Genomic DNA, 57671 nt, shown 5'->3' with positions numbered 1-57671 from the left:
GCGGGTAGGAACACATGACGGATGCGAGGTTGGCTTCTTGGATCGTCATTTCGAACGGCAGCAGGTATAGCTCGTGCATGGTTCGGTCGTCGACGATGGTGTCCATGGTCTGGCGGCTGGTCTCCTGCTCGTTGGCCGCAAAGTGCTTGGCCACGGACTGCACCCCGCGTGCCTGCACGGCGTTGACCTGGGCGACGGCCATGACTCCMGCGAGGTAGGGGTCTTCACCAAAGTACTCAAAATTGCGTCCGGCGTTCGGAACCCGGCCCAGGTTGATGCCTGGAGTGAGCAACACGTTGTGGCCGCTGGCACGGGTTTCCTCCCCAATGATGTCGCCCCATGCCGATGAGACGGCCGGGTCGAACGATGAGGCGACGGTCAGAGCACTGGTCAGACCCGTTGAAGTCGGTGCCACAGCGCAGTCACCACCGCCAAAGGGACCGTTGGTCATCCGGAGAGTGGGGATGGCCAGGTCGGGGATCCCTTCGACGTGGCGCCCCTGCGCGGAAAAACCGCAGCCGGGGAGGTTGGTGTTTGCCACCGGCTTCATGGCAATCTGCTGAATCTTCTGATCCAGCGTCATGGCACCGATGAGAAGTCCGGAACGCACCTCGGGCGTGAGCGACGTGTTCATCCAGGGCATAGATGGACTTGTTGTCGCGGTGTCTGCAAAGGCGCTGCCGGCAAAGGTGAAGGTCAACGACAAAATAAGTGAAGCCAACGTAAGTTTTTTCGAATGAAAGATAGAAGCCAAACAGAATTCCTCCTAATGGTATACTTGTCTTCAAACAGCTTGGTATTTACGACTTACACTCCCTACACTTCTATGTCCCAAAAACGGTTACAGCGTTCTGATTTTAACTCCGATTCCGAAGTGCATCCCCCCCTTCTAAATATTGTTGAAGAACTTTCTTTACAAGATCACTCTTTTTGAATGCGCTTTCAATCAAGTTGAATCCAACCCATCCGGACTTTATATGAACTTCACGGATGGGTTAGACGACCTTCCTACCTCCTCCAATAGTTAGGCAATTTTTAGCTATTTCTTAATTCCTTTGTCATATTCCACTTTCGCCTTTTCCATCGCGCTGGCCCAACCATCAAGAAAGGCTTCGGCTGTCATCGTTCCGGACATTACCTTTTGGAAATTAGGTTCTAATGTTTGAGCCAATATACTACTGTAGTCAGGTAAATAAGTCGGCACATCTAATACAACCGTGTTTTTGTCAGCCATTACATTGGCACCGTCTTGAATGTGTTGGGATTTTTTCACATAGTCACTTTGTAACGCATCTACGTTAATAGGCATTTGACCGATTTTTTCATTCCAATAGGCTTGAGATTCACTGGAAAGAATAAATTTAAAGAATTCCCATGCTTCTGCCGGATGCTTGCTGTTTTTGAATATGCCATAACCATTTGCAGTTGGAGCCACGATTGTTTTGCCGTTGTCTGATTTCGGTAAAATTGTTGACGCGAATTTCCCCTCACCAAGCGATTGCAGATGGTTGTTGTAGGATCCGAAGTTATGCTGAACCATTGCTGCTGTTCCCGTATCAAATGTAGCTACCATTTCTTTATAGGCGTTCGTAATGTCGCTTGTAGGTGTAAACTTTTTATACATTCCTACATATTTCTTCAAGAACTCCACATTCTTTGGATCATTTACTGTAGCTTTGCCCTTGTCATTGAAGTAATGCTCCACACCAGAATACGCATACATGGCTGTAGTCAACTGATTAATACTTCCTGATCCCCCACGGATGGTGTATCCGAATTGATTCTTACTGGCATCTGTCAACTTCTCAGCATCTGTGAAAAAATCATTCCACGTCGTAGGCGGCTTTAGACCCGCATTTTTGATCAAATCGGACCGGTACCAGAAGACATCTAAATACATGGTACTTGGAATTTGGTACAGCTTTTTATCAGGTACCAACGTACGGTTGTAATCAACTAGACTTTTGGTGATTTTATCCTTCTCAGTCCATTTATCGAAGAAAGGATCCAATGCTAAGAGTGTACCTTTGGCTGCAAAGTCGGAGATCCAGATCCCAGTAACTCCGCCAATATCCGGTGTATCGTTTGAAGCGATTGCGACATCATACTTCTGTTTAGCCGAGGAGAATGGAATCCCAACATATTCAACCGTAATGTTCGGATTCTTCGTTTGAAAACGGTTAATAATTTCCTGTAAATAAGGCGTGCGATCTGGTCCGGCATTTTCATCCCAGAAGACGAGTTTTACATTCTCGGCTGGCTTTGCCGTAACAGCGGGCTTCGTAGTATCCTCRGGTCGGCTGCTAGCCGGACTGCTTGTACTGCTGCTTGTGCTTGTACCGCAAGCGGACAATAGCACGGCAACACTGAGGGTACTTAAAGTAAGAACAGAAGTCATTTTTCTAAACATGCTTTCAACATCTCCCTTTTCATTGAATCATATATAGGCTAATTCCCAGTGGGAAATTAGTTCAAACTTAGCCTTTGACGGCTCCAGACCCCATACCCTGAACGAGATATTTCTGTACAAAACCGAATAAAATCACAGCAGGTACTAAAGATATAAGACTTCCGGCAGCAAGCGCGCCATAATGGATATCGAACTCACCTTGCATATAGCGTAAACCGACTGGAAGCGTGAACAGTGCCGGTTTACTTATGAACATCAATGCGAACAAGAACTCGTTCCATGCACTAATGAATGTGAATACTGTGGTTGCGACTATACCAGGAAGAAGAATTGGAAATATCACAAGAAAAATCGCTTTCAGTCGGCTACAGCCGTCCACCATTGCAGCTTCCTCCAGTGCCTCCGGGATATTGCTGACGAACCCGCTCATAAGCAATGAATTGAAAGGAAGTTGGAACGTACTGTAGGTAATAATGAGCGCAAGTAGATTACTAGTCAGCCCCAATTGTTTGAATATCATAAATAACGGAATCAGTAGCATTGCGCCAGGTACAAATTGCGTACATAGCAGCATAATCATGAAGGCATTCTTTCCTTTGAACTTAAATCGGCTGATCGCGTACCCTACCAATACAGAACAGACAAGTACGATAATGACAGTCATTCCCGAGACGAATACACTATTTTTGAAAAAAACCGAAAACCCGACATTTTTCCAGGCAACTACATAATTTTCAAAAGTGACTCTCTCGGGCCAATAGCTGATAGGTAATCTTGTAATTTCTCCCTCTCGCTTGAGAGATGTCACGATGGCCCAATATAGTGGGAATAGAGTGAAAGCCATAGCCAAAAGGAGGGGCAGTCTCAATACGAACAATCGATCCAATTTTCTTAACATCTGTCTATTCCTCCCTGCCATAACGACTCAGTTTCAAGTAGCCCATTGCAAACACTAGCAGTATGATAAAACTGATTACCGTCAGGGCAGAGCCATATCCAAAATTCTGTGAGATAATCGCTTGATTGGCCACATACATCGTTAGCGTCGTAGTTGCGTTAGCCGGTCCACCACCGGTCATCGTGTAAATTAAATCAACATTATTGAATTCCCAAACGGCTCTCAGCAAGGTGGAAAGAATAATCGAATTTTTCAAATATGGAAGCGTAATATGGATGAATGACTTCCATCGTCCCGCACCATCTACCCTAGCTGATTCGTATAAATCTTGGGGGACTGTTTGTAAAGCTGCTAACATCGTAATCGTAAAGAACGGAATGCCTCTCCAAAGCTCCGTGAGTATCACAGCCGGGAATACCGTATTCAAGTCCGCCAGCCAAGCAAAGTTTTTTTCGATAAATCCGAATCTTACGAGTAGACTATTGATAAGTCCCATATGCTCATTAAAGAGCAGCGACCACATCGTTGAAGTAATGACCCCAGAGACCGCCCAAGGCATAATCGAGATCGATCGGAACAAACCGCGATAAGCAAAAGTCTGCGTTAAGAGAAGGGCAATCAGCAGTCCAAATATTAATTGAAATACAACTTCTATCGATACCCACTTAAAAGAAATCAACAAACTGGAGTAAAACAATTCATCCTGACTAAAGATAGTCTTGAAATTATCCAAACCGATAAATCCGTTATAATAAGGCTTGGCTGGATTAAAATTTTGAAAACTGTAATAAAACACATTGGCCATCGGGTAAAATAAGAAGCTCATAATGAGTAGAACGGCTGGTGCAATCAACAAATAAGGCATCCAATGCGTTCGTGGGCGTTTCATTCGTTTTCGCTTTGGTCTGTTTGTCGGACTGGTCGACAGTTTGTCTGTGTAGATCGTGTTGGCACTCATTTGTTTCCTCTCTTCCTTCATGAATTACAGAATTGCAGCGAATAAGGATCCCTATAACGGGCCTTAACTTACTCATTCGCTTCACTCCGTTTGGCTATAAATTAAATATAGGGATAATTGGTTACGTTTGGAATTCAATATCTTTTCAGCTCTTATCAATATCTTTTCATCCTAAAAGTTCAATATTTTAAAAAATGAAAAGCACTATCCTATGATTCAGGAAGTGCTTTTTCTGGCTAATAAGTTAGTGGAATTAGTTTGACGCATTCTTAAATTCTGACGGGGATACACCTGTATATTTTTTGAAACAGAGACTGAAATAATGCGGATTTCTAAAGCCTACCTTCTCAGCAACCTCATACGACTTCATATCATAAATTCGAAGAAGCTCCATAGCCTTTTTCATACGTAATTGATTAAGGAATTCACTAAAATTAATGTTTTTTTCCTTTTTGAAAATAATACTTAAATAGGTCGGACTGATGTGTACGACACTCGAAACGTCCTGTAAAGAAAGGCCCTCTTGCGCATAATGCGTCTCCATATACGCCACAACCCGATGAATGACCTTCTTCATCTGATTATCGCGTTGATGATTGACGATGGACACGAATTGGATCACAAGTTGGCGAATACAAGCAAAAATTTCATTGACCGTTTGCATCTGTTGCTGCTTCGTGTAGATCGAGTAAAAATCATCTAACTGTTTGGCATGTTCTTCTAATTCTTTGTACATCACTACGGTAATTTCAACCCCAATTAGACGTACTCTCGATAAAGAAATCGATTGGCTCTTGATGATGGACTGCTCCATCGTACTTAATATGGAAAGTGCCTCTTCCTCCAAGCCCAACTTGACCTTCAAAGCCAGTTCTTTCTCCAGTCCTTCAAATACGGCAGATTCACTATGAGGTGCGAGACCGATATCGGCAACCGTTAACACACGGTTCGTCCCCAAAATATGACGGAACTCCAGAGAAGATCGGGCATCCTGATAAGAAAAAGCAATGTCTGCAGCCTGCTCATAATCAAAACCAATGCCTGCCGTCACTGTGGTTTTCAAAAATTTCTCTACATTGACACGGATGGTTTCTGCAATCTTATAAGCCTGGCGTTCCACGTCCTCATGCAAATCTTCAGCAAAAACAATGAGTACGATTTCATYGTCAATGGAATTAAAAACAATGCCTCGTCCCAAGCTAGCAAGCGTTTCTTCAGCAACGTTGATAACACAGTACTTGAGCACTTCTTTTCCAAAACGATTCTGGTAATCAGGGTAACTATAGTCATCCGCCTTCAGCAAAATGACAACAAAGCGGGCAGCATTAAGCTGAAGACCGAGGAAATCGATACCTGAATGAATTTCTGCCGGAGCCAGCTTTCCGTTAATTAGTTTCACCAAAAATTGCTGTCGCAACAGCGGCATTCCTTCAACGACCTTCTGCTTCATTTCAGACTCATATTCATGCTCTTTCATTGCACGTTTTGCCGTTTCAAGTAACTTTTCACTATCAACGGGCTTTAATAAATAGTCAAATACCTTCAGTTGTAACGCTCTTTTAGCAAACTCGAAATCATCGTAGCTCGTCAACATCAGGATTTTGGTTTCGGGATAGGCTTTAACTACCTGCTCAGTCAGTTCAAAGCCATCGACAAATGGCATGCGTATATCAGTTATTATCAAGTGAGGTCTTTTCTCAGCTACGAGTTTCAAGCCCTCCTCACCATTCGCTGCAGAGCCCACCACTTCAAAGCCGTTAAGCTGCCAATCAATGTTTTTACTTAAACCACGAGTAATAATCACTTCGTCATCAATAATTGCAACCTTATACATACAGGGCCCCCCTAGCGTTTTATGTTAGCCATGTTATTTTGCATAAGCACCACGATAACATAACTTCCATTATCTGAATGTGACAACAACGATGGTTCCCGCTTCGGAACTACTCTCATACCTAAGTCCATACTTCATGCCATAATTCAACCGAAGACGCTTATGCACATTATAAATACCGATACCAGTTCCATCCCCATCCTCACTCGTGCACATGTTCGACAAGGATCGGTTAATTTGTTCAAGTTTCTCAGCAGCCATACCCGCACCATTGTCCTCTATACGAATCACACAATCATCCTCTTGAATAAAACCCTTGATACGGATATGGCCCTTTTTACGACTATTCTTAATGCCATGGTAAATCGCATTTTCAATAAGTGGMTGCAAGGTCAACTTTACAATATTAAAATCAAGCACAGCTGGTTCCATATCTATTTCATAGGTAAAGCTGTCCCCGTAACGCAACTCTTGAATTGTAAAATAATGATTGATATGCTCGATCTCCTGAGACACAGGAATGATCTCGCTGCCTTTACTAATCGATATACGAAAAAAATCGGAAAGCGAGGTTACCATCTGGCTTGCTTCTTTCTTTTCGTCCAGTTCAATCAGATGCTTAATAGAATACAGTGTGTTATAAAGAAAATGCGGCCTGATTTGAAACTGTAGTGCTGCTAATTCCGCCTTCCGCTTTTTTTCCTGCTCTTTCTCTATCTGCAAAAGCAGCTGTTTGATCCTATGGATCATATCCCTTATCCCTCTATTCAACACGCCAATCTCATTTCGCGACAGTTCCTTGAATTCGATGTCAAGGTTGCCTTCTTCGATCGTATTAATTTTTCGCGTAAGTCGAATTATCGGCTTCGTAATGATATTGGCCAGAAAGTTAGACAAGAAAATTGCAATCACAAATAAAATACACATAATCACTAAGATCAGGTATTTGATGTAGTTCACTTTATGGAGTAATTCATCCTTAGGTACAACCGCAGCTATTTTCCATTTGTTGATTCTTAATGTATCGTAAACAACAAGCATCTCATTCCCAAATTTATTGGTAATTGTGATTTGTCCGGATGCTTGTGCGGTTTGCATGACTAACCGTTGCAATTCAGAATCCTTAATCTTATATTTTTTCGCAACATTCTTGTAGGAGATAATTCCGTCCTCGCTAATTAGGCTTAAATAGCCATTATTACTGATTGTTGGATTACTTAAAATCGTTTGAAAAAATGAATTTTTTATATTAAAAAGAATAATACCTTTACTATGCTCCACATCTTTACCCAGCAGATTATATAAGCTTACCACTTTCCCGCTATCATTCTGATTATGAGAAGTCCCAAAAGGGTCAGTATGAAGGGTTTCCCAATGGATAACAGAAATCGGGTCGGTTGCTTGTCCAATCCTGTAAGGTTCAAGCGAAAATTTCACCTGTTCGGTCAGGTCATCTTTTCTGTAGAACGCTGGACGGTCATGGTTGTAATAGATCAGCGTAGAATCGATCAAAGCTCGATCGGGAGAAGCTCTGTTCAATACTCTATTCAATTGCAGATAATCTTCCGTTTGTAAGTTATATGCTGGATCTTCCGTACGCATCGAAATATCGGATAAGTCAGAATCACTAACGAGAATAGTCAGACTCGTCACCACATCTGTTAATTTATCGTTTAGAAATCTTTGAGTTTGAGAGACGGTATCGGAAATACTCGTAAATGCATTTTTTTGCAACTGACTGGAAGCAAGTAGGTAGGAAAATAAGCCAGTAGTAAATACGAATAACATAATAATTGGGATAATTATTACTAATATGGTCGATTTCAACGAACGATTCCGAATGAATGACAGGGTAACCCCTCCATAGTTTGATCAGATATTCGATTGGTGTGTAGGTTGTCTATGAAATGAATATATAGGGAAATAGATAAATGAGGAATTCAATATTTTTTTAGCTTTAATCAATATCTTTTCAAGATTAATTTCACTTCGTCGCCTTTTCATGGAAATTTTTCTAATTTTTTAATCATACGATAAACTTCTTACTTAAACACTCAACAATTTTTGCAAATGCTGAATTATTTTTTCTGAAAAAGGGCGTCGTGTCACAAGCGACATACCGGTCCGGATGAAATCAGAGAATTTTTGATAAATGAGGTTGATTTTTATGAAACCGAAAAAGCCGCATTTTCACGCGGCCCAGATTTTTTAGGAGAACTATATTTTATAATGCTTTTGTTCTATTTCTCTTCTAACTCATTCACCGGTAAAACTTCGAGCCAATCAATGCGCACTCTGTTTTCCACGGATTTAAGTACAATGCGATGTAATCCAGGACTAAGCTGGAATCCGTTGTTCAATCGTTGCGTACCCCATGATTCCCCAATAACTTCTACTATCTCAATTAAATTGTCATCGACTGAAACGGCCATCCACGCTCTTTCATTAGGAGCAAAAGCGCGCAATTCAACCGTATACAGAGAGGCCTTGGAATCATGACCCACTGTGAATTCATAAGCAAACCAATCCTGAGGTGTTAATTGAACACATAATCGTTCATCCGCTTGCCAAGGTTCCCCTTTGCCATGTTGAAAGTTTGGTGCCGTTCTAGATCCTTCTATAAAGCGGATATCTGTTCCGTCATTTTTCCGAAATCCAATGTTTTCATCCACTCGATTCATGATTCCGTAACTTATGCCCTCACCATGATAGCCATAAAAAATAGCTGGAATACGAGTGGATGGTCTGCGGAAAAGGGAATCCGTTACTTCTTTTTGATACAAACATTGCTCAAAAGAAATATTGTGCAGGTATTCCCATAAAATGTGCTCGGCTGCTGCCTTATCTGGTTTAACTCCGCCTTCTAAATAGTCTATCAACTGCTGCCAGCCTGCTGGCTGTATCACAGAGCAAGGCGAATTAATTTTATCCATTTTCTTCCAAGTCCAAAAATTCCATGAAATATTATGATCCTCGAATAATCGAAATGCACCAGCATACCATTCCTTATTATTCTCGCCGCCTTCGCCCATATAGATCGGCACGTTCCATTCTTCACGCTTATCCAAATAAATCTGAATACTCTCCGTATCCGGGCTGTTCCAGTATTTATGAAATTGAAGCATAAGATTATCGTCAATCTTTTCATTAAAAATCGACCAATCTGTGGCCCAGTGCACACCTTCCAAAATAATCATATGACGATCATCGACTTCACGAATGGCTTTCGTAATTTTTTTATAAAGCGGCATGACTTGATCATTATAGGCTGAAAACCATTCAGGCAACGGCTCGTTCAAAAGATCATAACCTGCCACAATCCACTCATCCTTATAACGCTCAGCCAGCATTCGCCATAACGCGACTGTGATCTCTTGATTCCGCTCGTTCATAAACAGCTCAGGTTTATCGAACTCCGAATCATCGATATTCGTTCCTGTCTGTCCTCCACTGGCACCGTGCAGATCAAGAATCACATAAAGCCTATGCTCACGACACCAATCAATGACGTTGTCTATGATCTTCAAATGAGCTTGATGAAAACGAACAACCTCACCATCACTATCCTCTATCAAAAACCTGGCAAGAATCGGTACACGAACAGAATTGTAACCATCCGCAGAGATTTGCCGAATATCCGACTCAGACGTATATCGATTATAATAAATCTCCCAGAATTGCTCAGCCTTCTCTTCGCCAATCAACTCCTTAACCATTTGTTCGATTCGTCTTGGTCGATCCCCTTGATCAGGAAAAAGCCACATGTACCCTTCCGGAAGCATCCAACTGCCAAAGCCAACGCCACGAAGCAGAATCTCCCTTCCTTCACCGTTTATCAGCTTTTTGCCTTTGGCTTTTAAAAACCCAGTTACTTCATGACCTCCAGTTATCACAACAAGACTCCCCTTCTCCAATCCAATTGATGGCATTATCCTTTGATCGCACCTTCTGCAATCCCATTAAGAATATATTTTTGCAGAAATAGATAAAAGATAATGACAGGCAGCATAGCCAGCAATAAGGCAGCTAAAATATTTGACCAATCATTGCTGTATTCGCCAAATAACATATTCGTTGATAAGAGCAGTGTATATCGATCCGAATCGGTCAATATTAACAATGGCAAAAGAAAATCGTTCCATATCCATAATAAATTCAAGATCGCAATGGTAGCTGTGACAGGTAGTAGTAGCGGAAAAATCACAGTAAAGAACAATTTCAGCTCTCCACAGCCGTCGATAACGGCAGCTTCATCCAAATCTCGAGGTATGGATTTGACAAAACCATGATATAGAAAAATGGCCATGGACACACCTAACCCGATATAGATGAAGCCAAGTCCATAAATTGAACCTTGGATGTGTAGTTCTCTAGATATTTTCACGAGGGTGATCATGACCGAGTGAAAAGGGATTAACATCGAAAGAATGAAAAGTCCAAACAAAAAGGCACTCAATTTCCCTTTCGTTCTGGACAGCTTGTATCCAGCCAAGGAAGCACAACCAATAATCCCAAATAAACCAACAACAGCAATTTGGATCGTATTCGATAGACTTCTTAAAAAATGTATTTTTTCAAAGGCGCTCGAATAATTGGAAAATTGAAAATCAGCAGGAAAGGATAGAATATTCGTCAACATCTCACTTTGCGTTTTCACAGAATTTAATAACCCCATATAGATTGGAAATAACATCACAACCGTTCCGACCAGCAAGAAGAGAAAAATAAGAGATGAGCCGGCACGACGACTTATTAGGCTAAGTCCAACACGTGCATCTTGACTACTCATGCTTCCACCTCTTTTCTTTTCATGATCCACAATTGAACGAGCGTGACGATAAAGACAATCAAGAACAGAATCATTGCCTTAGCGCTAGCATAACCATATCGACTACTCAAACTAAATGCTTCTTCATAAATATTAAGCGCGATAACCTGTGTAGCCCGCCCCGGTCCACCGCCAGTCAAAGCAAATACCGCATCAAATACTTTAAAGGAACCGTTTAAAGTCACGAAAAGACCAATGGTCAAAGCCGGATATATCATGGGTAGCGTAACATTTCGAAAGGTTTGCATCGCATTAGCACCATCTATAGCAGCAGCTTCTTTCAGCTGTTGCGGCACCCCTTGAAGTGCTGCAATATAAATGACCATTAAATATCCTACGCCACTCCAGAGGGAAAGAATTAAGAGTGTATAAAAGGAGAATCTTGGATCCCCTATCCATGATTGGTCTAAAAAGTGAAAAATCGTATGTTCAGCTATATAGGGTAAAACCTTAGTGAAAATAAACATCCACATAAACCCGCCGATAATTAAGCTAATCATATTCGGCATAAAGAAGATCGTCCGAAACCAAACCTTACTTCGTTGTTGAGATTCAATTAACACTGCCAAAAGGATAGCCAAAAAATTTGATAATACGACCATGAAAATAACGTATTTGAGTGTAAACCAAATGGCATCCAGAAAGTATGGATCATCTGTGAGCGCTTCGATATAGTTGCTCAATCCCACCATATTATAGGTGGGATTGAGCCCATTCCAATCCGTCAAGCTGTACCATATCCCCCCAAAAGAGGGGCCGAGTACAAAAACAGAATAGAATAGTATTGCGGGAAAAACGAAGGCTAACAGGATGATGTTTTGCTTCCTATTCCTTGTAAAAATCATTTTGTATCACTCCTAGTTAACCGTTACTCAGCTTTACTTAGCAGCTTTAACTGCTGCTGCCCATGTTTTATCCATTGTTTTAATAAATTGCTCTTTGGTTATGCTTTTAGCATAATAACTTTGCAATAATTTAGCTTGCTCGTCTGTAACTCCATTTGGCAGCTTCAAATCCTGATACGCTTTCCCATTTTCTACATAGGCGGAGGATTCCTTAACCCACGGATTCACTTCGAATTTATGAACAGTTGAGATGGGATTGAATTTCAATTGTTTAAATAGCGCGGAAGAATCTTTCTCATCCAGCATATAGTTCAGTAAATCAAGTGCTACTTCTTTGTTTTTAGTTGTTGGCGATACAGCTAAGGAAGTAGAGGTTGAAAGATTAATCATGGTATCTTTGGAATCATTGCTTACAGGTAATGCTGCAACCCCCATTTCAAAGCTTGGATTAACTTTCAGAATGGCATCCGCATTCCAAGGGCCTTGTACCCACATAGCGGATTTTCCATTGGCAAATTCAGCGGCACCAGCTTCATTACCAACCTCGAAAGGTTTTTTCGTGCCGTTTGCGTTAATGAGATCGATAATATCAAAAATGGCTGCTACATCACTATATGAAGCCTGACCCGCACTCATCTTTTCAATCCAATCCGGATGCTTCGAGGAAACAATACCACCAAGCGATTGCGCAGTCATAAGTTGTGGGACCCATGATTCTTGAAAAGCCAGTTCAAATGGTGCAATATTCGCTGCAGTTATTTTTGCGATAACAGCTTTCATTTCATCCAATGTGTTTGGAGGTGTAATACCCAAATCCTTGAATATTTTTTTATTGTACAAGTATCCCCATGTTGTGCTTTCAAAAGGCAGCACGACGATTTTACCATCGATCGTAACGGTCTTCTTCACAGGTTCATACAAGCTTTTAATGGCTGCTTGACTAGATAAATCACTTAGGTAACCTGCTTTGTAATAAGCCGGTATATCATTTGCATGAATGGTAAACAAATCTGGTGCGTCATTCGATGCTAGACGAGTTTGTAAGATCTGCTTGGATTGATCCGAATTAGGCATTTCCGTTTTAATCGTGACATCTACATTTTTCTCAGCCAATTCTTTCGCTTTAAATTTCTCGTAGTATTTTTCAAATTGTTCTTTATACTGGGGATAGCTCATAAAAACATTTAGTTCTACTTTTTTCGGAGTTGCAGTCGCCTTTGTACTGACTGGTGCGCTTGCAGGTGCTGCAGGACTAGTGTCTGTATTCGTCTTACTTGTGCTAGTGCCGCATCCTGTAGTTAATATCAAGCCTAGAATAATACTCAAATGAAGCGTTTTCCTCATGGATCGTTCCCCCTCTGATTTAACTGCTCCTTCAGTATAGTGGAAGCGTTTTCTATAATCATTTCAGGATATTAACATCTTCTATTGCACAATATTGATATATCATTTGGACGTACAATCCAATTATTTTCGCAATTCTCCGGGGGCAATTCCATAATGTTTTTTAAACACCCTGTAGAAATAGGCAAGGTCTGGATACCCTGTCATTTCAGCAACGTGTTTAATAGATAACTTATGATCCACAATGAGTTCTTTGGCTTTTTCCATGCGTTTGAGATGAATATAATCGGTCATCGTTTCTCCAGTGAATGTTTTGAATGCCCGACTTAAGTGCTCTTTACTTATATAAAAATAAGCGGCGAGTGACTCCAAAGTAATCGATTCGTTATAATGCCTATTGATGTACGCGGTCACTTCTCTCAAATCCAACTTATTTCTATTTTTCCGTGCCTCCAGTAGTAAAGCAATAGCCTGATTATACATCCGTTCAATCTGTCCAATGGTCTCTATCTCAGAATTCCAGCCCATTTGATCGGACGGCTGTTGTTCCAATTCAGATATGATATGGTTCCATTCCAGCTCACTTGTGGAAACAAACTCTTCGAGCATTAGTGTAAAGTCATGACCGATTTTATTCAGAATACTGCCATCGAATTGTTCAACCTGCATCGACTCCATAAATTCTCCTAACGACTTCAACGTTTGAATGACACCTGATGCGTTTAAATCCAACATATAACCGTAGATCAATTGACGATATTCCAAATACTTATCGAGTGAACCCTTATCGGCAAATACAAGAGGTGTTTTCCAAGATACTTCTGATGTTTGCTTGGCTTGCTGCAGTTCACGAACACATTGCGCTAGGGCAGCATTCAGCTCCACTGGATCCACCGGTTTTAATAAGTATTCCTTCGCTTGGGATCGAATAGCTTGCTTTAAATAAACAAAATCATCATATCCACTCATCACAATGATCTTAAGCAAAGGATGTTTATCATTCAGCGCCTTTAAAAGCTCGACACCATCAATACCCGGCATTCTCATATCTGTTACCACGATATCAGGTGTTAGCTCTGCGACCATTCGCAATCCTTGTGTTCCGTCCTCGGCCTCACCTATTATCGTTAATTGGAGCTTGTCCCATTCTCCAAGCTGCTTGATTACTTTTCTTGACCAAGGCTCATCGTCTATAATTATCACTTTATACATCTTCAAACTCCTCCTCTTCCAATACCGGCAATACGAATAAAACGATCGTTCCCTTCCCTAACTTGCTGAAAATACGTATACCATATCTTTCGCCAAAATGCAGCTTCAACCGGGAGTCGACATTTTTCAACCCAATGCCTTTTCTTTTTCCACTTTGCTCATCTTCAGATAATTTCGAATTATTATTTTCAATGCCAGAACGTAAACCTATTCGGATATGTCCAAGCTTCTCTTCGTCTAGACCTACGCCATCATCTTGAACAGCAATTAGAAGTTGATTACGGATTCGTTTGATTCTTACCTCAACGAGCCAGTTGCCTTCTTTTTTATGCAGTCCATGTTCAAATGCATTTTCTACAATAGGCTGGAGGGTGAATTTGGGAAGCTGGCTCTCAGCAGGCAAATCATCTTTCTCAACCAACACTTGACATCGCCCAGTAAACCGCTGCTCCTGAATAAATATATAGTTCTGCATATGTTTGAGCTCATCTCTAAACGTAACCAAATCGCTCCCCGTACTGATTGAATATCTTAATAAATCTCCAATCACCCGTGTAACTCGATAAATCTCAGGTGCATCCTTCTCTAAAGCCATTCCTCCAATTAGATGTAGGGTATTGTTGAGAAAATGCGGATTGATCTGAGCTTGCAGTGTCCTCAGTTGCGCAGTCTTAATGTCTATTTTCCCTTGATATTCTACTTCAATTAATTCTTTAATGCGTTGCATCATGGAGTTGTATCCATGCTCGAGCAGGCCAAGTTCATCACTGTTTTTGACTGATTTTAATTCAAAGCTTTGAATTTCTGCTCTTCTCATGGTTCGAGCTAGACTTATAATCGGCTTACTAATACGAAGCGAAAAAAGAATAGAGAGAATGATCGAGGCAGCAACAAATAAGCTCCCAGTGACAATACCGGCATTAATCGTAGCTTGTGCGCTGCGATTTATCGTTTCGAGCGGTATGGCTTTTATCAGGGTTAATTTACCATTGCTAACTTTCTGCATAAAAAAATAATACTTATTGGTTTTCTGAATGCCAAGACCACTATCAGGTACAGCAAGACTTTTTAATAGCATGGAAATATCTCCCAACGCCTGTTCATTCTTAGACCCAGATAATAATTCCCCTTCATCGTTGCTCAATAAAATGGAGCTGTCTGCTTCAGATCCAAGAATACTACCGACCTCATCCCAAACCTTACGGTTGATCTTAACGGAGAGACCACCCAGCAGCTTACGGTCTTCAAACCGATTCATACTGTGAAACGCATAAACTCCATTTAGTTCCTGCTTAAAATAAATATTAGTCGGGGTATCTAGCATTCGGCTCCAAGGTCCAGTCTGGATATCCATAAAAGAAATTAAACGGCCAACATAACTTACGGATAATGCCTGTTTGTTTTCATGAATATAAAGCGTAAAATCATCAATTTTACGGGAATTCGAATGTAATAATGAGGTTAGGGTATCACCAACATATTTTTGCGTTAGATATTGTACATTTAAATTTGGATTAGCTACTTGTTGAAGATTCCCCATTAATTCCGAATTGATTTGAACCGTATAAAATAAAATGTTCATCTGCTCAATAAGCTCATTCAGATATTGATTAGCCCATTCCATACGTGAGTTATTGGCACTAATCATTTCCTGTTCCACCGAATGACGTGTATTGTTGCTAGCAAGCCATGTTACAGTTACAACAGGTAGTGTAGTTAAACAAATCATCAAAACCATCAACCTAAAACGGATTCCTATTTTTCTTTTCACGAGTGGCCCCTCTCCCCAATTTTACGATCGATAAGAAACTATTCGTGTGATATAACGCGAATCCTCTAAGCAGCAGGATAAGATTTCAGCAAGCTTTTGTTAATTGGATTTACTGACGTTGCGATGGTTGAGTTACAGAATAAGCAGTCCAAGACTGTTTGATCCAGTTTTGGACTGCTTATTGTTGGTGCCCACTTATAAAACTACCACTATTAAAACTTGAATGGAATGAATCCATTTTATGTTATGCCTTTCCAGCTTTACGAATAAGAACGGATTTCACCGCTTGTTCTATTTCTTTGTACCCCGTACATCGGCATATATTTGATTGTAACCAATCTATAATTATCTTATCATCTGCATCAGGATGGGTTTCTGTTAGAGCATGACAGTTCATAATAAATCCGGGAGTGCAGTAACCACATTGAAATGCCCATTCCTCAACGAAAGCTTCTTGTATAAGGGTGTTATGTAAGCCTTCAATCGTGGTGATTTCAGCACCTTCCGCTTCCATGGCTAACATTAGACATGATTTGATAGGCAGTCCATTATATAGTATTGTACAAGCCCCACAATCCCCATTCTCACAGCCAGGTTTTGCTCCGGTCATTCCAAGGTTCTCTCTTAATACATAAAGTAACGTATTCGCTGTTCTACAATGAACACGCATCTTTTCGCCGTTAATATGAAGTTCTACAATAAAATTGTTATTATTACTAGTTGGCAAGGTATTCCCCTCCCAATTGATGTATAACATCAGTAAGTGCACCTTTCAGAACCCATTCGCGGTATTCGGATGATGCTTTTATATCATTTAGAATTTGAGCAGGCAATCTTTTAACCGCTTCATCGATTCTGCTTTGAACTGGCAGATGCCTGTTATTTATGACTTCCTCTATCGACTTAGATCGAAAGGGAAACGAGCATACGCCGCTGAAAGCAACTCGAATTTCTTTACCCGTATTCAGTGCTGCTAAAGTAACAAGCGGGTAGTCAATTGCTGCCTGTTTTCTTTTTTTCATAACTACGTAGGGCATATCAATAAACTTTTTGTCGATAATCGCTGTAACTAACAGTTCACTTGGTTTAAGGTGGAGAGTTTGATGGAACAATTGATGAATAGAAACCTCCCTGATTTCGTTTAACAGTGCGATTTGTAGATTACAGTCCGTTAGCAAAAGAGGTAAAACCGCTTCTTTATAGATAAACCTGCCGCAGATATTTCCACCCAAAGTAATCTTATTGCGTGTAGTCCTATCTGCAATTCCCACGGCCGATTCCCCAAGGAGAGGAAAGGTCTTTGAATCATATAACTCATTTAAAGTAAGAGCAGAGCCAAGCATCAATTTTTCATCTGCATACGTTAATGCTAGGCATTCTGAAATTCTTTTGATGTCAATTACAGCTCCGGTATATTGGATATTTATTCTTCCAAGTGAAATGATCTCTGTTCCACCGGAGTAATAAAGGGGCTGTTTCCCCTGCTGAGTTAATTGATGATGTAGGTGGACAGCCTCTCGAATAGTTGATGGCCTATAATATTCAAAATCATATGGAATCATACTGGGTCTTCCCCCTAGTCTTCCATATATATTCTGGAAAAAGTGGCAATCGAGTAAGCGCTGTTCCTGCTGCTCTGGATAGCGCGTCTGCGAGTGCAGCAGGCATGCCAATCAAGCCCTGTTCTCCTAATCCACGCGCACCATAGGGGGCTTCAAGACAAGGCGTTTCTACAAATACAACCTCATATTCTGGATTCTCCCCATACCTCATGAGATTGTAATCCCTTAGAGTAGGGTTTAAAACTAATGCGTTTTGGTCAAAAATAAATGTTTCTCGATTTGCAAAACCAAGGCCCATATTCATTGCACCCATAATTTGACCTTCGGCTCCTTTTTGATTCAGCACTTTCCCAGCGTCAAGTACTGAAACTGCCTTCACAATTTTATAGGTACAATCCCTTGAGTTGAATTCTACTTCAACGGACTGTGCGCCTACGCTCCATTCCGGACCTGGACGGCCCTCTCCAGTTTCCGAATCTATATATGTCATAAGTTTCTGCGTATAGGTACCTCTCCCGATAATTTGTCCTCCAATCGTATTACCGTTAGGATACGTATAGCCATAACAAATGTCCTTTATCTCGATTTGGATCAACGGATTGGGCACATAAAACACTCTTCCTCCGCTCACTTCTAAATCTTGAGCCCTTACTCTCAAAACTTGTTCTGCAATTACCTTTAATTGATAAATTGCGTCCGCAGCTGCATCAATGACTGCCCAACCTGCCATTAATGTCCCACGGCTTGCAACCGTTTTCCAGTGTTCCGGAGTTGATGATGTATCAACCTCCATTTTGACATGGATTTGATTTACATCCATTTTCATTTGTTCCGCCAAAATCTGAGTTAGCACTGTTTTGGTACCTGTTCCGATCTCGACAACTCCACAAATCAAATTGATACTGCCGTCAGGGTTAAACATTATGACTGCTCCTGAGCCGGCATTAACATCAATGGATGAGTTTTTCCAAAAACAGCTGATTCCCTTAGATCTTATGGTATATGGGTCAATTTTCTTTATTCTCCAAGTATCCCAAGAAATAATTTCTCTTAGCTTATGGATACAACCTGGTAAATCTCCCAAATTACTGTTGGTTAGCTGTTGTTGGGTCGGGCTTGTATCCCCTGGAGAAATGGCATTCTTTAAACGAAGTTCGAGGGGATCCATTTGTAGCTTTTCCGAAAGACAATCCATCGCCCGTTCCATAGCAAATGTCAGTTCAGAGTGGCCATACCCTCGATAAGCAGAAGCATATGGATGGTTTGTGTATATACATAAACCGTCACAATGTACATGTTCAATTGAGTAAGGTCCTGAGCAGTCTATAACCGCTGCATTTACAACATCAATCGCTTTATCTGAATATGCACCTCCGTCGAAATAATAAGTTATCTCTGCAAACTTAAGCTTACCTTCTTTTGTTGCACCTAGCTTCACTTCCGCCTCAAGCCCAATATGAACTGGAGAAGTTATCAAGTCTGCTTCTCTCTGATTTTGTATCTTTACCTTTCTTCCTCCTACCGCTTTAGATGCTAAATAAGCAATGAGTTCCAATTGAATAGATGCCTTGCCACCGAATCCTCCGCCTACCAATGGAGTATTAACAATAATTCGACTTGGCTCTAATCCAAAGTAAAGCGCCATATATTTTTTCACGGCAAATGGAGCTTGAGATGACGTTTCAATCACAACTGTGCCGTCTTTCTTAATTTCTGCCAACGCACATCGGGTCTCCATGGCAGCATGATCCGAAGGAGCGAACGCAACCGTTTGTTTAACAACGAACTCACTTTCATGCCTACCTATTTCTATATTTCCTTTCCTAACTTTGCTTATGTTTGCTATATTGGTGCCGGACTGAGGATTGGCATTATTGGTATGTTCATACTTATCCAAGTGCTCATGGATCAGTGGTGAATTTTTTTCAATTGCTGCTAATGGAGAATTAATAACTGGTAATTGATCATAAGTGACTTGTATAAAACTCGATGCTCTTGTGGCAATTTCCTCGCTATCGGCTACGACGGCGGCTATTATTTCCCCATGATATCTCACTTTATCAATTGCAATAATTGGTTTATCTCTTAGATCTTCCCCTGTTAGCACATCACAGTACGCTCCAGTTAAAATCGCACGAACTCCATGGATATTCCAGGCTTTGGATAAATCGATCTTCAAGATTCTGGCATGCGCATAGGGACTAATGACCAAGTTGCAGAACAGCATTCCAACTTGTATGAGATCTCCAGTATATCGGGCATTTCCTGTTACCTTATCCAGTGACTCTTTTTTGGGTATGCTCTTCCCGATATACACTCTTTCTTGTTCCATTGCCCACACCATCTCCGTTATATACTTGTTTGTTAATTATATGAGGTATAGCAATGGTTATTACAAGATAAGAACGATTGAATAAAGCCCAATATTCCTGCAGGAGCTAGTTAACATCCACGTCAAAAAATCCGATATGTTTTTTCTAAAGCGTACTTAAATAACTAATTTGGATAATTCAGTATTATGTACACACATATTATTCAATAGTTAGTTGTCGTTTTTACTTATGTAAAAAACCACATATAAAGGAACTTAATAAAACGAAGAGCTATTTAAGCTTGTGTTATTAAAATGGCTCTATTTGGGGAATAAAGATGGTATGAATATTTGAAGCATGGCCATCATGATGTAAAGAATTTCGGAGGATAACGTATGACCAATAAAAAAAATCAAACAAGTGTCTACACTGGGAAAATAATTTTGAAAATAGCTGTCACTTGCTCTTTATCGTGGGAAATAGGAAAACTATTAGGATCTGCACATCCTTATCTCGCTCCGTTGTCTGTAATCCTCTGTATGAAAAGCACACTAACACAATCCCTTCACTTTGCTATGAATCGTATGGTTGGAACAGTCATAGGGGTGGCTTTTACTGCAATAGTTCTCATTTTTTTTCCCAAGCCAAACGCTTTGATATTGGGTTTACTTATTTTTGCAGGTCTATGGATAGCCAAAGGATTACGAAGAAATCAGATTGTATCAGAACAGTTAGCAATAACCATTTTGCTCGTGCTTGTATTTGAACCTAAGTCTGGTAACTATATCGTTGACCGTCTTCGAGATACAAGTGTTGGAATTTTGCTTGCAGTTATCATACAATTGTACGTATTTCCGGCTAATTATAAAAAAGAAATTAAAAAGATGATCATTCCATTTACTAATCAATTATCAGAATTATTTCGGCGTACTGCTGGCTGGGTTCATCGGGGGTGTCATAAAGATGAAGGAGAACGGTTAACACAAGAGATTAAACATTTCCTTGAGATGAGCCAAAATACAGACAAGTCCTTAATGGAAATGAATAAAAATATGAAATATTATCCCTTCTCAGCACAAAAATACAGAACAATAACAGGTTATCAGAAACAATTAAACAGTTGGAGAGATGCTATTATGTATCTAGAATGTACGGTAAAAACCGTTGGCAAATGGTCTACTACCGGACTCATGTCAAATATGGATAGAAAAAATTGTTCTAAACAATTGAAAGAAATAGGGGAATTTTTCCATCATCAAGCCGAAACATTGGAAGCCATTAGGGGAGAAATGGCTATAGAACCCTTTAATATGTATGTCAAACCAATTTTTCTACATATTTGCCTTCCTGAACAAATAAATTCACCTCCATTTAACATCGTATTCTATCAAGATACGCTAGATCTTGTCAGGAGCTTAAATGAGATCAACAAACTTTAAATGTTCATTACTGTAAAGCAACCGAAAATTAGTAACTTGGATTACCTCTCTGTAATCCTTAGCTATTGTCGATTTAGAGGCGAGAAATCAAGATCAAGAATAGCATTAATGACAGGGATTGCCCAGATTCTGAAAAAGATTGCCAACAACTGGCCAGGGGGCCAATAGGATGGCAATCTTTGGAGGTATAGTGCTTTAGAGCTTTTTTATTTGCATTCGTATTTTACAATTCTGTTTACTAGTAAGTAAGCCCGACCAATCGCCTTGTAAAAAAGGGGTAGAATGCGCATGGATTATGGTATTACTTTCGATAAAGATACAGGAGGCATCACCAATATTAACATTTGAATCTCTAGAAACGTGATTGATATTGATATACCCGTTAACAAATGATTTCACCATGGCATCGTAGCGGTTGTCTTCATGAAATTTATATTAATCATAATAACCACTCCCTTCTATTTAGCCGCCTAACAACTACGAACTTTTTATTATAGGCTATTCACTTGAATCATAAATGTGTTCTATTCCAAAAAGTTCTATATGGTCAAGGGTGGAATATTGCATGGACTGTTGTCTCATTTATGCAAGCATACATAAGCATACATAAGCATACATAAGCATACATATTCCGTTATGACTCTCTTCCCATTAATAGCTCGTCAATTTTCTTCATACGACTCTGTTCTCTACTTCTCATCGTCCTTTCCTCCTGCCTTAGGGAAACGATTAAGGAAACACACATCCCGATAATGATGATCGCAAATGGAAGCGCTGCTACAATGGATGCTGTCTGTAAACCACTTAAGCCACCGCTAATTAGAAGAACTATAGCAATAGATGACTGAAGAACTCCCCACACAATTTTCACTTTATTCGACGGGTTTGGATTACCTTTGGTTGAGAGCATGCCCAAAACAAAAGTGGCTGAGTCAGCAGATGTAACAAAAAACGTAATAATCAATAAGGTGGCAATAAAAGCAATAATCCCCCCCATAGGCAGCTGCTCTAGTGTTAAAAATAAAGCAGATGTAACATCCTTTTCAGCCGCGGCCGCAATCGGATAATGATCAAACAACTCTAAGTGCAACCCTGTTCCTCCGAATACAGAAAACCAAACGAAGCTAAATAAACTTGGGATCAAGAGAACACCTAATACAAACTCCTTGATTGTTCTGCCTTTGGAAACACGTGCAATAAAAGTACCGACAAAAGGACCCCAAGCTATCCACCATGCCCAATAAAATAACGTCCAGACACCAACCCAGGTTCCCTGTGTAAACGGAGTCATTCGTAGGCTCATGTACACAATATTTTGCAAATATCCCCCTAAAGTAGAAGTAAATAAATCCAGAATGAAGGAGGTAGGGCCAACTACAAATACGAAAGTCATTAGCAAGACGGCTATAATTAAATTGGTATTGCTCAATATTCGGATCCCTTTGTCCAAGCCTGTCGTGGCCGAGAGCAAGAATAAAACCGTAACCACTGCAATAATGACCACTTGAACAAATGGACTTATTGAAATACCGAACATATGATTTAATCCGCCATTAATCTGAAGTGCACCTAAACCAAGCGAGGTGGCAACACCAAATACAGTAGCAATGATGGCAAGTGTATCTATCACACCTCCAACCCATCCCTCTGATATCTTGCCAAGAATGGGTGAAAAGACGGCGCTAATTAGCCCCCTCTTACCTTTCCGGAATTGAAAGTAAGCTAAGGCTAGCGAAATGATGGTGTAGATTGCCCATGGATGAACTCCCCAATGGAAAAAGGAATAACGCATGGCTAGTCGTGCAGCTTCTATGGATGCTACAGAAGCTCCCTCAGGTGGTGATAAAAAATGGGATAATGGCTCAGACACCCCCCAAAAAACAAGCCCAATCCCCATTCCGGCACTAAACAACATAGCGAACCAAGTTGCTGTTGAATATTCAGGTTCATCTTCATCTTTACCCAGTTTAATCCTTCCGTACTTACTAAACGCAAGATAGAAAGCAAAGAGTAAGATACCAAACGTTGAAATTAAGAAAAACCATCCAAAATTATTAATCGAAAAGTCGAAGAGTGAAGTCGCGGAATCAGCCAGCTTATTAGGGGCAAGAGCTCCCCATAAAACAAAAGCCAAAATAATAACAATTGAAATATACAAAACCATTTTTATAACCATCCCTATATACTATTTTATATTAATCATTACCTAATTAGGAAATATAATGCATTAATATGCCATTTCATCTGATCCGAAACAAAATATAGCCCATCAAACCACAGCTTTAAACACATAGTTGTGGTTTGATGAACTCTTACTTTTTACTCTCTTCTATTTAAACTCTACAAGTTTCCATAAACAACTTAGGAAATGTATCGACCTACCTTTAAGGCAAAAGAGATGATACCTCATTGTTCGTGTTTATGTACGTAAATTGGTTAGCACCCAGGCCTCTATATGCACTCCTTGACTTATCCCCTTTTGTTACAACGTGTATCGACTCAGAGCCCCACTCTTTACAAATTTGAATATACCTGCTGCATAGATTAAAACTAATTTCAAATAAATAAACTTTACTTATTTGGATATCAGGGAGCACCCAAGTCGCGGCATCTTCGGTGTCAACCATAATAATCGAATCCACACCCATAGCTTCCAGCTTTTTCTTTCCATACTTATTGTTCGTGAGTGCATAATATTGAATGCCTTTTGAACGTAATAGATGAATGAAATCTTTTCCCGCTCGGTTCGGAGCATTGACCAGTACATACTCAGATGAATTGGATTCTTCCTTGTTTTTCATTTTACTTTTCCCCCTTTGAGAGGCAACGAAAATTAGCCTTTAAGCCACACTCCTCCTCGTTACCTCTACACAATTACGCTTACGAAGTTAGCTGTCGGATTCGGACCTGAGAATAGCCCTACTCAATACATCTGAGATTCACCCCAACTGTGCATGCTGCCATACACCTGCTTACTTGGTTCCCCCGCTCTTGCCTCGTGCAAGACTCAGCGCTTACTCATGCCTGCTTATTTCCGAATCATTTTCAACCAAAAGCCACCATGCAAGCTCTTTGGTTCCAGCGTAATGATGAACGCTTTCGAATCTACGTTGCGAATGCAGGCGTACAAAAACTTTTCATTTTTTCTTCGAGCCAATACTTCCAAAACCAATCGTTCTCTTCTATCATACTAATCGCAGCGGCTGTATACTTCTCACCTTTTAAAGTCAGGATCATACGGAGTGTGAAACAAGAAACATAGACGATTTGAATCGCTAGAATGCTGCCTAATATGGATAACACGCCGCTTCACCTCTTTGATTACCGATGAGGACCCTCCACTAGGAAGATCCTTAAACATCATGTCATGATAAGCGTTCAGCGATATAATCTGGTCTAGGTCCCTTACCTGAGTAAGGAGCATTGAGTTTATTCAGCACACTATTATATACAATGAAAACATTGCTGCGCGGATCTGGGGTAATATTACTATTTGAACCGTGCATTAAATTACAATCGAATAGGAGGATGGAGCCAGCTTTACCCGTAGGTGCAACAATACCGCCTTGTTTGGCAAGCTGTTTTAGACTCTCTTGGTCAGGAACCCCATATTCTTGACGGCGAAGCGAGGATTTATAATTCTCATCCGGCGTTTCCCCTACACAGGAAACAAATGTACGATGTGAGCCAGGTATAACCATAAGGGGACCGTTATTGGCATGATTATCTTCTAACGCAATTGAACAGCTAAGCGCTCGCATTCTCGGCATCCCATCTTCCACATGCCAAGTTTCAAAATCCGAATGCCAATAAAACTCTTTACCTGTAAATCCTTGTTTAAAATTAATTCTGGATTGATGGATATAGGGTTGGCTACCCAAAATTTGACTAACGATGTCTTGTATACGTTGATCCGAAGCCATTTGTTTGAACACTTCGTCATCACGATGCACAGCGAATATGGATCTAATTTCATCATTCCCTGGTTCTCTGATCACTTCAGGCTTCTGCACTTCTTTACTTTGCTCCCAAAGTCTTGCTAGCTCTTGCTTCCAAAATTGAACCTGCTCCTCGGTAAAAAAGGATTCCAAGAACAAATAACCATTTTCCTCGTAAAATGTAAGCTGCTCCTTACTAATTTCTGTCTGATTAATTGTAGGGTTATAAACCACCAGATCCTGCCGCTCCAGTAGCTTTGGCTCCTGATAGATTCTTGATGGATAGCTGTCTTGCATGCTCGATCGATTCACCGTAATTTGCCCCTTGGATGTCAACATGGATTGCCACTCTCCTTATTAGATTTGGTCTAACGGGTATGTCCCTTCAGCATCATGAACTTCTCGGCCTGTTGTAGGCGGATTAAACACACAAATCATACGCATATCCGTTCTACCGCGCAGCAGATGTTTCTCATGACCGTTTAAGACATAGAGGGTTCCTTCGGAAATGGGATAAATCTCTTTGCTTTCGAGGACTTCAATCTCACCGTCTCCTTGAATACAGTACACGGCTTCAACATGATGTTTGTACCATATCTCTGTTTCAGTACCGGCTTTAATCGTCGTATCGTGCAAAGAGAAGCCTACCTGGTCACTTTTCACAAGCAATCGTGTACTATACCAAGTTTCTGTATCTACATGGAATTCAGTGCCGACTCTCTCGGCAAGTTGTCTTACTATCATTGCCTGCTCCTCCTATGCCTGTTTACTTGTCAACTTTAATTCTGTATAAATTTCTTCCATACTTTCTCGTAAAATGTCCAATCCTTGGACTAAGCCTGCTTCATCAATGATTAACGGTGGCATGATTTTGGCAACTTCACTGTCGGTTCCAGAGGTTTCCATGATCAGTCCCTTCGAGAAGGCACGTTCACATATTCTCTCTGCTAGGCCACTAACTTCGAAGACAATACCTTGCATAAGCCCTCTTCCTCTGACCTTCCCTTTTAATTGTGGGTAAGAGGCTACCATTTCTTGCAGACAGCTATTTAACAGCCTGCCTTTCTCCAGAATGCTCATAGAGAATTGCTCATTTTCCCAATAACGAAGTGCTTCCGAGGCTGTTATGAAGGCTAAATTGTTGCCCCGGAAGGTGCCATTATGTTCACCAGGTTCCCAAATATCCAGTTCAGGTCGAATCAGTGTCAACGCCATTGGCAATCCATAACCACCAATGGACTTAGACAGACAGATAATATCCGGTTTAATTCCCGCCTCTTCGAAGCTGAAAAAGGTTCCTGTTCTTCCACAACCCATCTGTACATCATCGACGATGAGTAGAATACCTTGCTCTTTACATAACGTCTCAAGACTGCGCAACCATGAAATGCTCGCCTCGTTGATTCCGCCTTCACCTTGAATCGTTTCCACGATGATCGCAGCCGGCAGCGATACGCCGCTTCCCGTGTCTTGAATGTAATTCTTCATGTATTCAATCGTGTCGACGCCATCACCCATATAGCCGTCATATGGCATAGATACCGTATGATGTAAGGGAACACCTGCACCTCTTCGCTTGAATTTATTGCCGGTTACAGATAAAGCACCGAGCGTCATGCCATGGAAAGCATTCGTGAAACCAATAACCGTTGATCTTCCCGTCACCTTACGGGCAAGCTTTAATGCGCTTTCTACAGAATTAGCACCCGTAGGACCAGGAAACTGAATTTTATAGGAAAGCTGCCTAGGCTCCAAAATAATTCTTTGAAATCGTTCAAGGAACTGTTCCTTCGCTTCTGTTGCCATGTCTAGACTATGCGTAACGCCATCAGCTTGAATATATTGAATCAGCTTTTCCTTTAAATCTGCATTGTTATGTCCGTAATTCAATGCGCCAGCGCCCGCAAAGAAGTCAATATATTCTTCACCTGTTCGATCCCATAGCTTATACCCTTTCGCTTTTGTAAAAATAGTAGGAAAAGAGCGGCAGTAGCTGCGAACCTCAGACTCCAGCATGTCAAAAATATGTAGGGATGGTTTACTCGGATCTAATACTTTCATGGGTGAGTTCCTCCTAATTGTTGATTAATAGGTCCAATTTGTATCAATCGTTCATCCTCGTGTACATCTTCTGGGAACAGGTGCGAAGAGAACCCTTCACTTTCTAAGTGCGGTGCTTTCATTTCCTCCGCCAATTTACGGAATAACCGGTTTGATGCTGTGTTGCTAGGTGATATGGTTGTTTCTACATACCTTACCTCTGCACATGAAGCTGAGGTTATTAACTCACGTAAAAGAGAACAAGCAATTCCCTTTCCTTGATTCTCCGATGAAACAGCAATTTGCCATACAAATAGTACTTCAGGATTGGAAGGGCGAATCAGTGAGGTCACGAATCCAACAATCTGCTTATCGATTTCTGCCACTAAACAAGTATCTGCGAAATATTCACTCAACATGATGTAGCAGTAAGCTGAATTCACATCAAGCTTCTGACTATCCTTAACCCGCTGCCACATGTACCTGCCATCCTGCACGGTTGCTTTTCTAATTACGCAGTTATTCGTTTCTAAAAGAGTCAAGAGGGAGCCTCCTTCTTATTCGATGGATGTCGATACCTGCCCTACACCGCCCATAAACTAGGTTTGTCGAAAGCGACTTAGAAAGGTTTGCAATCTTGGACTTTGTGGATTTCCAAAAATCTGCTCCGGTGTTCCCTGCTCAACGATCGATCCGCCATCTGAAAAGAGGATGCGGTCTGCAATATCCCTTGCGAAATCCATCTCATGTGTGATCAACATCATGGCCATATCCCTTTGCGCTGCAAGATCCTTGATGACGGACAGTACTTCACCTACAAGTTCGGGATCAAGGGCAGACGTCGCTTCATCGAACAGCATAATTTTCGGTCGCATAACCACAGCTCTTGCAATCGCAACTCGTTGTTTTTGTCCTCCTGACAAACGAGAAGGATATTCCATCGCTTTATCGGCTAAGCCAACTTTCTCCAGCATCGCCATGGCACGTTGTTCAGCATCAGCCCGTTTCAAACCAAGGACATGAATAGGGGCTTCTGTAACATTACCCAGCACAGTCATGTGAGGAAATAGGTTGAAATGCTGAAATACCATGCCAATATGACTGCGAATTTGATGTAAGTATTTTTCATTTGCTGGGATTAACTTGCCCTTTACTTCTTGATGCCAGAGCATCTGTCCATTCACCTCTATGGTGCCTGCGTTTGGTCGATCTAACGTCATCAGCATTCTTGCCAATGTCGTTTTCCCAGAACCACTCGGTCCAATGACAGCTACCTTTTCACTTGGGAAAATATCCAGATCAATCTCTTTAAGAACTTGAATATCTCCATATGACTTACTGACACCACGATATTTGACAATGGGATTCCCATCTTGTGAAGCAGGTGTATTGAAACGTTCAATAGGGTTGCTGACTGACTTCTCTATTGCATCCATGTAAATACCCCTCTACTTATTTCTTTGAAAATATCTCTCTAGCCATCCAACAAGCAGTGATGAAGGATAGCTGAGTAGCAAGAACAACAGCCCCACTAGCGTAAATGCTTCCAAATAACGAAATGATCCAGAACCAATCGCTTTCGCTGTCTGTAAAAGCTCTACGAGTGTGATGGCAGACAGAATGGGTGTCTCTTTGAACATAGTAATTAAATAATTCCCCATAACAGGAATGATTGGCGGCAGCGCTTGGGGTAATATAATACTCCCCCACGTATGCTTAACGTTGAAGTTTAGCGCCCTAGATGCTTCCCACTGTCCCCTTGGAACAGCTTCAATGCCAGAGCGAAACACTTCAGACATATAGGTACTATAATGAATACCTAGCCCAATAACACCCGTGGTGAATGGTGAAAAGGAAATACCGTACAAGGGAAGTGCATAAAACAGGACAAACAATTGGACAAGCAATGGCGTACTTCGTATAAACTCCACCCACGCTAGAGCAGTTCCAGCAAGTACCTTACTTTGTGATCTGCGAGCCAGTGCTAGCGGCAATCCAAGTACGATGGCAATGAAAAAACCTACAAATGTCGCTCCGATCGTGATCGGTAATACCTTCAAGAGTTGAGGAAAAATATGCCAAGCATAGTGCCAATCCCACATGCTAATACCGCCCCCTAATTGTCCTACGCTCCATGTAACGAATGATTAACGTTAAGGCATAGGAAAGGATAAAGTACAGGATCAACATGCTGGTGAATATTTCAGTTGTCTTGGAGCTGTCGAACGTACGCAGTATCATACCTTGATAGGTAAGATCTGTGAGCGTAATTAAATAGACCAATGAGGTTCCCTTCAACAACTCAATTTGCAAATTGCCGAAAGAGGGGAGCATTCGAACAAATGCTTGTGGAAGAAGTATACGACGCATTCTTCMATACCGACTCATGTTCAGCGCAATGGCTGCCTCATATTGCCCTTTGGGAACTGAAAGAACTGAGCTTCGCACTACTTCAGAACCGTAAGCCCCATAGTTCAGCCCCAGCGCAATAACTGCCGCTGTCATTGCTGGAATCTGGATATCCAGAAGCATTGGAAGTGCAAAGTACAACCAAAACAATTGAATTAACAACGAAGTGCCTCGAAAAACTTCAACATATACCGTAGCTAAATTACGTACGAGCCAAAAGCCAGATAAGCGCATCAAACCAATAGTGAACGATATAATTGCTGAAAGTATAATTGCGAGCAAAGTAATTTCAAGCGTAACAAGTGCTCCTCTTGCCAACAAGGGGAAAAAGGAAAAAAAGGTCTGTAAGCTAAACATGCGATTACCCTTTGGACAGCTGTTCGGCCGTCATATCACCGGGTAATTCCTGATCCGTAAATCCGAATGGCTTCAATATTTCTAGTAATTGTCCTGACTTTTTCAGCTTATCCAATTCTGCGTTGAAGGCTTCTCTAAATGCTGTATCCTCCATACGAAATGCCGCCGCGCCATAGCCTCTGATGCTTTTCCCATCAATTTCTGGTTGTTTAAAATCCATCACCCGCTCTATCTTACTATCTTTGRCTGAGGCTAGTGATGCTTGTAAGGAAGGTCCTGTCATCGTTACCGTCTGTACACGTCCCGCTTGTAAGGCAGAAATAGCCGAAGGTTGATCGGATACCGTAACGATTTGATCTTTGGCCACGCCAGATTTCACCAAGTATTCATTCTCGATAGCGCCTACCATAACAGCTACCTTTACGTCTTTATTAGCAGCAATATCTTTATAGCTATGTAAATTGTGAGGATTTCCTTGTTTAACTGCAATCGCTTCGCCAATACTGTACTCTGGATTTGCAAATGCAACTTCTTTGCTTCGTGCTGGGTTAACAAACATACCTGCCGTAATGACATCGAAGCGTTTCGCCTTCAATCCGGGAATTAAAGACCCGAATTCGGTTAAGACGCCGTTCATCTCATTGATCCCCATATTTTTCAAAATAACACGTGCCACTTCTACGGCCTCTCCCGTTAACTTACCGTCTGGCGTTGCATAAGCATACGGATTTTCATTCGCAAATCCAACTGTAATGAACCCTTGTTTTTTAGCTTTCTCAAGTGTATTCTCCTGGGTCGTTGACTTTTCATCGTTTGCATTTGTTTGGCTACTTGTACTTTGGGATGTACAACCCACCGCTGTCAAAACCAGCAGCAAACATAGCGCGTACGAAAACAACTTATTCATTCAAAAACTCCTTTTTTCCATTAATTTGGGGCCCTACACAAGTGTAACATGATCCTTTATGTATCACACCCTTGGTTATCTGGTCTCAGAGTCGCTCAGCCCCTCTGTCCCTCCTTAAGCGTAAATAAGATGACATATGCAAGAAAAAACTCGCTTATCCCTCCAAATGCTCAATTATACGCAATATTCAAATTATATCGTTAAAAAAGAGAAAAACCGCAATAATGCTCATTATCACGTGATTATTCTATATTTGTTTGTATAAATGGCGATTTTTCGCTAAAATTATGTTAATTAGATCATTTACGGCTTATTTTCGAAAAAGTTTAGGAAGCGGTAATGTTAAGTACGGAACACGGCAGTGGTTCATTAGGAAGTCTTATCCTTGTGGTTACAATTTCATTTGTCATCATGAGAAGGAACGATATTTGAGGTATCTATTCAACACCTGCCCTATCGCTCCACTTTCCTTCGTCAGTTACCAAATTTAGAAATTTACTGGTTAGTGGCCCACCAGAGCATGTCGAGGCATTTCGGGCAGCAGTAAGTTAACCAACTATCTTAGGAGGACTAATATTGAAGCAACGTATTTCTTACACGCATTTGCAAAAGCTTGATGGGCAACAACAAAATAAATTACGCGAATTGTGGGAGCCGCAAGAAGGCGAATACATGGCCACAGGTAACCATGAAGAAATGATTTATTTTTTAAATGGTGTACAAAAAAATAAGTCACTTCCCTTGCTGTCTCTTGGTCAAATGATGGCTTGCTTGTCTCAAACTGGAGACAAGTTATCTGTGAATTTTTCTGAGGATACTTGGGAGGTTACGATTGACGGTAAAACTTTTCAAGACTTTGAATTATGTTCTGCTCTATTCGAAGCGCTTATCTCTAACTTATAAGCAAATATTTTAAATGCCTAGAGCCCTCCGAACAAATCCTGCTGAATAGAGTAGGGTTTGTTCGTCATTAGGTAGTACTTCCTTTATAATTTTGCTGTTTTTACACTTGATTTGTTGTTGCAGGTTTAAAATCTTGATCATTAATCGGTGCATCGATGAAATCATTATCATTAATAAAGTTCCATACATTTATTGTTATAGAATTTCCAATAAAAAGGCCATTTCCTAAATTATTCTTACTATGTGCATCCCAGCTTGATTGGGCGTTTTCTCCAATTCCTACTGTTGCATTTCTTTGCTGATTGTTGATGTTTATACTGTTAAATAAGATTGAACTGGGCATAAATGCTCCTCCTGAATCCTCTGCTAATTGCCAATTTTTTCCATACTAAGCGATAAGGTTCTTTGTACATGTTGGTTCTATGAACAATTAGTGATTTTTTATTGTATTCGCCTATAAAGTAATTGTTACTAACTTGGCGTGGCAATAGCTTAAAACACACTTAAAGTTCGCTCCGCTTTTCTCCAGCAACAATTTGAGACACAGATGCCCATGAAAATGAATACACTACATCATAAAAGTGAATGAAAGGGAGTGGGAATCGGATGAAACTGACGAAGGCACCTTTTCCTTGGGATAGCATGATACGCATCTTCGGACCGAAGATATCTTCTAAACTGCAGTTGCTGTTGCAAAAGCCAGTACTCATTGAATCCGATATCCGAGGCCAATTGCAACAGTATTCAGGATTGCCCGATGCCCCCCCGCATAGGCGACCCGGCTATCTGAACCAAGAAAATAACTTAATGGAATATCGTAAAGTAAATGTATCGATCTCCMCAGCGCCGCCGAGCACGTCTGATATTTTGCGGTCAAACCGCCTAAAGGATGAGCTTTATGCCTAATGTGTTTAACATTTTTAACATCAGAATCAATGAAGTCGCTACTGGTGGCGTCGTCAATTTCGGAGACAACCTATTACGCGGAAATGCGGCAAATTCTAAAGCAGTCGGCGGCAACACTGTCATTGGGGACGCCACATCTTCCGTTAATACGGACCGAAACAATGTTCTGGATCCGGATCTCAACGATCAAGGAAACAGCAATCTCGTATAGGAGAGCGCAAAAAATGAACTTTTATATTAACAATATTAAAATCAACTCCATCGCGAACCTAGGCGCTCTTAATATCGGTTACAACATTTTGTCGGACAATAAGGCAACGGAAATTGCGGAAGGCGTGAATGAGAAGACGCCCGCTGAAGTGCCAAATGAAGAATTGTTGCCGCCCCCACATCCTGTAGTCAACAAATGATCGATGGGAGAAAAGTAATATCTGAAGGAGGCGGCATGATGTACGATGCAAATGTGTATCTGCATTCCTGTATTTGCCAATTTGAGCAAAGGATCACTATGCTGGAGTTTAAGCAATCCGAGTTAGAGGCGGAAAATCAACGTTTGAAGGATCAATTGTTTGGGCTCAAAGATACGCTGAACAATCAGGCCGAACCAAAGCATACAACGCCTCCAAATATTACCTACAAGATTCAGGAACTGCACGTTAATGAGCTTAAAGGTACATTAAACATCGGTATAACTTCAACCGCAAATACCGAACAATTGCGCGATATGATTGAAAAGATCAAAACTAATCAGGGAAATATCGCCGAAAATATGGTTTTTTCACAAGATACAGAAAGCCCCTAATAATTAATTATGAACATCAAATATCCCTCACCTGGCGGTTGGTGAAGGTTCCGGGCTAATTGTTGGCAAAGATCATCTTTTTAGAGTTTTTCGACAGCTTAAACATAAGCTTCTCTTTTGTAAGTACAAAGAGGAGCTTTTTAGCCGTTCAATTCCCCATCTTACTTCAAGTGATTTCCCGGAAGAACCCGCCTTAATCTTGATGATCAGAGTATGATGCTCCGGAAGGCATTGGGGAAAACGAACGGTTCTTACATCTCTTAAGGACGTATCCTATAGAGACCATACATTCACTTGAAGGTACAGTTGTTCATAACTTATTATAAATAAGTTATCACGGTGTTTTGTTTTGTATTCAAACTATTTTCTATTAGAGTTCTATTTAGTAAAACTATTAAGCTTAAATAGTAGTGTACTATGTAACCTTTCCCTCACTTTTTTATACATATTAGAATTGAAAAAAATAATATTATTGTTTATAAAACAAAAGACCCTAGCACTAGGCTAAGGATCTTAGATTTAGGGTTAAAAGTATTATGATCCAAATGGCACAAAATATATATACTCAGTTATTTCGTTATAAATATAATATATTGCCTTATAAATAAATTTCATCTTATATATTACATCATAAATGAGGATGTCAAAATATGAGAATTTGAAGGGCTGCCGGATGGATCGGCAGCCCTTCAAGTTGCATTAATCTTTTAATAACTCATACACTTCCGTATCCAACTTCTTGGCAAGTTCTGGATTGTATGTTTTCTCATAAGCTGGCTCAACGGTTACTTTTCCTCCGTAGAAGATGACATCCTCCACCTCATGAACATGTAACGTAACCACACATAACTTCATGGTTTTCTCAATCACTCCAGATACCTCTGCAGCACCATACACCGCGTAACAGCTTCCGGCTCCTATGAAGTTAAGAACCACATTCGGATTATTACGGATATTCTCAATACTAGAGGCTTTATGGCCCAGTGCAATCTTTACTTTAGTTCCGTCTTGAGATGCAAGCACCCAAGACACAGCACTAATTTTAGGCAAACCTGTATTCACGTCGATCGTAACCATCGTTACAATTTTTTCACCTTGTAGTGAAGTGACTAAATCAGAACTCAGTTGCTTCGCAGAAATTACCATGCTTTTCCCCCTTTTCTAAATGGTGCTACTACTCTACGCCTACTGATAGACCGAGTTCCAACTCACCGAAAATCTCCGCACCCAATGAATGTCCCACTAATACATTTGCAAAAATCGGATGAAGCCGTAACCCCGCTTGTGTAAAGATACCTTCCGCTGCGTCCATTCTTCCCCGCAAAGCTCTAGTCCAAACCGCCTTATTGCAATGTTGGGCCACTTCGTGACATCATCATTTTCGCATGAGACCGTTTTAGCAAGTTTCATGCATCTAATAAACTATAGCCCTCAGGGAATGTTCAACCTCATTGATGCTTTCAGAACTTTTCTTATTACTTTCAAATAATGCTTCTACTGTTGCCAAAAGCTCTTCGATTGCAGCGGCTGATTGTTCGGACACGGCAGCGAGGTGCTCTGTGGAATCTTCGATGGTTTCCACGGTATGGTTCATATCATCCATGTGGCGACTGTAGCTATCGGAAATTATATCTAAATTGGATATCGCATGATTGATCCTTTCGAACGTCGCTTGGGTATTCCTCGAGATCGTATAGCTCTCTTCCATCTGAGAAGATACATGTTCTATTCTATCTAGGTTTTGATTCGAAAGATTTGATAATTACTTCAAGCATTCCGTAATCCGATCTGCTGCATTCGATGATGTATCTGCCAGTTTACGGATCTCAAAAGCGACAACAGCAAACCCCTTCCCTTGCTCTCCGGCTCTAGCTGCTTCAATGCTTGCATTAAGCGAAAGCAGATTCGTTTGGTTTGCGATTTCTTTGATTGTCTGGCTGAATTCGCCAATTTGCGCAATTTGATTAATTAGGGTATTAAATTCCTCAGTCATGGCGCCTGTGTTATTTTTAAACTCAGTTAAGGTGTGAATCAACGTCTCAATCTGCACATGTCCCGAATGAGATAGATCCTTCGTACTGGCACTTTCCATTCGAAGGGTATTCGTCGAAGCGGACATCGTCTTAATCATCTTGGATAGATCTCCAACTCTGTCGTTTATGGTAATTGTTGATTCCATCTGTACATTGGATCCGCTTGCAATTTGTTGAAACGATTCTGTCATTTCTTCGAAAGATTTATTATTTTCCCTGCTGTTTTGGGTAATGAGTGCCATATTCTCCGAGATCGTTTTTACCATGTTCAAGATAGCTATTTTCTGATGTTGTTGGATGAACATCAGTTCTTCTGTTGTTTTGCGAGATTGCGCCATCTCACGCAAAACATAATTCGTTACACGCAGCAAGGAGAAAAGCACAATGTTAATCAAAATAAAGTAGATAACATATTTAGAAGCAAGATCACTCGACATCTCAAATTCTTTCGTCGTCTTGATCATGTAAATCAGCAATCCTAGCCCGTAAGCACTTGCGGCAATCAAGGATAATCGCATATAAATTAAAGTGATGATGATGAAAAAATAGATTTGGAATATATTCGAGAGATCGGGCTGGGTGAAAACCATGACCGTTGTATTGGATGCAGTTAATCCTACGGCCAGGTAGCAAAAATAAGGTATGAAACGCTTAGTAAAATGCAGAGTTCCGAAGACAATAGTAAGGACAAAACAAGTTCCTACGATGATTAACGGGCTTCCTGTCACTTCCTTTAATGCAACCAATGATAACAAAGCGAGCAGTAAAACAAATAACAAAGCTATAAACACAACATGATTTCGGCGAACCCAATCTCTTTCTTGGGGAGTCAACTGATTTTCTCGTGACGATCTAGGAGAAAAATAACGAAGATATGAGATCATTCGCCCATTCCTTTTCTACTTATTTAATCATGTCCAAGCCGAGTCAGTATATAACAAATTAACAAACTGTTAAACGAGTGCTTTTTTCTGTTCTGCAAACCGGGCAGCGACATCATAAATCAAATCTTCCTGGCCGCCAACCGCCTTCATTTTGCCGAGTTCCACTAAAATATCGCGCTCATCCACGCCGAATTTTTTCGCCGCTTCTTCCGTATGAAGGAGAAAACTTGAATAGACGCCGGAGTACCCCATAATCAAGCTTGAGCCCGTTATCTCCTGCGGACGCTGCATATATTTCGCAACGATATCGTTCGCTACGTCCATAATTTTGTACAGATCTATTCCCGTTCGGTAGCCCAATCTTTCAAGCACTGCCACCATGACTTCTGTCTGCGTATTTCCACTTCCTGCCCCGAGGCAGCGCAGGCTTCCGTCGATGTAAGTCGCCCCTGCTTCTACAGCAGCAACTGTGTTCGCCATTGCCATAGATAAATTGTTATGCCCATGGAAGCCGATTTCGCATGAACGTGCATTCTTCAACGCAGAAATCCGCTCTTTTACTTCGTGAGGCAAGAGCGTTCCGGCAGAGTCTGTTACATAGACGATTTCAGCCCCATAACTTTCAAATAATTTGGCCTGCTCAACAAGTTTGTTAACTGGCGCCATATGAGCCATCATTAGAAAGCCAACGGTTTTAAGCCCAAGCTCACGACCTAGTTCAATGTGTTGGCGTGCAACATCTGCCTCCGTAACGTGTGTCGCCACGCGTACCATCTTCGCTCCTGCTTTCACCGCATTCTGAAGATCTTCCTTGATGCCGATCCCGGGGATGAGCAGAACGGATACCTTGGCATTGCTGCATTCGTCCACTGCCGCCTCGATTAGCTTTAATTCGTCGACTTTGGAAAACCCATATTGCAGGGAAGAACCACCAAGACCGTCACCATGTGTAACTTCGAAATAGTTGACGCCTGCCAGATCGAGTCCGCGTGCTGTTGTTCTCACCTGTTCTTCCGTGAAAGCATGCCTTATCGCATGGCTGCCGTCCCGCAGCGTCACATCCAGTATTTCCAAACTCCGATTCGCCATGATGTTCCCTCCTTTATTTGTTGGTCGCAGCATTCGCCTGCTTCGCTATCTCATTTCCTACCTTTGCCGCTGCAGCGGTCATAATATCCAGATTTCCGGAATAGGATGGGAAAAAGTCACCCGCACCTTCCACTTCGATAAACACAGAAATTTTCTTTCCATCGATCTGTGGTTTGCCACGCAGGCGGTAGCCCGGAACATACGTCCTTACTTCTTCAGCCATTTTTTCAATAGAATCAATAATTTCCTGTTCCTTGCCTTCTTCTTTGACGAGGGCATGTATCGTATCACGCATAATAATCGGCGGATCGGCCGGATTTAATATGATGATGGCTTTGCCTTTTTTTGCGCCACCGACTTCCTCGATCGCTCTGGCGGTTGTCCGTGTGAACTCATCAATATTCGCACGTGTGCCTGGTCCCGCGCTTTTGCTCGCTACAGTAGCAACAATTTCTGCATATTCAACCTGGCATACAGCGTTGATCGMGCTGACGATAGGAATCGTTGCTTGTCCACCGCAGGTCACCATATTCACGTTGGACTTGTCCAGATGCTCATTGAGGTTCGCCGTTGGAACCGTAAAAGGGCCAATCGCGGCTGGCGTTAAATCAATTACTTTCTTCCCAAGTGCAATCAACTTCTCACTGTGGAGCTTATGTGACTTCGCAGATGTTGCATCAAAGACGATATCAACAAGTCCCGGACACTCCAGAAGACGCCCCACAAGTCCGTCGATTCCATTGTCAATGGTTTCATAGCCGCGATTACGCGCCCGCGCCAGTCCTTCTGAATCAGGATCGATTCCGACCATAATACTCATTTCTAAATACTCACTGCGCTCAATCTTATACATTAAATCGGTTCCGATATTGCCGGAGCCGATAATTCCAACTTTATACTTGAACATGGTCACTCCCCCTGCTTTTTAAAAGTAGCCGATACGGATCCGATTTTGGCAAACTCTGCTTTAAACGTATCCCCATCCTCAATTGGAACAGCCCTGGAAAGTGCACCTGACAGGATCACTTCGCCGGCATGCAGAGAAATATCGTAGTGCCCGATTGCATTCGCCAACCAGGCTACAGCTCGCGCAGGATGGCCMATGACCGCTGCGCCTGCCGCCGAATCCATGAATTCGCCGTTTTTATAAGCCACCATACCTTGCAATGGAAGATCTAATTCACTTAGATGAACAGGCTTTCCTCCGATAATGGCTGCCGCTGAAGATCCGTTGTCTGCCACGGTATCCTCATACTTGATCTTCCAATCTTCAATACGACTATCAATAATCTCAATTGCCGGTACTACATAATCCGTCGCTTCGAATACATCTTCAATCGTCACACCAGGACCCTTTAAATCCTTTTTCAAGACGAATGCAATTTCAAACTCAATCTTTGGCTGAATAAAGCGGTCCAGTGGAACCGTTTCACCGTCTTTGTACATCATATCATTCAGAATAAACCCGAAATCCGGTTCATCCACTTTGAGCATATCCTGCATCGCTTTACTTGTCAGTCCGATTTTTTTCCCAATAATGACTGCACCCATTTCCACCTTTCGGCGGATTAATTCAAGCTGGATCCGATAGGCATCGTCAACCGATATCGCTGCGTCAGATGATGTTAGTGGACTAATCGGCTTTTTCGTCGTTTCCGCTTCCATGAGAGCGGCAGCTACTTTTTGAATATCCATGTTCAGTTCCCCCTTTATACCATAAATTCCCATGTTCGCTCATTCCACTCTCTCTTATAAGAAGAAAAGCTCGCAGCATCCGGGATATGGCGGTGCCATATAATCGTTAACCGCCCTTGAATATGCTGGCCTATCTCTGTAACAAATCGAAGAGATAGGCGTTCATTGTCTTGAGTCACGATCACTATTGCCGGTTCTGATTTCATGCCATTATGAATGGTAACCGCGTAGCGACCCGGTGCAGGCAGTGTATAATAGGGTCTTAACTGAAGTGAAACACCATCCCAGTCACACTCCACTTCGTATAAGCGTCCGAGAAAATCGGGCAGATCCTCCACAGTTCCTTTTGACAGCTTTTCACGAATGCATGTTGAACTGATTTTTTCACCTCGGCTCTCAACTTTAGGCACTTGTGTCACTTCAATGAGACCGCCGGAGTCGCTCTTCAACCGCCCCATATTCCCTACTCCCTTGTGTCCGTAGGAATAATCAAATCCAGCGACTACATGAATAATACCAAGATCTGTCAAATATTGGGATGCGAATTGTTCAGGTGAAAGAGAAGCAAAACCTATATCGAATTCAACGATATAAAACGTATCCACACCTAATGTTCGAAGCACTTTTTCTTTGTCAGAAAGCGGCATTAAATAGTCAACCTTCGTTTTCCCACTGGATAAAACAATTCTTGGATGCGGGAAGAAACTCATGACCGAAAGAGAAAGTTTTTTTTCTTCAGCTATACCGGCAGCTGTCTCAATCACTTTTCGATGTCCAATGTGGATACCATCAAAAAAACCAAGGGCAATTACGCTCGGTCTTGCTTTTTGCTGCCAATGCGACAGATTAGCCGGGTTTACATATACCGTCTCCATGCAGTCCCCTTCTTTCATTAGTGATCTACAATAGACCGCCTGACAAAACCGGCTTTCCGTCAAGTCGTTCAAACAATACTTCTTTATGATCCTTCAGTGGCAAAATCATCGATAATTCCTGCTGATTGGCCCGCTAGAATATTGACAGAAAATGTTTTTCACTATTTACCGTTTCGTAAATGCGCTTAAGCTTCGATTGTTGGATTATTATCCGGATCCATGTCCATCTGATCGCCCCAATAAGTAAACCCAACATCCATATCCTCTAAGCCCCACTCCACTGGCTCCCAGTCCGGTTCAAAGATTAAATAACTGCCGGTAAACAACTCTACTCGCAAGCCGCTGCCCGGATCTACAACATATATGTACATCGCTTGTGAAATACCATGCTTACCTGGGCCTTTAAACTTTATGCCATGCTCGCTCAGGATGTCTGCCGCACGAAGAATATCTTGGCCGTTGTCAAGCCAATAGGACATATGGTGAATTTGATTCGTTGTCGGTGATGTCGGATCGCTGCTGACCGCAACATCGTGAACCAGATTCGTCACACTCATCCAGCCAGCTACAAGAGAATCATCAGGGGCTTTGATATATTCACGCATTTTAAATCCAAGCTGCTTGGCTAAATAATCAGTAATGACTTTGGCATCCATGGAAGTTAAGATATTGACATGGTCAATTCTTCGCGGCGATACACCCTGTCTCCATGACTTATGTCTTTGATTTTTCAACACAGAGCGCGTGGAATCTTCAGCAAAAGGTTTCGTCATTTCAAAGTAAATTTCAAAACAATGCTGGCTCGGCAATTTAAATCGGATTGCTCTACCTTGTCCCGCTTCCTCTCCCGCTTCAACCCACTTCACCTGTGTACCCGCGGCTTCCAGAAGCTTTGCAAAGCCTTCTACATCCTCCTGACGTTTTGCTTTCCAGCCAATATGGTCTACATAAGCCCTGTCTCCAGCTGTTATCGAAAGGGTATGATGCTCAAAATCTCCCCATGCTCGTAAATATACCGTACCGTCTACGACTTCCGTTTCTTCTAAACCAAGCACATCCTTGAAAAACCATAGTGATTTCGTAAGATCCGGCGTAACGAGAGCTACATGTCCTAACTTGGCAATTTCAGGTAAATTCATTGAAAAACCCTCCTTTAAATTTGTGGTTCTATCTGCCGTTCCGGCTGTCCATTAAACAAAGTAAGAATTCGGTTCCTGCCCGCACAGAACTCGTCCGTACGTTTCAATTAAACTGGATGCCGTAATGAACCCATGTAAATGCAGTGCCATAAAGTCACGATAAACTCTTTGCAAAGGGTTTTTATCATAAGCGAATACGGACCCAGCTCCTTCTACCAAAAGGTCAATCGCTTCCTTGCACAGTTGATTCACATAACCAAAATCCGCTTTCACTTTCACAATTTCTGCCGTATCCATTGTCTTGCCCATTTGCGCATAAGCATCCATTTTATCGACCGCACGATAAAGGTGCAGCTCGGCAGAATCAATTTTCAATTGCGCTTGAGCGATTTGCCAATGCGTAATTGGCGCTTCATTCATTTTGCTGTAGAACGTGTTACCGATTCCAGCTTTTGAAACGCGTTCCATATGAATATCCATGGCCGCCTTAGCCATGCCCAAAGCAGGCCCGACAATCGACAAAGTAAGCGATGGAACAAAGGAAGTTTGGTATAACGGAATATCTTTAAGCTGTTTCGATGTGTAAAGACCTTTGCTTGCCAAACGATCGAGCGATACCCGGTGTTCAGGAACAAAGATATTCTTCACTCTTACACTGTTGCTGCCTGATCCCCTTAACCCCATAACATGCCAATCATCGAGAATTTCCATTTCGTGACGGGGAACGACCATAATAGCCATTTCCATATTCCCATCTTCATCAGCAATCGGGAATCCGAAATACCCCCAATCGGCATGAAGACATCCTGAAACGAACGGCCATTGCGCTTCTTCGATGAAATATCCACCTTCAACACGTTTAATTTCAATTTTTGTCGGCTTAAAGTTGCCGGCTAAAATAATATCTTTGTCCATTGATGCAAAGATATCGTCCAGCGCTTCCTGCTTAAATGCAAACGCAATCATATAATCCCTAATATTAGTCAGCGATACAAACCAACCTGTTGATCCACATCCACGGGATATTTCCGTTAAACACTCTGTAAACGCTCTCATATTCAATTGAAGGCCACTATAAATTTGCGGCCGTAGTATTCTTAGAATGCCTGATTCTTTCAAATCATTTAAGGTATCTTCGGGCATTCTTTTGATTTTTTCCATCTCTTCAGCACGTTCGCGCAATTTAGGAATAAGAGCTGTAGCCCTTTCTACCAATAGCTTGCTTGTTTCCAATACGCTTTGTTCCATATAGAGCCTCCTAGTTAGAATCATTATGGACGTACTTTTCCAGCACAATGCTTGCTACCCGACTATTATGCATTTCCATCAGGCTTTTGGCCATCTTGCTGTTTCGATCTTTCAGGCTATAATAAATCATCCAATGCTCGGTTTGCGATTTCTTTCTCTTTTCGCCAACGAACAAAATATCCGGGTTGCCTACATAATTCAAGTAATCCCAAAACTGCTTGGCGAAATTTAACGTAAAATGCAAGTTTGAAGCTTCATAGATTGTGCGATGAAACTCCGTGTTGAGATTGGCATAGTTTTGATTAGTCATTTCCGGGCGTTCCATTTTAACCAACAAATTTTCCAGTTTGGCCAACTGCTCGTCGCTAATTTTTAATGCAGCCTGTTCCGTCATCAAGTACTCCAGATTGGCGCATACCAATAAACGCTCATGCACTTCGTCGTAGTCCGGCTTCTTCACAAATACGCCAACCTGAGGAATAATCTTAAGGAATCCTTCATCTTCAAGCTTCGATAAAGCCTTGTGTATGGGCGTACGGCTTATGTTCAATGTCTCTGTAATTTCATTGACATTGATCGCAGTATCCGGATCCCAAGTACCGTCAGTGACAAGTTTTTTAATATAGCGGTAAGCCTTATCAATTTTCATATGTTCAACATCCTCGATCCTCATTAAATTTGATATCTCTATATTAGGGTAGTTTCTTGTGAAATTCTAGTAAAGCTCACTGAACATGCACCCAATAGATCAATCTATCAAAAAAGAGAATCCAGCAGCTCACTATTAAATTTCACCGTCAAAAAAAATTGACGTTAGCTTCACAAATTTATCTTTCTGCTCAACCTGTGCCCAATGACCGCAACGCTTTAAGCCATAAAGCTGAGCATTCGGCRAATATTGCATCATGGAAAGACTGCTTTCAAAAGGTACAAAGCGATCCTCATACCCGTGTATGAGCAGAAATGGATGCTTCATCCGTTTAAGGGCTGATGGAGGGATGAGCAAATCAAGCGGATTCGCATGCGCAAACGTTGATTCATAGGATCTGCGGACGTCAGGCTTATTAAACATTTCCAACCGTTCCTTCACAATTTCCTTTAACTTATCTTCCAAAATGCTTTCGTCGTACACAAACCATCTCAATAAGTTTTCAAATGCAACTGGATCGGGAGCCTTATGAAACGTTGATAATCGATAAAGCTCAGGTGTGAACTCATATTTGCCGCCGCCGGCCCCCATCAATACAATCCGGTCAAATCGGTCGGGAGCGTGCATGACCAGATGTAACGAAATAACTCCCCCAAGGGAATTACCTACTAAATGTGCTTTTTTAATCTCCATGGCATCCATCAGCGCAATAATTTGACTAACTCGCTCGTTCATCCACTCTATGCCATTTTTCGGTAGATCTTCGGGATGCTCGGTATTTCCAAAACCGAAGATATCAGGAGCAATCACATGATATTTGTCTTCAAAGTGAGGCAGTATATCCCTCCAATTGGTCTGTGCGCTAACCCCCGGACCGCTTCCGTGAAGGAAAATGATCGTTTCCGAAGATTTATCCCCACCTTCATTAAGAAATGTTTGATAATTTCCTGTCTGAATCTTCCTGGTTGATACCGTCGCCATAAATTGCAACCTCGCTTCTGAAATTATATCACTATAATTTTAGTTATTTAATAAATTGCGATTTTTCCATAATTAATTGATTTTTAAGCGCTTTCAACATCTAACTGTAATTTTAATGCCTAATTTATTAGCTGTCAATATATTAAAGCCAAATACTTATTTTGAATTATTTACTGCAGCATTTATTCACTCTATAACGCTAAAAAGGCTGACTTAAGCCTATGCTCGAGGCAGCCTTCTTTCCTTTTATACCAAGATAACTGATATCGGAAACGCAGTCTTATCAACTAGATAAACTTTTCAGCTTTTCAGTAAGAGCGGGAATCACAGTCCTGTAGTCGGCAATGATACCCATATTGGCACGTTTGAAAATAGGGGCATCTGGATCCAAGTTAATTGCGACAACGGTCTTCGCACTTGTCATACCGGCCAAGTGTTGACTGGCACCAGAAATTCCAACGGCTATATAAAGGTCTGGAGCGACGACGGCTCCAGTCTGTCCTACCTGTAGGCTAGATGGTACCCACCCGGCGTCACAGGCTGCACGCGAGGCACCTACCGTTCCGCCCAACACGTCCGCAAGTGCCTGCAGCTCCTTAAAACCATCAGGTCCGCCAAGGCCGCGCCCGCCGGAGACGATAATACGAGCATCCTCAAGCCGGATGCCAGACAACGTCGCTTGGATCTTCTCGACCAGCTTCGTTACTGCTTTCGCTTCCGATACAATGTAGTCGACCGGAATGATTTCGCCCGTGCGAGTCGTATCGGGAATAGACGGATCCTGGCTCCTTTGGCGCATGCCAACAACAACTTTAGACCGGCTGGTTGTATACTCCCCGTATGCCTTGTCACCGTAAATCGGGCGAATCCATGTCAGCTTGCTGCCATCCGTATTGAAATCAGCTACCTCTGTAATGGCAGAAGCGCCAAGACGCGTGGCCACTCGACCTACAAGATCCTTGCCCACCCTATCAAAGGAGAGGATAAGCACGTCTGCATCAGACTTTTGCAAAACGGCGCAAAGGGCATCCACGTACAGTTCAACATGGTACTCGGCTAGTGAAGGGCTGGAAACGGTGTAAGCTTTGCTGGCCCCGCAGGCGATAGTTTCCCCAGCGGCAGCTGGGGCCGCCGGTCCTAGCAGGACAGCTCCCACTTTCCCGCCGGTCGAGCTAGCCAGACGGCGACCAAACGCCAGTGCTTCCCGAGCACCCGAGCTTAGGCTTGCTCCCTCCAGATGTGCATATATAAGAATTTCGGACATGGTTACCTCCTAAATGCTTTTCCGTATGGAAAAGCTGGCATCGTAAGCGTAAGCTAAATAATCTTGAGCGCCAATAGCTTGTCAGCCAACTCACTAGCAAGCTGAGATCCATCTTTGCCAGGCAACACCTCGCAGGCGATATCCCTGTTCACGACGTAGGCCCGTTCCAACTTGACGCCGGGTTGACACTTCGCTGTATCCAAATTAATCTCCGCCGCCTCCAACAGTTTAATCGGCTGGCTCTTGGACAATCTAATATCCTTAACTTTGGGTAACCGGGGGACATTGGTCTCGGAGCTAATGATTGTGAACACAGCAGGAAAAGGAACGCTTATAATGGCATGACCACCCTCTGCCTCACAGGTACCCTTTACACTGCTGGAATCCACCTCCAAATTAGAGGCAAGCGTCACACACGGAATAGCAAGCTCTTCAGCAATAACAGGTCCTACCAAACCCTCTTCAATATCACTGGCTTGGTATCCTGTCAGAATTAGCTGAGCGCCCCCCAAGGCTCTGATCGTTTGCGCAAGAATATGTCCAACGACCTGACCATCGAGATCTGTCCATGCGGAATCCCAGACCCGCACAGCGTTATTGGCTGTGAAGGACAACGCCCGTCGAAGGATATCCTCTGAGGAGTCATCACCCAAACAGAGCGCGGTCACCGTGGCTCCGGGTGTCTTATCCCGAAGCTGAATAGCCAGCTCTAGCGCGTTTTCCGCGAAGGAATCCAGCACCATGTCGCTGCTTTCTTTCACCGGACGGTTAGTATGAGGATCGATCTGAAAAAATTGCGACGTGATCTCCGGGTCCAAAACCTGCTTCAGGCACACGACGATATGCATTCTTTGTTCACCTCTCGGAATGTATTCGTTTTACTTTATGCTTCTCCGCCTCTAACAGCCAGTCCCTGATCGTTTCGAGGGTCCGGTGCTGGCTCAAGTCCATACAGCTCCCGGAGTCTCTCTACGGCTTCGGCCGGCGGTTTTGCGTTAAAGTACCCTCGGCGGGTCATATAAACGCCGGATTCCCGGCGTAGGTCAGCTAACGATTCACACATCTTGATCCCGGCAGCAAAGGAATCGATCACTGGCACATCGCCAATCCTCGAAATCCCATGTGTTGCCAGGAAGATGTTCATCGGTCCTTCTCCAGGTATAATCACATCAGCACCTTGAGAAATGGCATCCTCTGCCGCCTTTCGAAAAGCTTCGATCACTGGCTCAGGGTCTTTGAATCCTGCCAGCACGGCGTCAAAGCCGACCGCAAGCGGTACGATGGGTCCCAACTTGCCGCCAAGACCATACCGGGCAGCATTTTGCCGGAGTTCATCCGCGAGTGGTGTCAAGAAATTGACTACACCAATACAATCCCCCAACATCGAGGCCATATGGAAAGAAGCTTGACCATAACCTACGACAGGGATATCCACCAGCGTACGAGCCTCCAAAAGACCTACATCTGGAATGGTCGCAATGAACATCGCATCGTACCCTGCCTTTTCAGCCATTAGAGCAGCCCGAACAAACTGTTCTCGGTGAAGGTTTTGCAAGTAAGCATGGGTGATATAATGCCCAGGATAATGAGTGGGATAAGTCTCTGTCGACACACCATGTAACACGACCTCCGCGTCTGGCCGGGCGACCCGACGGAGGTGGTTCACTATGGCATCTCGATATTGAGGAACCCTGTCAATAGTAGTTAGGCTTTGATGCCAGATTTTCATTTAAAGTACCTCCTCGTTGCATTGTTGATTGTAAATAGTTCTGTTATGTTACGTCACTCCGCTAATGCTGCAACTGCAGCTAATCGTCCAAACACCGCTGCCTTCCCAAGCGAACTTCCGGTCATGTACCCTGCTCCATGAAATCCCCCGACTACCTCTCCGATCGCATACAATCCCTGAATAGGCTCTCCATAAGGATTCAACACGCGCGTTGATGGATCCACTGCCACACCTGCGTAGGTTGCCAGCATAGCAACAGTCGTCTCGAATGCGTAGAAAGGCGCCTTTACAATCGGCGTTGGTGTCCCATAGCGGTGCGTTAACGTCTTCCGGCCGAAATCATCCCCAGCCCCTTCTTGAATCCTTTGATTATAGGTAGAAATTGTCTCCGCCAACACATCGGCAGGCACGTCAATGCAGTCAGCCAGCTCTTCCAGCGTGTCAGCTTGGTACAGGAGTCGACGTCGCTGAAGCAATTCCAGGTCATACAGCGGATCATCGGCCACACGCTTGTCCATAACGGTTTGATCCCATACTTGATAAGTTATGCGGTCAGGCTGACGAAACGCCGCGTTCCCTAACAGCTTATAGGAAATGGACTCATTGACAAATCTTTTCCCTAATTGATTGACGATAATTCCACCCTTGTAAAAGGCCAGTCCCTGGGACTTAACCGCCCCATTTGCTGTTGGATGGAATCCGAAGGTACCGTTCAGGTAAGGCAGGTCCCGAACCCATGCCCCGTGCTCCCATGCCATCTGTAAGCCGTCTCCTTGAGTCCCGGCGCCGCCGAGCCGGAGCGCTCCCTTGAGATGAGGGGCAAACTGCCCGAGCAGCTCCTCGCTTTTGGCGAATCCGCCCGTAGCCAGGATCACACCTTTGGAAGCCAGAGCGTTTTGCTCTTCTACCCCATATACGACACGATCAATCCGACCTTCGGCGTTTTTCAGCAGACGACGAGCCGGAGCATTGAAACGAATGGTCACGTTGGGATGTTCTTTCACTCTTTGGTAAAACGACTGAATCGCTTGGTGCGGATCGATCATGTGTCCGCGGGGTACACTGTGGCCGCTCACTGCTTCCAACGAGCGGAATTCGACGCCATGTTCGACTAACCACGCATATGTCTCTAATTGATGCCGGCCATAGGCGGCCACGAGCTCCAGATCGTTTACGCCGCCGCCAACCTCGATCATGTCATTCATAAGGGATGCAATGGAGTCGACGATGCCGGCCTTCTCCTGCATATCTGTCTCGGCGAAGGCCATATACCCTGAGCTAAGAACTGTACTGCCGCCCAGTGCATCCTGCTTCTCAAGCAGCAGGATGCTGGCGCCCTGCTCGGCTGCCTTGACTGCCGCGCACATACCCGCTAGTCCTCCACCCAAAATGATCAAATCATAGCGTTCCATCGGATTACACATCCTTTGGCTCAATGGTGTTTAACAATGCTAAGGCTGCTTCACAGATCTGCATATCATGTGAATAATGTCCTCCGCTAACGCCAATGCCGCCAACAACTTGACCGTCTATTTTGATTGGATAACCGCCGCCGAAAATAATTAATCTGGGTGTATGAACAATGCCATGCAACAACGGCGGATCATCCTTAATTCTGTCATACCACTCATGAGTAGCTCTCCGATAAGTAGCCGCAGAAAAGGCTTTATTCTGAGCGATATCTATACTTAGGACCGGAGCTCCGTCCATGACGGCAAGCGCTTTTGAATAACCGGAACTATCGACAATCGAAATGCTAAAAGGAATTGCCAGTTCCTTTGCTTTCTCCATAGCTGCTTCCAGCATTTTATTAGCCAATGCTAGCGTAATGTTCCTTGATTCAACCGTTGTTTTTAAGTTTTCCATTTATTTCATTTCCCCTCTCAATCTATATTTTATAAACTTACGGGGCGTCCGCTGCCGAACGCTTCAATTGCAGTTCCAGTGACGGCTGCCATTTCCGGTAAACATAATTCGGCGATGACATGGGCGATGTCTCTGGGATGCAACCAATTTTCTTTATTTACATCTGGGGCAATTTCCTTCATCATCTGTGTGTCAACAGGACCTGGACATACCGCGTTCACTCTGATTTTGTATGGCTTCAGTTCTTCACCTAATGCTTTAGTGAAACCCATTACAGCATGTTTCGAAGTAATATAGGCGCTTCGGTCAGGTCCGCCTTTTGTTCCCCAAATGGATGAAAGATTAATGATTACTCCGTTTCTTTTCTCTATCATTTGCGGCACTACGGCTCGTGCAAATAGAAATACCCCGCGAATGTTGACATCCTGGACATAGTCCCATTCTTCAATTTCCATTTTATGGAATGGCTTTATACTCATCACGCCTGCATTATTAACTAAAATATCAATGGAACCCCACCTTTGTTGTGTTTCCATGACAGCTCTTTCTACATCTTCTTCTGAGCGAACATCGCCAACCAAAGAAATCGCTTCTCTGCCCATTTCTTGTGTAATATAGTTGGCCGTATCCTGACTTTCCAGTAGATTGTCGGAAAATACAGCTACTTTAGCTCCTTGTTTCGCCAAAAGAATACAGGTCTCTCTGCCGATCCCTCTGCCGCCCCCGGTTACTAAAGCTATCTTTTCGATTAAATCCAAGCATATCACCCTTTCCGACTTAGATAAGACACGGCATCTTCACCCGCTCGGCGACCAAATACAAGACCACGCAGAACAGATGTTCCTCCTGGATATTTCCCATAATAGAGACCGGCTGTTTCACCGATCGCATATAAACCCGGAATCGCCTCATCATCTTGCGATAGAACTCGGCCATTCGTATCGGTAGCTAGTCCCCCATTGGTAAACACATTCGCACAAACCATTGGATACGCGATAAACGGAGCTTTATCAATTGGAATCGCCCAATTCGACTTCGGCGGAGTAATCCCGATTGCCTGTTTCCCGTCTTTCTTATCCGAATGAAATTCCCCCGGCTGGACTGCGGCATTAAAAGATTCGACGGTTGCCATTAACTGGTCAGCAGGCACCCCAATCTTTGCGGCCAGCTCCTCAAGCGAATCTGCCACAATCGGTGGTTTATCCGTTTCCAAGGCTCGTTCGTAATTCGGGATATCATACATCCTTTGATCGCTGATCACATAGGCGATGTGGCCAGGAAGATCGTGGAAAATCGTCCGGGCAACCTCTTCATATTGCTCGTCTACCGTGGTTTTTCMTTCATCGACAAAACGCTTGCCATATTTATCGACGAGAATGGCGTAAGGGTATGTCATGACTGTAGCCTCTTCCCGCTTGCTTCGCGGGTCGACGGGTTCAGCATGGAAGGAATCAAATTGGCCGGCTGTTTTGGCTCCGATCGCCATAGCCATTCGAATGCCTTCTCCTTTGTTGTATCGCCCGCCCTCAGCAACAGTTGAAATTTTATGCGCATCTCTGCCAATATATTGCGCCATCATCTCCTGATTCCCCTGGAAACCTCCCGATGCAAGCACAACAGCACCGACTTTCAGTTGAACCGAAGATCCTCCCTTTACCCTTACGGAGAGTCCAAGAATCGCCCCCACATCGTAAAGCAGTAAATTCCAGGCTGTCGCCTCATAAATAATCTCGACGCCAAGTGCATTCGCCCGGTGGGATAACGTATCCAGGATGGCGCGACCACCACCTACGGGCAGCAGACGCGGCTTGGATGACGTTAAAAACATCGTCGGCAAGGAGTCGAAATCAACGCCTTTCTCCTGTACCCACCGAAGTGTATCCCCAGCGTTCTCCGCGAGCGTCTCGATGTACTTCCGATCCGAATAATTGTCGGAGAAAGCGATCATGTCCTCTACAAAGTTATCCGCAACTTCATCGAGGTTTTTCATCCGCATGTACGAAGCCGTCCATCGCGAGTTTCCGCCCCTGTGGTCAAAATCAGTGCGTTCCAGGATGGCGATGCGAATATTGCGTCCCAATTTCTTAGCATTCTCCGCAGCCGATAAAGCCGCTGCTGTCCCCGCTACACCACAGCCTACTACAACAATGTCATAGTCCAATTCTGTCTCCATGTTCCTATCCTCCTTGATGTAATTCCCTATTTACGGTAGCTCACGCAAATACTTGTTTTCCCATTCATTGATCTGATTGAGTTGAAATAGAGATTGTCTCTCTTCCCACGTACAAATCAATTCCAATACATTCTTGTGTGAGCCCTCTTTATGTAGTATTTTCAGAGATTCATTGATTCCTTTAATGGCAGAACGAAGAACCGTATTCGCGCAAAGCATGATTTTAAAACCAATTTCCTCTGCTTCATTTAAAGAAATAAGCGGGGTTTTTCCACCCTCCACAAGATTGATAACCTGAGGTATTCCTTTCAAAGAGCTTGTGATTTGTTTCAATTGTTCAATCGTGGTAGGAGCTTCAACAAAAATAATATCAGCACCAGCCTCGGAATATGCATGTGCCCTTTCTAAAGCATCATCGATCCCATTTACGGCTAATGCATCTGTACGCGCAATGATTGATAAATTTTCGTCTTGCCTTGTATCTACGATTGCCCTAATTTTATTAACCATTTCTTCTTTTGAGATAACCTGCTTCCCTGTGAAATGCCCACATTTCTTGGGTGAAACCTGGTCCTCCATTTGAATGGCAGCCGCTCCGGCTCTTTCAAACTCTCGCACTGTACGTATCACATTAATCGCATTTCCGAATCCCGTATCTATATCCACAACGATAGGAACTGTGGTAACATCGGCCATTCGCGTTACGATTTCTACTACTTCCTTTAAAGTGGTTAGTCCAACATCCGCCCACCCTAATTGAGCATTGGATATACCAGCACCCGTGGCGTATATGGCCTTAAATCCTATTCCTTCTATTAATCTAGCTGACAAGGCATCATACGCCCCAGGCAAAATAAATGTACCTGGTTCTCGCAGCAGTTCTTTGAATTTTTTTGTCTTGTTCATGGCTTAGAGCTCCCTTCTTAATTTTTTTAGCTCACAAGTGAAATTTCCACGATCTCAGCAATGTCTAATGCTTTCACTTGCCCTTCGGCTTCCTTGGATTTGATACCATCGTTCATCATGGTCAAACAGTAAGGACAGTTGCTTCCAATGGTAGTCGGATTCAATCGCAAGGCCTGTTCTGTACGCTCAATGTTAACCCGTTTTCCTTGACTTTCCTCCAACCACATCATGCCGCCACCCGCTCCGCAGCACATGGCATCTTGTTTATTACGCTCCATTTCCAATACCTGTACACCTGGAATAGACTGTAAGATCTGACGCGGAATATCGTATATGTCATTGTAACGGCCGATATAGCAGGAATCATGATAAGCAATCGCTTCGTTGACTTCCTTCATCGGCTGAATGCGGCCATCCTTGATCAGCTTTAGAATGAATTCCGTATGGTGATAGACCTCAGCCTCCAAACCAAATTCAGGATACTCATGTTTAAAGGTATTATAGGTATGCGCGCAGATTGTCACAATTTTCTTGACGTTATAAGCTTGGAAATTGGCAATATTTTCACGGCATAGCTGCTGGAATAGAAATTCATTCCCCATACGGCGAGCCGTATCGCCCGAGTTTTTCTCCTCATTACCCAAAATCGCAAACTTGACTCCCGCTACATTCATGATTTTGGCAAACGCTTGGGCAATTTTTTGACTCCGATTATCAAAGGAGCCCATGGAACCAACAAAGAAGAGGTATTCAAAATCTTCCACTTCATTGACTGTTGGCACAACAATATCTTCGCGTCCTTCACGCCATTTGATGCGTTCCTTGCGGTTGATACCCCATGGATTGCTTTGACGTTCGATATTTTGGAAGTAGCGCGTGGCCTCATGCGGCATTCTTCCTTCCGTTAAGACCAGGTACCGGCGCATATCAACAATTTTCTCGACATGTTCATTGGCAACTGGACACTGGTCTTCACAGTTCCGGCACGTCGTGCAAGCCCATAGCTCCTCTTCCGTAATGACATCTCCAATTAAATTGGGCATTTCCGCAATCTCTGAAGAAGCTGCCCCATGGATGTGCTTAGGCGCGAAGCCCGGTATCCAAGGTGTTCGGGAAGTGACGACAGCTCCCTTTTTCGTCAAGTGATCGCGCATTTTGACGATTAAATCCATCGGAGACAATGTCTTGCCTGTGCCGGATGCAGGACACATATTCGTACAACGGCCGCACTCCACGCACGCAAACAAATCGACCAGTTGATTCTGTTTAAAATCTTCAATCTTGCCAGCTCCGTAGGTTTCCTGTGTTTCATCCTCAAAATCAATGGTAGTCAGCTTGCCCACAGGCTTCGTATCCCTCATCATAACGTTCACAGGCGCAAACATTAGGTGAGCATGCTTGGACTGCGGGACATAGACGAGAAACGAAAGCAATGTCAGCAAATGAAGCCACCAACATGTATAAAACAGCGTTCCCGCCGACCCCTGACTGATTCCTGTAAACAGCGAAGCAATAGCGGAAGAGAACGGCGTATGCGTACTTGCCTCTTTCCCCAGCCAAAGCTGCTCAAATGCAAGACTCATCACAACGGATATCATGAGAGTCGTAAGGAAAATGATGACAAGGCCGGACTTTAACCCTCTCTTTAAACGAGGCAGCTTTTCCACATAGCGGCGATAAAAGGCATACATCACCGCTAGCAAAATTAGAAACACGGTTATTTCCTGACTTACGCTGAAATAGGCGTGTGCCGTACCAAGCGGAAATTCAAAGCCTTTGAAAAAGCCCTTGAGAATTAATTCAATAGCTCCCAATTGCAGAATCAAAAAGCCGTAGAACATAATGAAATGCATCACACCGCTTTTGGAATCCTTAAACAGCTTCCTCTGACCCAATACATTGACCATGAACTCCTGGATACGGATGCCCATATCCTGCTTTAAATTGGACGGTTTCCCTAATTTGATGAACATTACACGGCTATACACAAGCTGATAAAATAAATAAACAGCATATCCGGTTACAGCAATGAAGGCTACAAAATTCAACAATGCTAACACTTCACTACCTCCTTTACATCAGCTAATCAGTTCGTTGCACCCTGCAAAATTTTTCTGAATTCATCGGTTAGTAAGGGGACAACATCAGCTAAATCTCCTACAATTCCGTAGTCAGCCACCTGAAAAATTGGTGCTTCGGGATCTTTATTTATCGCCACAATCACTTTGGAATTGGACATCCCCGCTAAATGTTGAATAGCGCCGGAAATCCCACAAGCAAAATAGAGGTCTGGTGTTACCACTTTTCCAGTTTGTCCGATCTGCAAGGAATAGTCGCAATAGTCAGCATCGCAGGCACCACGAGATGCCCCTACTGCTCCTCCTAAAATTTCAGCCAGCTCTTGCAGCGGTTTGAAGCCTTCAGCATTTTTTACTCCGCGCCCGCCGGAGATGATCACTTTCGCTTCGCTTAAATCGACTCCCCCGGCAGCTTTCCTTACGACTTCTTTGACGATCGTGCGTAAATCTGTGATGGTTGGATGAAAGGAAATCACATCCACTGTTTTGGGCGACTCTTTGGTTGCGAAGTTATTCGAACGCAGCGTAGCAAAAATAATTCCTTCATTAAATATCTTCTTTTGGAAGGCCTTCCCTGAGTAAATCGGTCGGATAAACACGATATGATGATCCACGAGCTCTACCCCTGTACAATCCGTAACGAGACCCTCTCCCAATCTAGCTGCCAATCTCGGAGCCAGATCCTTCCAAATAGCTGTATGGCCCATGAGAATTGCATCCGGCTGTACCTCAGCAATTAATTGAACGAGCGCTTGCATGTAAGCATCTGTCGTATAGACCGATAAACTCGCATCTGAACTGACATAAAGCTTGTCTGCTCCATAGCGAGAAATTTCCGGAATATAGGCATTCGGATCGGTCTCAAAAAGGGCAGCGACAATTTCTCCGCCCCCTGCGATTTGCTGAGCTACTGTTAAAGCCTCCAAGGAAACCTGGCGTAATTTACCCTCTTTTACTTCCGTTAGCACGAGAACTTTTCTTTCCACTTTTTCTCCCTCCCCCTTATATGACCTTATCTTCCGTACGTAGCAGTTGGACTAATTTGCCAACTTGCTCCTTGATCTCTCCCTGGAGGACACGTCCTGCCTGCTTTTTCGGCGGCAAATATTGCTGGGTGACCTTCGTTCGCGCGTGAGAGTCTTCCTCAGAAACGCCAAGCTCTTCAATCGACACTCTCTCTATTGGCTTTTTCTTTGCTTTCATAATTCCCGGCAGGGATGGGTAACGAGGTTCATTTAAGCCTTGCTGTGCAGTTATCAGCACAGGTAAGGAAACTTCAACGGTTTCCACATCGCCTTCCACATCGCGCTCGATGGTCGCCTTCTTGTCAGTGATCGATAAACGGGTAATGGTAGAAACATGTGCTATCCCCAGTTCTTCGGCAACACGAAGCGCCACCTGACCGGCTCCTGCATCGACGGACATATTCCCTCCGATAATTAGATCATAGCTTCGATTCCGAATCACCGCCGCCAACCACTTGGCAACACTGGTTTCATCACAATCCCTTTCATTTTGCTCGATGAGAACTGCATGATCCGCTCCCATCGCCAATGCCGTGCGCAGTGCACTCTCGACCCGTTCAGGGCCAAACGTCAGGACAGTTACTTCGCCGCCAACGTCCTCTTTCCATTTCACAGCTTCTTCAATTGCATACTCATCATACGGATTGATAATGAATTTGACGCCATCCTCACTGATCTGCCCATTCTGGATCACGATCTTCTCTTCCGTATCAAAGGTTTGCTTTAACAAAACAAGGATATTCATTGCTTTCCCCTCCGGCTGCATCCATTCTTGGTTTGCACTTATGCTCTGTCTGCCTCAACAATCCGAGTCTCGATAGCGCCGATGCCGCTGATTTCAACCTTTACGACATCGCCGTCTTTAAGGTATAAACCTTTGGAATCACCCACACCTCCCGGCGTCCCCGTGCAGACGATATCCCCCGGCTCCAGCGTCATGATGTTCGATAGAAATTCAACAAGATAGTTTACGTTAAACACAAGCTGATTCGTGTTCGATTTTTGTCTCAGCTCGCCGTTTACGGATAAAGAAATGTTCAACACATGCGGGTCCGGAATTTCATCCTTCAGCACTAGACAAGGACCTATAGGAAGACTCTTATCAAGTGTTTTCCCTTGCAGCCACTGAATCGTCCGATTTTGTAAGTCTCTCGCTGTAATATCATTGACAACCGTATATCCCGCCACGTAGTCCAACGCATCAGCCTGAGAAATATGTTTGCATTTCTTACCAATAACGAAGGCAAACTCCGCTTCGTAATCAAGCTTTTGCGTCAGCTTGGAGGATAACGGGAACTCATCATATGGTGCGGCAATTGCCGTGCTGAATTTATTGAAAATAACGGGAAATTCGGGATATCCCAAGTTCATTTCTTGGATATGATCCTTATAATTTAACCCGACACAGATGATCTTGTTCGGACGAAGTACCGGCGCTCCAAGCGTGATATCGCTCATTCGAACCTTTGCTGCCGATCCGCTGCCGGTTAAAGCATATTGAAGCGCTTCTTTTGCGGCATGAAGCGTAAGATCACCGCCTTCAAGAAAGGCCGTAGTGTCTGTCGGAAGCAGTGCGCCGGCAATCACCTCTGCTCTTAACTGGCCTTGCGCTTTCAACTTCTCGATATACGCTTGCTGCGGATCTACAATGGTTTGATCGTCTGCCAAAATACCAATTCGATAAGGTTGATTATTCAAGGAATAAGTGACAAGTTTCAATGTAAACTCTCCTATCGCGTATGAGATTTGTGCTTCGGCAGTATCTAATACCTTAGAGCATTAGATTCCAGTCCGCTCAGAACCCGACCGTAATTCTCTTTGGTAATGTTAGGTGAGAGCGATCTGTGTGAATACAATGTCCAAAAATCACGGAATATTCGTTGAAGAGGGTTTCCTTCATACACAAAACCTGATCCGCTGGCAAGCATCAGAAGATCAAGAGCTTCTTTGCACATCTGATTGGCATATCCGATATCGGCCAACGCCCTTACTCTTGTAGGTTTATCCATGTATGTTCCACGCTGCGCCCAATCATCAAGATCATCGGCAACCCGGTAATAGTGCATGGAAGCTGAATCAATTTTCAATGAAGCTTCAGCTATCATTAGGTGCGTACTAGCCGCATCGCGTACATATTCTACACCGATATGAGCAGCTTTTCGGCCTGGCAGTTTATCCTGAAAAAATTCCAATGCGGCCTTTACCAATCCTAAGCCCGGCAACCCCAAAGACAGAATTAAAGAAGGGAAAAGCGCCGTATTGTATAAGGGCACGTCACGAAGGTGTTGGGATGCAAAATTTCCATTTAATGCTTGGGAAAACGAGACGACCCGATGATCCGGAATAAAAACGTTATTCATTT

At 42.9% G+C, this 57671-nt stretch carries 56 protein-coding genes, 1 pseudogene and 1 riboswitch (2 of these 58 cut by a window edge); of the genes and pseudogenes, 6 read left to right on the top strand and 51 right to left on the bottom strand.

Annotation, left to right across the window (positions count from 1 at the left end; translation table 11 throughout):
• The 15 genes from AB4114_RS24020 to AB4114_RS23950 form a co-directional block, all read right to left on the bottom strand.
• A protein-coding gene (locus AB4114_RS24020) for a glycoside hydrolase family 3 C-terminal domain-containing protein (RefSeq protein ID WP_441990711.1) crosses the window boundary here: on the bottom strand, window positions 1–754 show its 5' portion. It extends 2033 nt beyond the left edge of the window; 754 of the gene's 2787 nt are visible here — the first part of the coding sequence; it begins with the start codon at window positions 752–754; the stop codon falls past the left edge of the window.
• A gap of 285 nt (window positions 755–1039) precedes the next feature.
• Window positions 1040–2410 (bottom strand): ABC transporter substrate-binding protein, encoded by a 1371-nt coding sequence (locus AB4114_RS24015; protein ID WP_441990710.1) that lies wholly within the window; start codon window positions 2408–2410, stop codon window positions 1040–1042.
• A 67-nt stretch (window positions 2411–2477) separates the two neighbouring features.
• A complete protein-coding gene (locus tag AB4114_RS24010; protein WP_441990709.1) occupies window positions 2478–3308 on the bottom strand; it encodes a carbohydrate ABC transporter permease in 831 nt (276 codons plus the stop codon).
• A 4-nt stretch (window positions 3309–3312) separates the two neighbouring features.
• Window positions 3313–4266: a carbohydrate ABC transporter permease gene (locus AB4114_RS24005; RefSeq protein WP_171633701.1), complete on the bottom strand. Its 954-nt coding sequence runs from the start codon at window positions 4264–4266 to the stop codon at window positions 3313–3315.
• Between the two features lie 253 nt (window positions 4267–4519).
• Complete coding sequence (locus tag AB4114_RS24000) at window positions 4520–6100, bottom strand: response regulator (RefSeq protein WP_441990708.1); 1581 nt, start codon at window positions 6098–6100, stop codon at window positions 4520–4522.
• 69 nt (window positions 6101–6169) lie between these two features.
• A complete protein-coding gene (locus tag AB4114_RS23995; protein ID WP_441990707.1) occupies window positions 6170–7927 on the bottom strand; it encodes a cache domain-containing sensor histidine kinase in 1758 nt (585 codons plus the stop codon).
• 413 nt (window positions 7928–8340) lie between these two features.
• A complete protein-coding gene (locus AB4114_RS23990; RefSeq protein ID WP_441990706.1) occupies window positions 8341–10029 on the bottom strand; it encodes a cellulase family glycosylhydrolase in 1689 nt (562 codons plus the stop codon).
• Entirely contained in the window at window positions 10029–10889 is an 861-nt protein-coding gene (locus AB4114_RS23985) for a carbohydrate ABC transporter permease (RefSeq protein ID WP_441990705.1), read from the bottom strand. The genes AB4114_RS23990 and AB4114_RS23985 overlap by 1 nt, the downstream gene beginning before the upstream one ends.
• Window positions 10886–11773, bottom strand: coding sequence for a carbohydrate ABC transporter permease (locus AB4114_RS23980; RefSeq protein ID WP_441990704.1), 888 nt, complete (start codon window positions 11771–11773; stop codon window positions 10886–10888). Before AB4114_RS23980 ends, AB4114_RS23985 begins: the two co-directional genes overlap by 4 nt.
• 33 nt (window positions 11774–11806) lie before the next feature.
• Complete coding sequence (locus AB4114_RS23975; RefSeq protein WP_441990703.1) at window positions 11807–13117, bottom strand: ABC transporter substrate-binding protein; 1311 nt, start codon at window positions 13115–13117, stop codon at window positions 11807–11809.
• A 123-nt stretch (window positions 13118–13240) separates the two neighbouring features.
• Window positions 13241–14329, bottom strand: coding sequence for a response regulator transcription factor (locus AB4114_RS23970; protein ID WP_441990702.1), 1089 nt, complete (start codon window positions 14327–14329; stop codon window positions 13241–13243).
• Entirely contained in the window at window positions 14322–16100 is a 1779-nt protein-coding gene (locus AB4114_RS23965) for a sensor histidine kinase (protein WP_441990701.1), read from the bottom strand. Before AB4114_RS23965 ends, AB4114_RS23970 begins: the two co-directional genes overlap by 8 nt.
• 244 nt (window positions 16101–16344) lie before the next feature.
• A complete protein-coding gene (locus tag AB4114_RS23960; RefSeq protein WP_441990700.1) occupies window positions 16345–16827 on the bottom strand; it encodes a (2Fe-2S)-binding protein in 483 nt (160 codons plus the stop codon).
• Entirely contained in the window at window positions 16817–17662 is an 846-nt protein-coding gene (locus AB4114_RS23955; RefSeq protein WP_441990699.1) for an FAD binding domain-containing protein, read from the bottom strand. The genes AB4114_RS23960 and AB4114_RS23955 overlap by 11 nt, the downstream gene beginning before the upstream one ends.
• Entirely contained in the window at window positions 17649–19994 is a 2346-nt protein-coding gene (locus tag AB4114_RS23950; RefSeq protein WP_441990698.1) for a xanthine dehydrogenase family protein molybdopterin-binding subunit, read from the bottom strand. Before AB4114_RS23950 ends, AB4114_RS23955 begins: the two co-directional genes overlap by 14 nt.
• Window positions 19995–20369: 375 nt before the next feature.
• Here AB4114_RS23950 and AB4114_RS23945 point away from each other — a divergent pair, with 375 nt between their 5' ends.
• On the top strand, window positions 20370–21413 hold the full coding sequence (locus AB4114_RS23945) for an FUSC family protein (protein ID WP_441990697.1): 1044 nt from the start codon (window positions 20370–20372) through the stop codon (window positions 21411–21413).
• Between the two features lie 634 nt (window positions 21414–22047).
• Here the strand turns inward: AB4114_RS23945 and AB4114_RS23940 are convergent.
• From AB4114_RS23940 to ehuB, 11 genes and pseudogenes are all read right to left on the bottom strand, one after another.
• Window positions 22048–23577, bottom strand: a complete 1530-nt coding sequence (locus AB4114_RS23940) for a glycine betaine uptake BCCT transporter (protein WP_441990696.1) — start codon at window positions 23575–23577, stop codon at window positions 22048–22050.
• A gap of 220 nt (window positions 23578–23797) precedes the next feature.
• Entirely contained in the window at window positions 23798–24214 is a 417-nt protein-coding gene (locus tag AB4114_RS23935) for a hypothetical protein (RefSeq protein ID WP_441990695.1), read from the bottom strand.
• Window positions 24215–24275: 61 nt separating this feature from the next.
• Window positions 24276–24436, bottom strand: a riboswitch (cyclic di-AMP (ydaO/yuaA leader).
• Between the two features lie 5 nt (window positions 24437–24441).
• Window positions 24442–24716, bottom strand: a pseudogene (locus AB4114_RS23930) (DUF2179 domain-containing protein).
• A 62-nt stretch (window positions 24717–24778) separates the two neighbouring features.
• A complete protein-coding gene (gene thpD, locus AB4114_RS23925; RefSeq protein WP_441990694.1) occupies window positions 24779–25690 on the bottom strand; it encodes an ectoine hydroxylase in 912 nt (303 codons plus the stop codon).
• Between the two features lie 18 nt (window positions 25691–25708).
• Window positions 25709–26095 (bottom strand): ectoine synthase, encoded by a 387-nt coding sequence (locus AB4114_RS23920; protein WP_441990693.1) that lies wholly within the window; start codon window positions 26093–26095, stop codon window positions 25709–25711.
• Between the two features lie 12 nt (window positions 26096–26107).
• On the bottom strand, window positions 26108–27412 hold the full coding sequence (ectB, locus tag AB4114_RS23915) for a diaminobutyrate--2-oxoglutarate transaminase (RefSeq protein ID WP_441990692.1): 1305 nt from the start codon (window positions 27410–27412) through the stop codon (window positions 26108–26110).
• Complete coding sequence (gene ectA, locus AB4114_RS23910) at window positions 27409–27933, bottom strand: diaminobutyrate acetyltransferase (RefSeq protein WP_441990691.1); 525 nt, start codon at window positions 27931–27933, stop codon at window positions 27409–27411. Before ectA ends, ectB begins: the two co-directional genes overlap by 4 nt.
• 57 nt (window positions 27934–27990) lie before the next feature.
• Window positions 27991–28827: an ectoine/hydroxyectoine ABC transporter ATP-binding protein EhuA gene (gene ehuA, locus AB4114_RS23905; RefSeq protein ID WP_441990690.1), complete on the bottom strand. Its 837-nt coding sequence runs from the start codon at window positions 28825–28827 to the stop codon at window positions 27991–27993.
• Window positions 28828–28839: 12 nt separating this feature from the next.
• Window positions 28840–29493, bottom strand: a complete 654-nt coding sequence (gene ehuD / locus AB4114_RS23900; protein WP_441990689.1) for an ectoine/hydroxyectoine ABC transporter permease subunit EhuD — start codon at window positions 29491–29493, stop codon at window positions 28840–28842.
• 1 nt (window position 29494) lies between these two features.
• On the bottom strand, window positions 29495–30157 hold the full coding sequence (ehuC, locus tag AB4114_RS23895; RefSeq protein WP_441990688.1) for an ectoine/hydroxyectoine ABC transporter permease subunit EhuC: 663 nt from the start codon (window positions 30155–30157) through the stop codon (window positions 29495–29497).
• Window positions 30158–30161: 4 nt separating this feature from the next.
• Window positions 30162–31064, bottom strand: coding sequence for an ectoine/hydroxyectoine ABC transporter substrate-binding protein EhuB (ehuB, locus tag AB4114_RS23890; RefSeq protein ID WP_441990687.1), 903 nt, complete (start codon window positions 31062–31064; stop codon window positions 30162–30164).
• Window positions 31065–31640: 576 nt separating this feature from the next.
• On the opposite strand from ehuB, the gene AB4114_RS23885 reads away from it, so the two are divergent.
• The gene (locus tag AB4114_RS23885) at window positions 31641–31967 is read left to right on the top strand and encodes a hypothetical protein (protein ID WP_441990686.1); all 327 of its coding nucleotides are present in this window, start codon (window positions 31641–31643) and stop codon (window positions 31965–31967) included.
• A 100-nt stretch (window positions 31968–32067) separates the two neighbouring features.
• Here the strand turns inward: AB4114_RS23885 and AB4114_RS23880 are convergent, their stop codons facing one another.
• Window positions 32068–32310 carry a spore germination protein gene (locus AB4114_RS23880; RefSeq protein ID WP_441990685.1) on the bottom strand — a complete coding sequence of 81 codons (243 nt, stop codon included), beginning with the start codon at window positions 32308–32310 and terminating at the stop codon, window positions 32068–32070.
• A 263-nt stretch (window positions 32311–32573) separates the two neighbouring features.
• Between AB4114_RS23880 and AB4114_RS23875 the strand changes: the two genes are divergently transcribed.
• The 4 genes from AB4114_RS23875 to gerPC are packed head-to-tail and all read left to right on the top strand — an operon-like array spanning window position 32574 to window position 33675.
• The gene (locus AB4114_RS23875; RefSeq protein ID WP_441990684.1) at window positions 32574–32873 is read left to right on the top strand and encodes a hypothetical protein; all 300 of its coding nucleotides are present in this window, start codon (window positions 32574–32576) and stop codon (window positions 32871–32873) included.
• Window positions 32866–33084, top strand: coding sequence for a spore germination protein (locus AB4114_RS23870; RefSeq protein ID WP_441990683.1), 219 nt, complete (start codon window positions 32866–32868; stop codon window positions 33082–33084). The genes AB4114_RS23875 and AB4114_RS23870 overlap by 8 nt, the downstream gene beginning before the upstream one ends.
• A 13-nt stretch (window positions 33085–33097) precedes the next feature.
• Window positions 33098–33283 carry a hypothetical protein gene (locus tag AB4114_RS23865; RefSeq protein WP_441990682.1) on the top strand — a complete coding sequence of 62 codons (186 nt, stop codon included), beginning with the start codon at window positions 33098–33100 and terminating at the stop codon, window positions 33281–33283.
• Window positions 33284–33318: 35 nt separating this feature from the next.
• Window positions 33319–33675: a spore germination protein GerPC gene (gerPC, locus tag AB4114_RS23860; RefSeq protein ID WP_441990681.1), complete on the top strand. Its 357-nt coding sequence runs from the start codon at window positions 33319–33321 to the stop codon at window positions 33673–33675.
• 699 nt (window positions 33676–34374) lie between these two features.
• Here the strand turns inward: gerPC and AB4114_RS23855 are convergent.
• The 24 genes from AB4114_RS23855 to AB4114_RS23740 form a co-directional block, all read right to left on the bottom strand.
• On the bottom strand, window positions 34375–34821 hold the full coding sequence (locus AB4114_RS23855; RefSeq protein WP_441990680.1) for a pyridoxamine 5'-phosphate oxidase family protein: 447 nt from the start codon (window positions 34819–34821) through the stop codon (window positions 34375–34377).
• 268 nt (window positions 34822–35089) lie between these two features.
• The gene (locus AB4114_RS23850; RefSeq protein WP_441990679.1) at window positions 35090–35278 is read right to left on the bottom strand and encodes a hypothetical protein; all 189 of its coding nucleotides are present in this window, start codon (window positions 35276–35278) and stop codon (window positions 35090–35092) included.
• A gap of 159 nt (window positions 35279–35437) precedes the next feature.
• Window positions 35438–36541, bottom strand: a complete 1104-nt coding sequence (locus AB4114_RS23845; protein WP_441990678.1) for a methyl-accepting chemotaxis protein — start codon at window positions 36539–36541, stop codon at window positions 35438–35440.
• Between the two features lie 120 nt (window positions 36542–36661).
• A complete protein-coding gene (gene dmpG / locus AB4114_RS23840) occupies window positions 36662–37681 on the bottom strand; it encodes a 4-hydroxy-2-oxovalerate aldolase (RefSeq protein ID WP_441990677.1) in 1020 nt (339 codons plus the stop codon).
• Between the two features lie 13 nt (window positions 37682–37694).
• Window positions 37695–38588: an acetaldehyde dehydrogenase (acetylating) gene (locus AB4114_RS23835; protein WP_441990676.1), complete on the bottom strand. Its 894-nt coding sequence runs from the start codon at window positions 38586–38588 to the stop codon at window positions 37695–37697.
• A gap of 2 nt (window positions 38589–38590) precedes the next feature.
• On the bottom strand, window positions 38591–39376 hold the full coding sequence (locus tag AB4114_RS23830; RefSeq protein WP_441990675.1) for a 2-keto-4-pentenoate hydratase: 786 nt from the start codon (window positions 39374–39376) through the stop codon (window positions 38591–38593).
• Between the two features lie 14 nt (window positions 39377–39390).
• Window positions 39391–40251, bottom strand: coding sequence for an FAD synthetase family protein (locus AB4114_RS23825; RefSeq protein ID WP_441990674.1), 861 nt, complete (start codon window positions 40249–40251; stop codon window positions 39391–39393).
• A 185-nt stretch (window positions 40252–40436) separates the two neighbouring features.
• On the bottom strand, window positions 40437–41390 hold the full coding sequence (locus tag AB4114_RS23820; RefSeq protein WP_441990673.1) for a VOC family protein: 954 nt from the start codon (window positions 41388–41390) through the stop codon (window positions 40437–40439).
• A gap of 51 nt (window positions 41391–41441) precedes the next feature.
• Window positions 41442–42638, bottom strand: a complete 1197-nt coding sequence (locus AB4114_RS23815; protein ID WP_441990672.1) for an acyl-CoA dehydrogenase family protein — start codon at window positions 42636–42638, stop codon at window positions 41442–41444.
• Window positions 42639–42648: 10 nt separating this feature from the next.
• Window positions 42649–43287, bottom strand: coding sequence for a GntR family transcriptional regulator (locus AB4114_RS23810; RefSeq protein WP_441990671.1), 639 nt, complete (start codon window positions 43285–43287; stop codon window positions 42649–42651).
• A gap of 135 nt (window positions 43288–43422) precedes the next feature.
• On the bottom strand, window positions 43423–44268 hold the full coding sequence (locus AB4114_RS23805; RefSeq protein WP_441990670.1) for an alpha/beta fold hydrolase: 846 nt from the start codon (window positions 44266–44268) through the stop codon (window positions 43423–43425).
• Between the two features lie 283 nt (window positions 44269–44551).
• A complete protein-coding gene (locus tag AB4114_RS23800) occupies window positions 44552–45532 on the bottom strand; it encodes an electron transfer flavoprotein subunit alpha/FixB family protein (RefSeq protein ID WP_441990669.1) in 981 nt (326 codons plus the stop codon).
• 53 nt (window positions 45533–45585) lie between these two features.
• On the bottom strand, window positions 45586–46380 hold the full coding sequence (locus AB4114_RS23795) for an electron transfer flavoprotein subunit beta/FixA family protein (RefSeq protein WP_441990668.1): 795 nt from the start codon (window positions 46378–46380) through the stop codon (window positions 45586–45588).
• A 35-nt stretch (window positions 46381–46415) separates the two neighbouring features.
• A complete protein-coding gene (locus AB4114_RS23790; RefSeq protein ID WP_441990667.1) occupies window positions 46416–47261 on the bottom strand; it encodes an aspartate/glutamate racemase family protein in 846 nt (281 codons plus the stop codon).
• Between the two features lie 53 nt (window positions 47262–47314).
• Window positions 47315–48673 (bottom strand): FAD-dependent oxidoreductase, encoded by a 1359-nt coding sequence (locus AB4114_RS23785; RefSeq protein ID WP_441990666.1) that lies wholly within the window; start codon window positions 48671–48673, stop codon window positions 47315–47317.
• A 4-nt stretch (window positions 48674–48677) separates the two neighbouring features.
• Window positions 48678–49127, bottom strand: a complete 450-nt coding sequence (locus tag AB4114_RS23780; protein WP_441990665.1) for a GlcG/HbpS family heme-binding protein — start codon at window positions 49125–49127, stop codon at window positions 48678–48680.
• 29 nt (window positions 49128–49156) lie between these two features.
• Window positions 49157–49885: an SDR family NAD(P)-dependent oxidoreductase gene (locus tag AB4114_RS23775; RefSeq protein WP_441990664.1), complete on the bottom strand. Its 729-nt coding sequence runs from the start codon at window positions 49883–49885 to the stop codon at window positions 49157–49159.
• A 5-nt stretch (window positions 49886–49890) separates the two neighbouring features.
• Window positions 49891–51300 carry an FAD-binding protein gene (locus tag AB4114_RS23770; RefSeq protein ID WP_441990663.1) on the bottom strand — a complete coding sequence of 470 codons (1410 nt, stop codon included), beginning with the start codon at window positions 51298–51300 and terminating at the stop codon, window positions 49891–49893.
• A gap of 30 nt (window positions 51301–51330) precedes the next feature.
• A complete protein-coding gene (locus tag AB4114_RS23765) occupies window positions 51331–52206 on the bottom strand; it encodes an isocitrate lyase/PEP mutase family protein (protein ID WP_441990662.1) in 876 nt (291 codons plus the stop codon).
• Window positions 52207–52232: 26 nt separating this feature from the next.
• On the bottom strand, window positions 52233–54266 hold the full coding sequence (locus AB4114_RS23760; protein ID WP_441990661.1) for a (Fe-S)-binding protein: 2034 nt from the start codon (window positions 54264–54266) through the stop codon (window positions 52233–52235).
• Window positions 54267–54292: 26 nt separating this feature from the next.
• Window positions 54293–55270 (bottom strand): electron transfer flavoprotein subunit alpha/FixB family protein, encoded by a 978-nt coding sequence (locus tag AB4114_RS23755; protein WP_441990660.1) that lies wholly within the window; start codon window positions 55268–55270, stop codon window positions 54293–54295.
• A gap of 16 nt (window positions 55271–55286) precedes the next feature.
• On the bottom strand, window positions 55287–56054 hold the full coding sequence (locus AB4114_RS23750) for an electron transfer flavoprotein subunit beta/FixA family protein (RefSeq protein ID WP_441990659.1): 768 nt from the start codon (window positions 56052–56054) through the stop codon (window positions 55287–55289).
• A gap of 38 nt (window positions 56055–56092) precedes the next feature.
• Window positions 56093–57028, bottom strand: a complete 936-nt coding sequence (locus AB4114_RS23745) for a fumarylacetoacetate hydrolase family protein (protein ID WP_441990658.1) — start codon at window positions 57026–57028, stop codon at window positions 56093–56095.
• Between the two features lie 44 nt (window positions 57029–57072).
• A protein-coding gene (locus tag AB4114_RS23740) for an acyl-CoA dehydrogenase family protein (RefSeq protein WP_441990657.1) crosses the window boundary here: on the bottom strand, window positions 57073–57671 show its 3' portion. It continues 595 nt past the right edge of the window; only the last 599 of its 1194 coding nucleotides appear in the window; its start codon lies off the right edge, out of view; its stop codon occupies window positions 57073–57075.

The sequence above is a fragment of the Paenibacillus sp. 2RAB27 genome, assembly GCF_052115445.1.
In the GTDB taxonomy this organism is placed as follows: Bacteria; Bacillota; Bacilli; order Paenibacillales; family NBRC-103111; genus Paenibacillus_E.
The sequence above is the reverse complement of the archived record's forward strand: the minus strand, read 5'-3'. Positions and strand labels throughout refer to the sequence as shown.

Coding starts and splice junctions, on each gene's coding strand:
- AB4114_RS23810 (WP_441990671.1), bottom strand. CDS start 43,287: ATGAAAATTGATAAGGCTTACCGCTATATTAAAAAACTTGTCACTGAC.
- AB4114_RS23780 (WP_441990665.1), bottom strand. CDS start 49,127: ATGGAAAACTTAAAAACAACGGTTGAATCAAGGAACATTACGCTAGCA.
- ectB (WP_441990692.1), bottom strand. CDS start 27,412: ATGAAAGTATTAGATCCGAGTAAACCATCCCTACATATTTTTGACATG.
- AB4114_RS23870 (WP_441990683.1), top strand. CDS start 32,866: ATGCCTAATGTGTTTAACATTTTTAACATCAGAATCAATGAAGTCGCT.
- AB4114_RS23945 (WP_441990697.1), top strand. CDS start 20,370: ATGACCAATAAAAAAAATCAAACAAGTGTCTACACTGGGAAAATAATT.
- AB4114_RS23880 (WP_441990685.1), bottom strand. CDS start 32,310: ATGCCCAGTTCAATCTTATTTAACAGTATAAACATCAACAATCAGCAA.
- AB4114_RS23865 (WP_441990682.1), top strand. CDS start 33,098: ATGAACTTTTATATTAACAATATTAAAATCAACTCCATCGCGAACCTA.
- AB4114_RS23820 (WP_441990673.1), bottom strand. CDS start 41,390: ATGAATTTACCTGAAATTGCCAAGTTAGGACATGTAGCTCTCGTTACG.
- AB4114_RS24010 (WP_441990709.1), bottom strand. CDS start 3,308: ATGTTAAGAAAATTGGATCGATTGTTCGTATTGAGACTGCCCCTCCTT.
- AB4114_RS23850 (WP_441990679.1), bottom strand. CDS start 35,278: ATGGATGATATGAACCATACCGTGGAAACCATCGAAGATTCCACAGAG.
- ehuD (WP_441990689.1), bottom strand. CDS start 29,493: ATGTGGGATTGGCACTATGCTTGGCATATTTTTCCTCAACTCTTGAAG.
- gerPC (WP_441990681.1), top strand. CDS start 33,319: ATGATGTACGATGCAAATGTGTATCTGCATTCCTGTATTTGCCAATTT.
- AB4114_RS23795 (WP_441990668.1), bottom strand. CDS start 46,380: ATGCATATCGTCGTGTGCCTGAAGCAGGTTTTGGACCCGGAGATCACG.
- AB4114_RS23815 (WP_441990672.1), bottom strand. CDS start 42,638: ATGGAACAAAGCGTATTGGAAACAAGCAAGCTATTGGTAGAAAGGGCT.
- AB4114_RS23975 (WP_441990703.1), bottom strand. CDS start 13,117: ATGAGGAAAACGCTTCATTTGAGTATTATTCTAGGCTTGATATTAACT.
- AB4114_RS23855 (WP_441990680.1), bottom strand. CDS start 34,821: ATGGTAATTTCTGCGAAGCAACTGAGTTCTGATTTAGTCACTTCACTA.
- AB4114_RS23825 (WP_441990674.1), bottom strand. CDS start 40,251: ATGGAGACGGTATATGTAAACCCGGCTAATCTGTCGCATTGGCAGCAA.
- AB4114_RS23800 (WP_441990669.1), bottom strand. CDS start 45,532: ATGTCCGAAATTCTTATATATGCACATCTGGAGGGAGCAAGCCTAAGC.
- AB4114_RS23785 (WP_441990666.1), bottom strand. CDS start 48,673: ATGGAACGCTATGATTTGATCATTTTGGGTGGAGGACTAGCGGGTATG.
- AB4114_RS23765 (WP_441990662.1), bottom strand. CDS start 52,206: ATGAACAAGACAAAAAAATTCAAAGAACTGCTGCGAGAACCAGGTACA.
- AB4114_RS23950 (WP_441990698.1), bottom strand. CDS start 19,994: ATGGAACAAGAAAGAGTGTATATCGGGAAGAGCATACCCAAAAAAGAG.
- AB4114_RS23985 (WP_441990705.1), bottom strand. CDS start 10,889: ATGAGTAGTCAAGATGCACGTGTTGGACTTAGCCTAATAAGTCGTCGT.
- dmpG (WP_441990677.1), bottom strand. CDS start 37,681: ATGGCGAATCGGAGTTTGGAAATACTGGATGTGACGCTGCGGGACGGC.
- AB4114_RS23990 (WP_441990706.1), bottom strand. CDS start 10,029: ATGCCATCAATTGGATTGGAGAAGGGGAGTCTTGTTGTGATAACTGGA.
- AB4114_RS23970 (WP_441990702.1), bottom strand. CDS start 14,329: ATGTATAAAGTGATAATTATAGACGATGAGCCTTGGTCAAGAAAAGTA.
- AB4114_RS24005 (WP_171633701.1), bottom strand. CDS start 4,266: ATGAGTGCCAACACGATCTACACAGACAAACTGTCGACCAGTCCGACA.
- ehuA (WP_441990690.1), bottom strand. CDS start 28,827: ATGGATGCAATAGAGAAGTCAGTCAGCAACCCTATTGAACGTTTCAAT.
- AB4114_RS23790 (WP_441990667.1), bottom strand. CDS start 47,261: ATGAAAATCTGGCATCAAAGCCTAACTACTATTGACAGGGTTCCTCAA.
- AB4114_RS23750 (WP_441990659.1), bottom strand. CDS start 56,054: ATGAATATCCTTGTTTTGTTAAAGCAAACCTTTGATACGGAAGAGAAG.
- AB4114_RS23935 (WP_441990695.1), bottom strand. CDS start 24,214: ATGAAAAACAAGGAAGAATCCAATTCATCTGAGTATGTACTGGTCAAT.
- thpD (WP_441990694.1), bottom strand. CDS start 25,690: ATGTTGACATCCAAGGGGCAAATTACGGTGAATCGATCGAGCATGCAA.
- AB4114_RS23955 (WP_441990699.1), bottom strand. CDS start 17,662: ATGATTCCATATGATTTTGAATATTATAGGCCATCAACTATTCGAGAG.
- AB4114_RS23980 (WP_441990704.1), bottom strand. CDS start 11,773: ATGATTTTTACAAGGAATAGGAAGCAAAACATCATCCTGTTAGCCTTC.
- AB4114_RS23920 (WP_441990693.1), bottom strand. CDS start 26,095: ATGATAGTAAGACAACTTGCCGAGAGAGTCGGCACTGAATTCCATGTA.
- AB4114_RS23940 (WP_441990696.1), bottom strand. CDS start 23,577: ATGGTTTTGTATATTTCAATTGTTATTATTTTGGCTTTTGTTTTATGG.